Genomic DNA, 57,671 nt, shown 5'->3' with positions numbered 1-57,671 from the left:
ACTCGTCGGGGACGAAGTCGCCGATCAGGTGCAGGTTCTGGATGGCGGCCATGCCCCACTGGGCGGCGTCGTTGGTGGCCATGCGGGGCCACCAGTCGGTCGGGTTCAGGGTGGTCTCGACGCGCTCGAACTCGGGCCAGGTGGGGGAGTCGCCGCGCCAGTACTCGGCCTGGGTGCGGAAGACCTTCCAGGCGTGGCGGGCCTGGGACTCGTCGCCGGTGCGGGCGTAGACCTGGGCGTTGCCGCGGCAGAACGCCCACAGGAACAGGTCGCCGAAGCGGGCGCCGTACTCGGCCTCCTGCTCGGCGCGGGTGGCGGTGTAGAAGCGGGAGTAGCGGAGCCAGTCGGCCTCGAAGGCGGGCATGTCGACCTGCTGGAGGAGCTCGGCGACGATCTCGAAGCGGCCGAATCCGCTGGAGAGGTTCGAGCGCTCGACGACGGGGGTCTCCGCGATCGCGTACCGGCCGGTGTCCATGTCGTACGCCGCGGAGCCCTGCGCGAACCCGTTGGGCTGGGCCGCGATCGTCTCCATGGTGCCGAGGACCTTGTCGCGGCAGAACTCCCAGTCCGGGCCGCGCCGCTCCCACTCGGTGAGCCACGCGGCCGCGAGCGCCGCCCAGCTGGTGCCGAAGCCGATGTCGATCGCGTTCGGGTCGGGGTCCCACGGGTCGGCCTCGGGGTCGCGGATCTTGCGGCCGGTGTCGAGGACCAGCGCGGTCTTCTCCGAGTCGTGGAGGAACCGCAGGATGCCGCCGACGCGCTCGTCGGCCGTCAGGTAGTAGAAGTACCGCCAGTAGTTCGCGTTCGAGATGCGCACCTGTTTGGACGAGTCGCCCCAGTGCATGACGCCGTGCCGCGTGCCCAGGCCCGCCCAGTCGCCGAGGTGGTAGGTGTTCACCTCGGTCGTCTTGCGGGTCATGGCCTCCGCGAACCGGAACGACTCGGCCGAGCCGGTGTGCAGGTAGTACTGCCACAGCCACTGGTCGGTGGAGAACTCGGAGTTGTCCCACGCGTAGCCGCCGACGTCGTACCGCCACACCTTGCGGTCGCCGTCCTGGGAGTGCATGACGTCGCCGTAGTCCCAGAAGCCGTACCAGTGCCGCTGGTCCTGCGCGTTCCGGTAGTACGCGAAGTTCGCGTCGAGGACGTCCTCGGTGAACTCCTTGAACGGGTGCGACCGGTCGACGGGGCCGACGAGGCCGCCGAAGGCGCCGGCGGCGCTCAGGTGCTCGGGCGGGGCCACGACCTGCGGCTGGGCGCGGACCGCGTCGGCCATGGCGCCCAAGCGATCGGCTGAGGGCGTCGCCTCCAGGGCCCAGAACAGGAGCTCGGAGGTGCGGGCGACGCCGTAGGGCGTGTCGAAGCCCGCCTCCCAGTCCTCGTAAGTGATCTCGAGGGCGTCGAGCTGCTTCGCGTAGGTGTCCTGGCCGAGGCCGTCGTGGTAGAACCGGTTGTCCATCGGCTGCGCCTCGGGCGACCACATCCACACCGTCACCTGGGCCTCGTCGGTGTGCGCGCCCCGGATGTCGAGCCCGGCGGGGTGGCGCTGCCAGAAGTCCTTCATGCCGAACGCGAACCCGCCGGAGACGCCGCCGACGTACCCGAAGCCGGAGGCGCGGCGGCCCTGGTCGACCGGGACCCAGCCGTGGCCCTCCTTGGTGCGCTTCTTGACCGCGTACCCCTCGGAGGTGAGCTGGGTGAGCGAGTAGTCGCCCCAGTCGGGGATCCACTGGAGGCGCGTGGTCACGCGCTGGTCCCAGGTGGCCGGGTCGGGGAGCGCGGTGCCCGCGATCTGCGCGTCGCGCACGGCCGCGCCCGGGTCGCGGCGCATGCCGGTGATCCCCTTGACGGCCTCGGTGAGCTGGCCGTGGCCCTCGCCGACGAACCGCACGTGCCGGTCGTACATCGCGTCGGACATCGCCACCGTGAAGCGCACGCCGAGGCCGGCGATGAACGCGTCGTCGCCGTCGGAGTCGTAGACGAACGTGTGCACCATGCGGAACGACTCGCCGCCCGCGTAGAAGTACAGGCGCACGGTGAACGGCAGCCAGGAGCGGCCGCGGCCGCGGGTCTTGCGGTGGTTGCCGTCGATGCGGACCACCGCGCGGACCGGACCCTCCTGCTCGACGGTGACCTCCTCGATCTCGGAGGTGTAGCGGTCGCGGCTGACCGAGCCGGTCTCGGCGTCGGGGGCCTCGGTCTGGGTGATGTTGACGAGGTGCCCGTCCTTCGCGACGGTCGTGTCACCGCGCTTGACGTGCTTGATCAGGTTCGTGCCGGACTTGCCGATCCGCGCGGTGATGACGCCGGTGGAGACGTCGACGTGGCCGCGGGAGGTGCTGACGGCGACCTCGTGGCCGCCCGCGGCGGGCTCGCCCGCTTCGAGGGTGAACGACTCGGCGACGGCGTCGGGGCCGACGGCGTGCGCGGTCCACTTCAGCGACCCGTCGGGCCAGTAGGCGAGGGGCCAGGTCTGGACCGGGACGGCCGCGCCGTCGGCGGCGGTGAGCTTGAACGCCTGCTCCTGGCCGAAGCGGCCCGGTCCCCACGGGACGCCCCAGGTGGAGCCGGGGGACTCGGCCGGCGCGCCTTCGAGCCACTTGAGCTCGACCGACTCGGGGCCGGCGTCGGTCGAGGGGCCGGTCTGGGCGTGCGCGGGCGCGGCCTCGAAGAGCGCGGCCGCGGCGGCGACGCCCGCGGTCGTGGCCAGGACGCCGCGGCGGCTGAACCCGGTGCGGGCCAGCGGTTCGGGAGCGGGTGCAGGGCTCGGCATGGTGCCTCCAGAGGGTGCGAGAGGGGCAATGATGTAAATCGTTTTAACTCAGGGGGTTCAATATAGTTACCCATCGATGTATCGTCAAGCGATCGAGGTTACGACCATCAGTGCCGACATCATGGTCGGCGACGGGGCCTGGCGGCGAGCCATTTCCACCGGCATACTTGGAGCGATCATGAAAACGTTTAAGCGACTCTCGGCCATAGGAGCCGTCCTCGGCCTCGTGGCCGCGGGCGCCGCCTACGCCGCGAGCACCGGCGCGAGCCACGCCGAGGAGGTCGGCGTCCAGCAGACCCTCCGCCCCATGGAGGACCTCGGCCGCGGCGTCGTCGCGGTCCGCAACGGCTCCAGCGTCCTCGTCAGCTGGCGCCTGCTCGGCCTCGACGCCGCCGGCACCGCCTTCAACGTCTACCGGTCCGCGAACGGCGGCGCCTGGACCAAGCTCAACGGGTCCGCCCTCACCGGCGGCACCAACTACACCGACACCGGCGCGAACCTCTCCCAGGCCAACGCCTACCGCATCGCTCCCGTGCTCAACGGCACCGAGCAGGCCCCCAGCGCCGCGTTCACCCTCACCGCCAACCACGCCGACGAACCCGCCGTCCGCATCCCCCTGCGCGCCGGCGGCCCCGTCAAGTTCACCTGGACCGGCGACCTCGACGGCGACGGCGAGTACGACTACGTGATCGACCGCCAGACCTCGCCGCAGACCATCGAGGCCTACACGAGCACCGGCACGTTCCTGTGGTCGGTCAACCTGGGCCCCAACTCCACGAACCAGGACAACATCGAACCCGGCTCCGCCACCATCGACGTCGGCCACTGGGACGGCGTCACCGTCCAGGACTTCAACTCCGACGGCTTCGCCGAGGTCGCCCTCAAGTTCGCCGACGGCGTCGTCTTCGGCGACGGCCAGACCTGGACCCACGCCGACGACGACCGGCAGTGGATCGGGATCCTCAACGGCCGCACCGGCGCCCTGCTCAACTACGCCGGCGTCCCCCAGGACTACCTCGCCGACGGCCCCCTGGCCATGCAGTTCGGCGTCGGCTACCTCGACGGCACCCGCCCGTACCTGGTCGCCTCCATGAAGAACCGCATCGGCAGCGGCGACTTCAACATGATGATCGCCGCCTGGACGTGGTCGGGTCAGAACCTCACCCAGCAGTGGAAGTGGCTGCGCGGCGGCACGAACGCCCCCGACGGGCACAACATCCGCATCGTCGACGTCGACGGCAACGGCACCGACGAGGTCGCCCACATCGGCTTCGTCCTCAACGGCAACGGCACCCTCCGCTACTCCCTCGCGGGCCAGGGGATCATCCACGGCGACCGGTTCCACATCGCCGACCTCGACCCCGCCAACCCCGGCCTCGAAGGCTACGGCGTCCAGCAGGTCAACCCCAGCGGCCTGCGCGAGTACTACTACGACGCCGCCGACGGCCGGATCATCTGGAAGCACACCCTCTCCGGCACCGCCGACGTCGGCCGCGGCATGGCCGGCGACGTCGACCCCCGGCACCCCGGTATGGAGGTCTGGTCCTTCGACGGCCTCTACAACGCCGCCTCCAACCAGCTCACCGAGCCGAACACCTCCCTGCGCCCCTGGCCGCAGCTCGGCCTCTGGTGGGACGGCGACCTGACCATGGAACTGCTCAACGACGGCAAGCTCGAAGAGTGGGACCCGCTCAACCCCGCCCCCACCAACGGCCTGCCGCGCATCGAGACCGTCACCTCCTACGGCGCCGTCAAGGCCGCCCAGGGCGGCCCCACCCTCGTCGGCGACCTCCTCGGCGACTGGCGCGAAGAGGCCGTCTACACCAACGCCGCCTACAACCAGCTCATCGTCTTCACCACCGACAAGCCCACCAGCACCCGCCTCTACACGCTCGCGCACAACCCCGAGTACCGCAACTGCATGACCACCAAGGGCTACATGCAGTCCCACCACACCGACTACTTCCTCGGCGCGGGGATGAGCACCCCGCCCCGCCCCCCGATCACCTACTGACACGCCGCGGGGCCGCTCCGGCGGCCCCGCCCGACCCCATGGATTGAACCCACTGTGACCACTCCTTCGCGGGCCTTCGGCCCGCTCGACCAGACCCGCACCGGCTGGCAGGCCGCCGCGACCGCCCTCGCGCGGCCCGCCGTGGACCTCGCCTCCCGCGGACCGGACGCGATGCCCGTGACCATGTCGAACCACTCCCACGCGGAGAACTGGTTCGAACTGCTCACCCGCCCGCTCTGGGGCCTGGCCGCGGCCGCCGACGCCGTCCCCGACGACCTCTGGGACGCCCTCGCCGCCGCCCTCGCGCGCGCCCTCGACCCCGCCGACGACTGGTACGCCGGCGACTTCGGCGACGCCGACCAGCGCTGCGTCGAGGCCGCCGCCGTCGGCTGGGCCCTCGCCACCGCCCGCGAGCACCTCTGGGACCGCTTCGCCCCCAAAGCGAAGGACGACACCGTCGCCTGGCTCTCCCAGGCCTACAAGACCGGAGTGGTCGACAACAACTGGCACTACTTCCCGGTCATGGTCGGCCACGGCCTCGACGCGGTCGGCGCCTACCGCGACCCGTCCGTCGCCGCCGCCCACCTCGACCGGATCGGGGAGTTCCACCTCGGCGGCGGCGTCTTCAAGGACGGACCCCAAGGCCGCGTGGACTACTACAACCCGTTCGCGTTCCACACCTACGCGCTCCTGCACTACCGCATCTGCGGCGACGACCGGTTCGTCGACCCCGCCGCCGACTTCGCCCGCACCTTCCGCTCCTGGTTCGCCGCCGACGGCGCCGCCGTCCCCTACGGGCGCAGCATGGGCTACCGCTTCGCCCAGGGCTCCCTGTGGGGTGCGCTGGCCGCCGCCGACGTCGAGGCCGTGCCGTGGGGCGAGGCCGCCGGGTTCAGCCGCCGCCTCCTGGCCTGGTGGTGGGACAAGCCGATCCTCACTCCCGACGACCGCCTCTCCATCGGCTACGGCTACCCCAACGACCTCGCGGCCGAGCAGTACCTCACCGCCGGGTCGCCGTGGTGGGCCGCGAAGGCCTTCACGGGCCTCCTCGCCGGAGCCGACCACCCCTTCTGGACCGCCGAGCCCGAGGCCCCCGGGCCCGGGACCGACGCGAACCCGGCCGCGCAGGCCGTCCACGTGCGCGACGCCGGCGGCCACGTCACCCGCCTCAACGGCCAGTCCTGGCGCTCGAAGATGCGCGGCGGCAAGGACACCTACGCCCGCCTCGCCTACTCCTCGCTCGCCGGGTTCTCCCACGCCGTCGACGGGCCCGGCCTCGAGGCCGCCGCGCCGGACGGGACGCTCGTGCTCTCCGAGGACGGCGTCCACTGGCGCGGCCGCGAGGACGCCGTCTCGTGCGCGATCGACTGGAGCGGCGTCCTGACCACGGTCTGGCGCCCCTGGGAGGACGTCACCGTCACCTCCGAGCTCCAGGCCTTCGAGGACGGCTGGCACACCCGCGCCCACGTCATCGAGACCGCCCGCCGCCTCCACACGGGGGAGGGCGGCTGGTGCGTGCCCCGCGACGGCAACGAGGCCGCGGTCGCGAACGACCGCGTCGCCGTCGTCTCCCGCGGCGTGCGCAGCGAGGCCCTCGACGACGGCGGGAACCGCGAGGCCGCGCTGGTCTGGCCCATGCCCGGCACGCACATGTACTGGCCCGCGACGGTCCTGCCCGTCCTCACCGGCGTCCTCGAACCCGGCCGCCACGTCTACCGCGCCCGGTTCTATGCCGGAAGGGAGTGAGCGGCCCGCTTGACAGGCTCGGAAAGCGCGATCTAAGGTGACCGCGAGCGAAGTTAAAACGATTTAACCCCCAATCCCATCCCTCACGAAGGAGTTCAACGATGAGCAACCCGATCCGCCGCCGCACCCTCCTCACCGGTGCCACCGCCACCGCGGCCCTCGCCGCCACCGCCGCCTGCGGCGACGACGGCCCCGCCGGGACCGCCGACGACCCCGTCGAGATCAGCTTCGAATGGTGGGGCGACGAAGCGCGGGCCGACATCACCAAGCAGGCCGTCGACCTCTTCATGGAGCGGAACGAGGGCATCAAGGTCGCCGCCAACTTCGCCGACTACCCCGCCTACTGGGAGAGCCTCACCGGCCGCATGGCCTCCCGCGACCTCCCCGACGTCTTCCAGATGGACTACCCCCGCCTGCGCCAGTTCGGCGGCACCGGGATGCTCCTGCCCCTCGACGACCTCGTCGACACCGCCGACTTCCGCGACGGCGTGCTCGACACCGCGAAACTCGACGGGAAGCTCATCGCGGTCCCCGTCGGCAGCAACGTCTTCGGCCTCATCTACCGCCCCGACTGGTTCGCCGAGTACGGCATCGCCGTCCCCGAGACCGGCTACTCCTGGGACGACTACACCGCGCTCGTCCGCGACCTCACCGCCGCCATGGGCGAGGGCCGCTGGGGCGGCGCGGACTGGACCGGCTCCTACCTCCTCGCCGAGCTGTGGCTGCGCCAGCAGGGCGACAGCTTCTACTCCGACGACGCCGCGAGCCTGAACTTCACCAAGGAGCAGCTCGTGGAGTGGTGGAGCATCGCCGCCCCGCTCCAGGCGGACGGCTCCGTCCCCTCGCCCGAGGAGACCGCCGCCGAGAGCGCCCCCGGCGTCGCCGCCGGCTCGATCGCCACCGAGCTCCGCTGGGACACCGCGGTCAACGGCTACTGGTCCACCGTCACCGACGGCGGCGGCGCCCTCGGCATCATCGCCCCGCCCACCACCGACCCCGCCAACCTCGCGCTCCACCTGCGCCCCGCGATGCAGTACGTCGTCGGCGCCAACACCGAGCAGCCCGAGGCCGCCGCCAAGCTCATCGAGTTCCTCCTCGGCGACCCCGACGCCGCGAAGATCCTCGGCACCAACCGCGGCATCCCCTCCACCAAGACCGCCCTCGACAACGTCGAACTCGACGAGGCCTCCCAGGCCGTCATCGACTACGAGGCCACCGTGGAGCAGCACCTCGCCGCCGCCCCCGTCGTCCCGCCCGCCGCCGCCGGCGCCGTCGAGGCCAAGTTCACCGAGATCTACCAGCAGGTCCAGTACGCCACCATGACCGCCGCCGACGCCGCCGACCTCTTCTTCACCGAGGCCGAGACGCTCTTCGCCAGCGAGCAGTAGCCACCCCGGGGGCGGGGGGCGTCTGAGGGGTCGCCCCCCCGCCCCGCCCCGAACTTGACAGGCCCGCGCCGAGCGGGGACCATTGTTACAGAAACCGTTTCCGGAAAATCTGAAACAAAGGCGGACGGACTTGGCGCGCAAAGGCAGCAGCACCGGCGACGGCAAGCGCAGCACCACCATCCGCGAAGTCGCCGAACGCGCGGGCGTCTCCGTCGCGACCGTGTCCCGCATCCTCTCCGGCACCTACCCCGCCGCCCCCGCCACCCGCGCCAAGGTCATGAAGGCCGTCGAGGAACTCGACTACGTCGCCAACCACCACGCCCGCGCCCTCCAGGGCACCACCCGCAAGAGCATCGCCATCATCGTCAACTCGGTGATCTCCCCCCACTACGCCCACGTCGCCCAAGGCGTCCAGACCCAGGCCGCCGAGGACGGGCGCCTGTGCCAGATCGGCACCACCGGCGGCGACGCCGAACGCGAGCTCGCCATGGTCCAGTTCATGCGCGAGCAGCACCCCGAAGCCGTCATCCTCGTCGGCAACGTCAACGCCGACGACGAGTACAAGGCCCGCATGAGCCGGTACGCCCACGCGCTGGCCGCCATCGGCTCCCGCCTGGTCCTGTGCGGACGCCCCCCGCTCGGACCCGACGCCCCCGCCGTCGTCGTCGAATACGACAACACCGGCGGCGCCTTCGCCGCCACCAGCCACCTGCTCTCCAACGGCCACAAGCGCATCCTGTTCCTCGGCCGCCGCCCCGGCTTCACCACCCCCGACGCCCGCATCGCCGGCTACCGCGACGCGCTCGCCGCCCACGGCGTCGCCCACGACCCCGGCCTCGAAGCCGACGGCACCTTCGAGCGCTTCGAGGGCTACCGGATGATGCAGACCCGCCTCGCCGCCGGGCCGCCCGACTTCACCGCCGTGTTCGCCGCCAACGACCAGATCGCCGCCGGCGCCCGCCAGGCCCTCCTCGAACGCGGCCTCACCATCCCCGGCGACGTCTCCCTCGTCGGCTTCGACGACCTCCCGCCCGCCGCCGACATCGACCTCACCACCGTCTTCCAGCCCCACGAGGAGCTCGGCCGCACCTCCGTGCGCCTCGCCCTCGAACACGCCCGCAACGGCGGCCCGCCCCCGCACACCGTCCTCGGCGCCCACCTCGTCCTCCGCGGCTCCGTGCGACCGCTCGTGTAGCGGCCCTACTAGATTGGGCGCGCGACCCCCTCGCGACGACATGAGGCCGCGACTAGACTCCGTTCCGCACAGCGCCGCGGCCGACCGGCCGCTGCCGCAACGAGGGAGCTGACATGTCCGCTCAGATCGACGCCGTCGTCTTCGACGTCCTCGGCACCATGGTCGACGAACCCCGCGGCCTCACCGAGGCCCTCCGGGCAGCGGCGCCCGCCGCCGACACCGCCGAGCTGCTCGCCCTGTGGCAGCGGCACATCGAACGCGAACAGGACCGCGTCGTCACCGGCGGCCGGCCCTACGCCACCGCCGACGCCCTCGACCGCGAGGCCGCCGAAGCCGTCGCCGCGCACGCCGGGATCACCGACGCCGCCGTCCTCGACCGCCTCGCCGGAGCCGGCCGCCGCCACCCCGCCTGGGACGACGCCGCCGCCGGACTGGAGCGCATCGCCCGCCACCGCCCCGTCCTCGCCCTCTCCAACGCCAACCGCGCCGCGCTCCTCCACCTCACCGCCAACGCCGGCCTCCGCTGGCACCAGGCGGTCTCGGCCGAGGACGCGCAGACCTACAAGCCCGCCCCCGAGGTCTACCGCCTCGCCGTGGACGCCGTCGGCCGCCCGCCCCAGCACCTCCTCATGGTCGCCGCCCACGCCTGGGACCTCCGCGGCGCGCAGGCCGCCGGGATGCGCACCGCCTACGTCCACCGCCCCGTCGGCGACCCGCCCGCCGCCGACGACCGGTTCGACTGGCACGTGGGCAGCCTCGCCGAACTCGCCGACGCCCTCGACGCCCTCTGACCTCCGGGCCTGGCCGGAGCCGTTGCGCCCGTGGTTGAATGACGTACCCCTCGACCACCGGAGCCCCCATGCCGCAGGCGCAGACCGACCGCGAGACCGCCGCCCGATACGGCGACGCCCTGCTCGCCCAACGGAAACCGCCCTGGTACAGCCTCGCCCCGACCTCGCCGACCGGCGCCAAGGCCGCCCCCGACGACCTGCCCGCCGCGCAGCGCGACCTCCTGCGCCTCGTCGCCCACCTCGGCGCCGCGCCCGTCCCCCTCGGCCTCCTCGACGGCGACCTCCCCGCCTCCCTCGCCGCCCCCGCGAACCTCGTGCTCGCCGCCGCCCACCTCGGCGCCGCCGGACTCGCCCGCGTCGACCGCGACACCCTCTCCATCGACCTGTGGCTCGCCAAGCGGCTCAGGGACGCCACCCCCGCCCCCGACCGCCACGACCTGCTCACCAGCGCCCGCCGCCTCCTGCGCCGCCGCCTCCCCGACCACCGGCTCCCCGAGGCCCGGCCCGCCTGGCGCGCCCTCCTGCCCCACGCGCTGGCCGCCGCCGGCGACGTGACCGCGGGCGACGTCGACGACGCCACCTGGCTCATGGAGCGCGCCGCCGCCTACCTCCAGCAGTACGACCAGCTCGACGCCGCGCAGCTCCTCCTCGACCGCTCCCTCACCGTCAAGCAGGAGCGCTACGGCGTCGAGCACCCCGAACTCGCCGCGACCCTCGGCGACCTCGGCGCCGTCCTCGTCCTCCGCGGCGAGACCGACCGCGCCGAACGCGAACTCACCCGCGCGGTCGGCATCGCCGGAGCCGCCCACGGTCGCAACAGCGTCGAGGTCGCCCGACCCGTCGCCCACCTCGGCGTCCTCATGCACGACCTCGGCCGCCTCGAGGACGCCCGCGACCTCCACGCCTGGGCCCTGCGCAACACCATGGCCGGACTCGGCTCCGACCACCCCGAGACCGCCGAACGCGCCGCCCGCCTCGCCGGCGTCCTCCACGACCTCGGCGACCTCGACACCGCCCGCGCCCTCTACGAGCAGGCGCTCGCCATCGGGCAGCATGCCGACGGCCCCGGCCACCCGGCCCTCGCGGGCACCGTCGCCGCGCTCGGCGCGGTCCTCAAGGACCTCGGCGACCCCGGCGCGGCCGACGTCCTCGAACGCGCCCTGGCGATGCGCCTGCACGACGACGACCAGCGCGGCACCGCCTCGATCCTCGTCGACCTCGGCGTCGCCCACCAGCAGCAGGGCCGCACCGAGACCGCGGGCGACCACCTCGCCCGCGCCGTCGTGCTCGCCCGCGACACCGGCGAACTCCAGGTGCTCGCGCTGGCGTTGCGCAACCTCGCCGTGGTCGAGCACCTCGCCGAGCGCCCCGCGCGGCGGGCCGCCCTCATGGACGAGGCCGTGGCCGCGTTCGAGGCCGGGTACGGCCCGGACCACCCGCTCACGGTCGAATGCCGGGCCCTGCGGGCGGCCTGGACCTGAGCCCCGGGCACGGCGAAAGCCCCGGCCGAGGCCGGGGCTCTTCGAGTGCGCGCGGTCAGACCGGCAGGCCAGGGGGCTCGACGTCGCCCCGCCAGCCGCCGCTCGCGGAGCCGCGCTCCTCGATGAACGACTTGAAGCGCTGCATGTCGCCCTTGATGCGGCGGTCGAGGACGCCGAGCTTGTCGGCGGCCGTCTCGACGAAGCCCTCGGGGTCGATGTCCATCTGCGCCGTGACCCGGGTGGTGAGGTCGTCGATGCGGTGGAACGTGACCACGCCGGCGTGCGTGGGGCCCGAGATGGAGGTCCAGGCGACCCGCTCGTCAGGGTGCTGCTCGGTGATGGCGGCGTCGAACTCGCGGGTGACCCCGCCGATGCTCGTGCGCCAGTGGGTCAGCGTCTCGCCGATCTGCTGGATCTCGTCGACGCCCTCCATGAACTGGGGGAACGTCTCGAACTGCGTCCACTGGTCGTACGCCGTGGAGACCGGGACTTCGACCTCGACTGATTCGGTGATGGTGCTCAAGGCACTCGCTCCTTCGGTCGCGGAACGCGCCGGTCGGCGCGTCGTCTTCCGGTCCCGGGTTACCCCGCACCGGCCGCGGCACACCTTCAGAGGGCGGTGGGGACCCGGGTCGTGACGAGGCCGACGTCGCTGAGGAAGCGCTCGAGCGCGATCGTGGCGATGCCGGTGGCGACCGAGTTGCCGCGCACTGTGGACACCTCGACCTCCAGGTCGGCGGCCGAGTCGCCGGGCGCCTCCTCGACCACGCTGCGGCGCACCGCGGGCACGAGGTGGTCGCCGAGCGCCCACACCGTCCACCCGGTCAGGGTGATGGTCTCGGGATTGACGATCGCGACGAGGTCGGCGAGGGCGGCCCCGAGGTAGCGCGCGGTGCGCTGGATCGTCTCGGTGACGGCCGGGTCCGGCGCGGGCGGCTCCAGCGCGGCGGCGAGCGCCCCGATGAAGTCCCGCTGGAGCGGGACCGAGGCGAGCGGGTGCGCGGGGTCGATGGCCCCCAGGGTCTGCTGGACGCCCAGCGCGCCCACGTACGCCTCGACGCAGCCGCGGCGCCCGCACCGGCAGGCGCGGCCGTCGAGGGCGAGGAGGCTGTGGCCCCACTCGCCCGCGAAGTTCGTGGCCCCGCGCAGGATCGCGCCGTTGAGGATGATGCCGGCGCCGACGCCGGTGCCGAGGTTCACGGTGATGGTGCTGGCGTGCCTGCGGCCCTGGCCGAACCACAGCTCGGCGGTGGCGATCGCCTTGAGCGGGTTGTCGATCACGATCGGCAGGTCGAGGCGCTCGCGGAGCCGGTCGACGTGGTGCCGGGTCGCGTTGGGCATGGCGGGCGCGTTCCCGCCCCAGCGCTGCATGGAGCCGGGGAGGGAGACGCCGACCCCGAGGACCTCGTGGCGGGGCGTGCCCGCCCGGGCGAGGGCGGCGTCGACGGCGCGGGCCACGCCGTCGACGACCTCCTCGGTCTCGTCGTGCCGCTCGTCCGCGGCGACCTCGGCGGCGGCGACCTCGTCGAGGGCGGCGTCGAAGACGACGGCCCTGATGTAGGTCTCCGCGACGTCGACGCCGACGATGCGGCCGCGGTCCTGGTTGAGCCGCAGGAGTGTCGTGGGGCGCCCCACCCGCCCGGAGGCCACGCGCGCCTCGGTGACGATCCCGCCGGTGAGCAGGTCGCTGACCACCGTCGCGACGGTCGCGGTGCTCAGGCCCGTGGTGCGCGCGAGCTCGTTGCGGGTCGTCTCGCCCGCGGCGAGCAGCGCGTGCAGCACGTCGAGCCGCGATTCGCTGCGTATGTCGCGCGAGGTGCGCCTGGTGGGGGCCATCGGTACTCCTGGGGCTGTGGGGGTGCTACTCCGGTGCGGGTGCGGCGGTCACGCGCTCGAGGCGCGGGTGCGCGCCCCCGGCGGTGCCGCGGACCAGCAACCTGACGGTACCGGAGTTCCACCCGGCCGGAATCCACAGTCGACCCGGATCGCCGCCGGTGAACCGGGGCCGGTGCGGGTCGTCGAGCCACACGCGCCCCAGGAGTTCGCCGCCCGCGAAGGCGCTCACGCGGACCTGCTCGCCCTCGAAGCGGAGCGACCGCCCGCCGGCGGGGACCGGGACGTCGAGCCAGGCCTCCTCGCCCGGTGCGAGCGGCAGCGGCAGCTCGACGCCGAGCCCTTCGGCGTCCTGCCCGGCCAGCGCGATGATCGCGTGGTCGGGCTGGGCCTCGATCCGCCAGTCCCGCACGGCCTCCAGGCGGAGCAGCTCGACGCCGCCGCCGCCCGAGCCGGGCCAGTGCGGCGCGGTGACCGCGATGTCGCGGCCCCGGCCGGGGGCGAGGTGCAGCCACGGGTCGTTCGGGCTGAGGATGCGCGCCTCGCCGTCGACCTCGACCTCGACGGGCAGGACGAGCCCGTCGATGTGGAAGGCGTGGTGCGAGGTCCCGTCGACCGGGAGCGTGCGGCGGTAGGTCGCCGGGCGTCCGATGCGGGTGCTGCTCCAGCCGCCGAGGCTGCGCACGGGCGCGGGGTCCCCGGCCCACTGCGCGCCGCCGTCCACGGTCCACAGTGCATGGACGTCCTCGCGGCCGGCCACCGACCACACCCGTCCGAGGCCGCGGAGCGACCCGAGGGCGAGGCCCGGCAGGCGGGAGTCGTCGAAGTTGGCGTGGCCCCATGTCTCGACGGTCGCCTCGAACGCGGTCTTGCCGGCGGTCGGCACGGTGATCGTGCCGCCGTAGACGACCCGGGTCGGCAGGGCCTCCCCGTCGAGGGCCAGGTCGACGATGTCGGCCGCGCCCTCGATGAGCAGTTCCTCCACGCCGTCGAGGTCGGTCGCGTAGTGCGTGCGGCCGCGGAAGACGCCGACGGCCTCGGAGGCCGGCGGCAGCTCGTGGGCCTCGGTGCGGCCCGTGCGGGTCGGCAGCGCGCGGCGGTACGCGGTGGTGAGCTCCTCGGCCTCCTCTGGGGGAGCGGTGATCTCGCCGTGCGCGCCGCCGGGGTCGAGCACGTCCTCCGGGTGGAGGACGACGACGGCCAGGCCGCCGACGTTCTGCCGCACCGGGCTCCCGATCTCGGGGGCCGCGAACGTGGCGGTCGCGTCGTCGACGGCGATGACGGCCGGCACCCGCGAGGCGAACCGCAGTCCGCCCTCATCAGCGCCGACCAGGTCGGCCGAGGCGAACCGGAGCACGCCGGGCAGGCCGAATCCCGCGAGCGGCAGGTCCTGCACGACGAGTGCGGTCGAGCGCGGCGCGAGCGCCACCTCGACGCCGTCTACCAGCGCGGTCCCGGGCTCCTCGGTGAGGTTCGGGACGCCGGTGACCGTGCCGCCGCCCGCGAGGACGAGCCGCGAGGGGGACGAGCTGGTGGTCACCGAGACCGCCTGCACGCCTTCGGCTCCGGTGGCGCGGGCCCCGGCGAGGGCCGGGCCGAGCGTGCGCGCGAACGCGGTGAGCGTGCGGGCCTCGGCCGTCTCGGGCCGCGCCTCGCCGACGGGGGAGAGGTAGCCGCCGAAGTCGTAGTCGTGGGTCATGAACCCGCCCGGGTCGCCCCAGTTGCCGACCGAGGGCGTGTAGCCGAAGTCGTACCCCGACGCCTGGAGGTACGGCGCGATCAGGGACGCGCCGCTGACCATGAGGCGGCGGAGCGTGGCGTGGCTGCGGTTGGTCTCGGTGACCAGCAGCGGCAGGCCCCGGGCGGCGGTGAGGTCGGCGTACCGGCGCACCTCGGCCTCGACGAACGGCGAGCGGTCGTCGGGGTAGAAGTTGAACGCCGGGCACACGCCCTCCACATCGCCGTTCGCGCCGACCAGGTCGCCCTGGCCGGCGCACGCGATGAGCGGCACCTCGACGCCGTGGCCGACCGCCATGTCCCGCAGCGCGGTGATGTAGGCGTGCCGGTCGGCGGTGTCGAAGAAGTCGAGCTCGTTCTCGAGCTGGACCGCCGCGACCGCGCCGCCGCGGCCCCACTGGCGTTCGGCGAGGAGCGGCATGACCTGGTCGAACCAGCCGCGGACCTGCTCCAGGAAGCGCGGTTCGGCCTGGCGCACCCGCAGGTCCTCGTCGAGGCCCAGCCATGCGGGCAGCGCGCCGCCGTCCCACTCCGAGCAGATGTACGGGCCGGGCCGCGCGATCACGGCGAGGCCGGCCTCGTGTGCGAGGTCGAGGAACGCGGCGGCGTCGCGCCGCCCGGCGAAGTCCCACACGCCGGGGGCGGTCTCGTGGAAGTTCCACGGCAGGTACATGTCGATCGCGCGGTAGCCGGTGGCGCGGACCTGCGCGAGCCGCGCCTCCCAGGTCTCCCGCGGGAGCCGGAAGTAGAACAGCGACGCGCAGAGCAGGGCCTCCTCGCGGCCGTCGAGCACCAGGCCGGCAGGACGAAGTTCCACCGCCGAAGTGGACAGATCAGTCACTACTTCACTCCTGCACTTCCGCCTTGAAGGTTCATCTCGTAGAGGTACTTCTGCCCGAGGTAGTAGATCGCGATCATCGGGAGCGTCAATATGATCGACCCGACCATGACGAGGTTCCACGGCGGCAGCTGCATCTCGTTGCTCGTCCCCGTCATGTACTGGAGGCCGAGCGCCAGCGGCATCGACTCCTCGGAGTTGAGGTAGATGAGCGGGCCCATGAAGTCGCCCCACGCGTGGGTGAGCGTGAAGATCGCGATGGCCGTGAGGATCGGCCACATCATCGGGAGGATGATGCGCCGGTACACCCCGAAGTAGCCGAGGCCGTCCATCTGCGCGGCCTCGTCGAGCTCGCCGGAGATGCGGGAGACGAACTGCCGCACCAGGAACACGTTGAACGCGTTGGTGAAGAAGTTCGGGATGATGAGCGGCAGGTACGTGTTCACCCAGCCGAGCTCCTTGAACAGCAGGAACTGCGGGATCATCGTGATCTGCGCGGGGATCATCATGGTGGCGAGCACGATGATGAACATGACGCCCTTGCCCGGGGCCCGCAGCCGCGCGAACGCGTAGCCGACGAGCGAGGACGAGAGCACCTGGCCGACCGCCGAGAGCGTGGCGATGAGGACCGAGTTGAGCACGAACCGCCCCACGGGCAGGCCGGTCGCGGTGAACACCTCGGTGAAGTTGCGCCACTCGAACTCGGACGGGATGACCGTGAACGCGTTCTGCGAGCTGGTCACGTCGCTGGAGAGCGAGATCGAGACCATGAGGACGAATGGCACGAAGAAGACCGCCGAGACGACCAGCAGCACCGCGTACGTGGCGGGGGTGGCCTTGAACACCGCGAGGAGCCGCGGTTCGCGCTCCTTGCCGCGTCGTGTGCGCCCGGCGCCGGCACGGGCCGGGGCCTGCGAGGCGAGACCGGTCATTTGACCTCCTGCTCGTAGAAGACCCAGCTGCGGGACCAGCGGAACGCGATGAGCGTGAACGCCAGGATCACCAGGAACAGCAGCCAGGCGACGGCCGACGCGTATCCGAAGTGGTAGAAGGAGAACGCCTCGCGGAACAGCAGCGGCACCATCATCTGGCTCGCGTTGTCGGGACCGCCGGCGGTGAGGATGTAGACCTGCGAGAAGATCTGGAACGATCCGATGAGGCCCATGATGAGGTTGAAGAAGATCACCGGGGTGATCTGCGGGAACGTGACCGACCAGAACTGGCGCCAGGAGCCCGCGCCGTCGATCTCGGCGGCCTCGTACAGCTCGCGCGGGATGCCGTTCATGGCCGACAGCAGGAGCACGGTGGCCCCGCCGGCGCCCCAGGCCGACAGCACGATGAGCGCGGGCTTGACCCAGGTCGGGTCGAGCAGCCAGTTCGGGCCGTCGACGCCGAACCACCCGAGCAGGTCGTTCAGGGGGCCCGAGGGCGCCAGCACCATCTTGAAGACCATCGCCGTCGCCACCAGCGGCACCAGCGTGGGCAGGTAGATGAAGGTGCGGAAGAGCTTGCGGCCCCGCACCCTCTTGTTCAGCAGGTTCGCCAGCCACACGCCGATGACCAGGCCCAGCGGCACCGACACCAGCGCGTAGTAGAACGTGTTGCCCAGGGCCTTCCAGAACACGGGGTCCTCGGTGAGCGCCTTGGCGTAGTTGTCCAGGCCCACCCATTCGGGGGGCGTGAACGAGTCCCACTCGGTGAACGAGATGTACACGGACGCGATCATCGGGCCCAGGAGGAACCCCAGGAACCCGATCAGCCATGGCGAGATGAAGAGCCAGAAGTAGAAGGCTTCTTTCCTGCTGCGCGACGACATGCTGCGGCGCCTCCCGGCGCGGCGCGCGGGGCGCGCCGTGCCGGGGGCTTCGTCGACGGTCTTCGACATCGGTCAGGCCCTAATCGGTGATGATCGATTCGAGCTGGGTCTGGATCTTGTCCAGTTCGGTCTGGGCGTCGCCGCCCTCGTTCCAGAAGGTGCCCAGGTTGTCGTTGAACGCGGCCTGCATCTCGTTCCACTGCGGGATGAACGGCGCGCGGAAGATGAAGTCCGCGGACTCGCCGAACGCGGCCATGTTGATCGGCTTGGTCGCCCACGCCGGGGTCAGGAACGCGTCCGACTGCTGCACTTCGAGGTTGGCCGGGACGTCCTGGGCCTTGTCGATGATGATCTCCTGCGCCTCGGCGCCGGTGAGGAACTCGATGGCCTTGAACGCCTTCTTCGGGTCCTTGGCGTCGCGCGAGATCGCCAGGCCCGAGCCGAAGGCCGAGACGGCCTGCTGGGCGCCGCGCCACAGCGGGGCGATGTCCCAGTTGATGTCGGCCTCGAGGAGGCCGCCGATCGCCCAGAAGCCGGTGGTGTTCATCGCGACGGTGCCCGCGGCGAAGGCGGGGTCGCCGCCCATGTCCGGGCCCATGTCCGCGTACTCGGCGGCGGTCGGCACGAAGTGGTCCTTGTGGGCGAGGTCGTTCGCCCACTGGAGGGCCGCCACGACCTCGGGGGAGTTGATCGTCGGCTGCCCGCTGTCGTCGATGATCTGCCCGCCGTTCTGGTAGGCGAAGGACCACCACTGCGGCCACCAGCCAGCGCCGCCGTAGCCCCACTGCGTGCCGGAGACCGTCAGCTTCTCCATGGCCGCGTGGGCGTCCTCCTGGGTCCACTCGGCGGTCGGGTACGCGACGCCGGCGGCGTCGAACAGGTCCTTGTTGTAGTAGACGATCATCGCGCCCGAGCGGTCCGGGATCGCGTAGACCTGGTCCTCGTAGCTGTACAGGTCGCCCACCGGGCCGAAGCGCTCGGCCAGGTCGAGGCCGGCGTCCTTCGCGTAGTCGTCGAGGGGGAGGATCTGGCTCTTCGAGGAGTAGGTGTTGACGCCCTCGGCGACCTGCATGATGTCGGGGCCGTCGCCGCCGGCGATCATGGTCTGGACCTTCTGCTCGTACTGGTCCGAGGGGATCAGCTGGAGCTCGATCTTGACGTCGGGGTTCTCGGCCTCGAACAAGTCGATGCGGGCCTGGTAGGTCTCCTTGTCGAGGTCGCCGCCCCAGACGACCATCTTCAGGGGGCCGTTGCCGTCGTCACCGGAGCCGCACGCCGCCAGGACGGGCGCCGCGACGCCAGCCGTGGCCGCGGCCTGGACCAGGGTGCGCCGGCGAATCTTGTTCTCCATGTCTCGGCCTCTCTTCGTCTTGCGCCGACTACACCGTCGGCACGGGGTTGAGACGGGGGTAAATCTAACCCATAGATAAATGGTTGGATAGACCCCTCTTGATAACGATTCGAGCAACGACGCCGCAGGTGGCGGACGGATTGACCGATACAAGTGTTATCGCTAAGATGCGGTGCGTCACACCCCAAGGGCGACACCGGGCCCGAACGGCCGCGCCCCGCCCCGCGGCGGGATGCGATCATGGCGGTCGACCGCGAGTGAACGGAGTGGAGACCGTGCAGCCCGACCTGCCCCCGCCGATCGGCATCGACCGACCCGGCTCATTCAGCCGCTCGGTCTTCCACGAGCGCCACCCCGTGCTCATCGCCAACCTCCTCGGCGACCTCCCCTACCCGCCCGAGATCGCCGACGCCCTCGAAGCGCTCCTCGCCGAGTCCCTCGCCGGGACCGTCCCCGCGCGCACCCCCGGCGGCCCCGAGATCCACACCTGGCACCTCGAGGTCGCCTCGCACGCGGGCCGGACCTGGGACTCCCTGCCGTTCCTGTGGGCCGAGTCGTACTTCTACCGCCGCCTCCTGCGCGCCGTCGAGTACCACCACTACGACAGCCCCTGGTGCGGCACCGACCCCTTCGCGCCCCAGAAGCACGCCCAGCTCGACGGCCCCGAACTCCGCGCCGACCTCGACGCCTACGCCGCCCTCAGCGGGGCCGGCGCCGCCGACCGCCGCCGCGCCCTCCTCCTCGCCGCCCTCTGGGGCAACCAGGCCGACCTCGGCTTCCGCACCAACAACCCCGGCGCCGACACCGCCGTCGGCGAACTCCTCGCCGACGACGCCGACGCGCTGTGGGCGCTGGCCGAGGCCCCCGGGGACGCGCCGGTCATCATCGTGGCCGACAACGCCGGACGCGAGATCACCGCCGACCTCGCCCTCGTCGACCACCTCCTGGAGACCGCGACCGGCCCGGTCGAGCTCCACCTCAAACCGCACCCGTACTTCGTCTCCGACGCCACCGGCCAGGACCTCGTCGCCACCCTCGACGCCCTCGACCGCGACCCCCACCAGGAGGTCCGCGACCTCGGCGGGCGCCTGCGCGACGCGATCCGCCTCGGCTGGCTGCGCCTGCGCACCCACGGCGCCTACGTCCACCCCACCGAGTACCGGACGCTCCCCACCGACCTCGCCGCCGAGTTCGCGGCCGCCAAACTCGTGATCCTCAAGGGGGACCTGAACTACCGCCGCCTCGTCGGCGACCGCCGGTGGGACCCGGCCACCCCGTTCGCCGAGGCCGCCGGGTACTTCCCGGGCCCGGTGGCCGCGCTCCGCACCGCCAAGTCCGACCTCGCCGTCGGCGTCGACCCCGCCCGGCTCGCCGAACTCGACGCCGCCGCCCCCGACTGGCGGCTCACCGGCACCCGCGCGTTCATACAGGTGCACGCCTGAGACGCGATTCGATCGGGAGATCCGCGAAACGGGCTCACTCGTTGCACACCTCCGACCGCGTCGCGGATAGGATCCACATCTGCGAGGCCAACGACTTCCCCGGAGACCGCACATGAACGCTCGCCGAGACACCACACCACCAGAAGCCGCACCGGACGCGGACCAGGCGCCGGCCGCCGAGGCGCCCAGCGGGTACATCTTCCCCGGATCGGCCGCCTACTGGGAGCAGCGATACGCCTCCGGCGGGAACTCCGGAGCGGGCTCCCGCGGCGAACTCGCCGAGTTCAAGGCCGACGTCCTCAACGGGTTCGCCGCCGAGCACGGCGTCGAGACCGTCATCGAGTTCGGCTGCGGCGACGGCGAGCAGCTCTCCTACGCGAAGTACCCCCGCTACCTCGGCTTCGACGTGGCCCCGACCCAGCTCCGCCGCACCATGGCCCGGTACGCGGACGACCCGACCAAGAGCTTCGCGCTCTACGACCCCACGTGCTTCGCCGACCCCGCGGGCCTCATCACCGCGGACATGGTGCAGTCCCTCGACGTGATCTACCACCTCATCGAGGACGACGTCTACGAGAAGCACCTCGAGCACGTCTTCGGCGCGGCCCGCCGCTTCGTCGTGCTCTTCACCAGCGACGGCGACGACCCGTCCCTGGCCGGGACCTTCGCCCCCCACGTGCGCAACCGCCCGATCCTCCGCGACGTCGCCGAGCGCTTCCCCGGCTGGCGCCTGCGCAAGCGCATCGACCACCCCCGCCCCTGGAGCGAGCACGGCGCCGCCGGCTCCATCGCCGACTTCTTCATCTACGAGCGCGCCTGAGCGCACGCGAACGCCCCGGAACCGCAAGGCTCCGGGGCGTTCGCGCGCCTCACACGTCGGTGCGCTTGAGCCGGAACGCGGCCGCCGCGAGCGTCAGCGCCACCCACCCGGCGAACACCGCGAGCCCCTCGCCCGGCGGCAGCCGGTCGGCGGTCTCGGTCAGCGCGTAGGCCGCGCCCCCCGCGTTCGACGGGAAGTACGGGTTCAGCGCGTCGTACCAGGAGTCCGGCAGCAGCATCGCCAGGCCCGGCAGGATCAGCAGGACGCTCACCAGCGCGGCGATCCCGCCCGCCGGCGACCGCAGCAGCGCCCCCAGCGCCACCCCGAACACCGCCACCAGCGCCAGGTACGCCGCCGCCCCCAGCAGCGACCGCAGCACCCCGTCGTCGCCCAGCGACACCGCGATCGCCTCCCCGTCGAGGCCCACCGAGCCGATCAGGAACGCCGCGAACACCCCCGCAGCGGCCAGTACGAACACCGCGCCGCCCGCCAGGATCGCCTTGGCCCACAGCACCGGCAGGCGCTTCGGCACCGCCGCGAGCGTCGACCGGATCGTCCCCGTCGAGTACTCGCCCGCGGTCGACAGCACCCCGAACACCCCGAACACCAGCGACGCGAACGACAGCCCCATGACCGCCAGGCTCACCGCGTCCAGCGGCCGCCCGGCGATCCCGGGCGGGCCGTCGGTGACCCCCGCTCCGCCGCCGTCGTACGTGAACGCGCCGATCGACCCGAACAGGCCGAGCAGCACCAGCCCCAGCGCCAGGCAGATCCACGTGGACCTGATCGTCCGGAACTTCGTCGTCTCCGCGAGCAGGACCCGCCGGAACCGCACCGGCCGCACCGCGGTCCGCGCCCGACCCGCCGCGGGCCGCTCGATCGTCACAGCGCTCATCGCGCGCTCCTTCCCTCCGCCGGAGCACTGCGGTACTCCAGCTCGTCAGTGGTCAAGTCCATGAACGCCTCCTCCAGGGAAGCCCCGAGCGGCGTCAGCTCGTGCAGCGGCACCCCGTGTCGCAGCGCCACCCGCCCGATCTCCCGCGCCCCGATCCCCGTCACCAGCAGCTCGGTGTCGTTCGAGGCGGACACCGTCACCTCCGGCCCGGCCAGCAGCGTGCGCAGCCGCGCCGCCTCGTCCGAGGCCACCCGGACCGCGCCCGTGCCCGTCTCGCGCACGAACGCCTCCACCGTGGTGTCCGCCAGCAGCCGCCCGCGGCCGATGATGACCAGGTGGTCGGCGATCTGCGCCGTCTCGCTCATCAGATGCGAGGACAGGAGCACCGCCCGGCCCTCGGCCGCGAGCTGCGACAGCAGGTTCCTGATCCACAGCACCCCTTCGGGGTCGAGGCCGTTCACCGGCTCGTCGAGCATGACGACCGCCGGGTCGCCTAGCAGCGCCGCGGCGATCCCGAGGCGCTGGCCCATGCCGAGCGAGAACGCCCCGACCCGCTTGTGGGCCACGCTCTGGAGCCCGGCCAGGTCGATCACCTCGTCCACCCGCCCGCGGCCGATCCCGTGGGTCTGCGCCAGCGCGGTCAGGTGCCCCACCGCCGAGCGGCCCGGGTGCACCGACTTGGCCTCCAGCAGCGCCCCGATCTCGTGCAGCGGGGCGTCGTGCCCCGCGTACGACCGGCCGTTCACCGTGACCGACCCGCCCGTGGGCGCGTCCAGGCCCAGGACCATGCGCATGGTGGTGGACTTGCCGGCCCCGTTCGGGCCCAGGAACCCGGTCACCTCGCCCGGCCTCACCGTGAAGCTCAAGCGGTCGACCACGGTCTTGTCCCCGTAGCGCTTCGTCAGTTCTCGCGCTTCGATCATCGCGGTTCCCTCGTCTCCTCCGGGCCGCGCGTCGCGGCCTCACGCCTTCGACGCTACGGACGCGGGCCTCTCACCGCGTGGGCCTGCGCGCGGGTCTTCACCGGCCCCGGGTCGTACCTGGGTCGTACCCCGGCCTACGCGCAGACGCTGACGGCCCGCCGGTCTCCGGCCGACATCGAACCGTCACGGAACCGGTCTTGCGAGTCCAGTCGCGACTGCCGTAACGTCCTGTGCGGCAATCGAATTGAATCCACAAGTACAAAGGGAGCACCGCACGTGACCGAGACGAGCACGGGCCCGGCGGACGCCGGACGCACCTTCTCTCGCCGGGCCTTCGGCCTCGGCGCCGCGGGCGGGGCCGGGACCTTCGCCCTCTTCGGCGCGAACCCCGCGCACGCCGAGGAGGCCGCCAACACCGACCCCGCCCAGTACAGCGTCGACGTGAAGTCCTACGGCGCGGTCGGCGACGGCGTCACCGACGACTCCGACGCGATCCACGCCGCCGTCGCCGCCGCCCTCACCGGCCGCCGCAGCGGCGTCGTCGGCAAGGAGGTGTTCTTCCCGCCCGGGGACTACCGGATCACCAAGGCCGACACCCTCATGTGGTCCCCGACCACCGGGAACGCCGACCAGGTCTTCGGCCTCCGCTACCGCGGCTGCGGGCCGCGCGTCACGAACATCAGGTTCGACACCGCGTTCACCGCCAACGCCGACCCGCGCCGCAACAACCTCATCACCGCCGCGGTGCGCCTGCGCTACACCTACTTCGAGGGCATGAGCTTCACCTCGACGAACCCCGCCAACAACTTCGCGTACTACTGGTCGGTCGACTCCCTCGCGGGCACCCCGGCATACCCCGAGTACGGGTACGGCCAGAACCAGTACTTCGTGTACCGCGACATCGAGTGGAAGGGCAGCTGGAACCGCGTCATCGGGGTCGACGGCGACGCGGAGGCCAACAACAACTCCGAGCACCACTTCGTGCTCTGCTCCACCGACACCGTCTCGAAGTACACCGACGCGTTCCTCACCTGCGGCGTCACCGCGCCGGCGAGCAACAAGCAGCAGGACCAGTTCCTCAACTACTACGTCCAGTCGTGCAACTTCGCGCTGGCCGGGGGCGACTTCTTCAAGTTCAACCGCGGCGGCTCGATCAACGTCTACGGCGGGTCCTGGTCGATGGTCGGGACCGCGGCCGCCCGCTACTTCGTGCTGCCGTACACCGCCGACGGCGACACGACCGCCGCCCGGCTCAACGTCAACGGCGTGCGCTTCGAGCCGAAGAAGAGCGCCGACCAGAAGGTCATCGACTGCGGCTGGAACCGCGGCACCGTCACCTTCACCTCCTGCTCGGACATCGCCGCCATCCAGGAGGCCTCGGCGTTCTACAACACGCACCGCTACAGCGGCGAGGCCGGGCGCATCCCGATCGTGCGCTACCAGGACTGCGTCCTCGGCGGCTACCACCTCGTGGACACCGCCGGGACCTCGCTGCAGAACGGCAAGATGATCTACGAGGGCTCGCGGTTCCACCACTCGAACACCGCGGTCGGCACGACGGCGAGCACCGCGTTCCTGCGGTACGCCTCCGCGCCGGCGAAGTACGCCTTCCGCGACGCCTGGAACGTCGCCGACGCGGCGGGCTGACCTGAGTCCGGCCCGGCCTCACCGGCCGGGCCGGCTCACCGCGGGCGGATCGTCAGCGCCTGCTCGGCCCGGCCGAAGTGCCCGGCCTCGTCGTGGAGGTCGCTAGAGGTGAGGCCGAGGCCGCCGGGGCCGAAGACCACGGTGGTGTCGAGGCCGAGCCAGCGCCCGGCGGGCTGCCGGAACAGGTGGACCGTCAAGTCCACGTTGGGGAACAGCCACTCCCGGGGGCTCTGGCGCACGGCGACGCCGTTGGCGGAGTCGACCAGGCCGATGAGCCGGGCGAGGTCGCTCGGGTCCTCCCCGGCGGCGACGGGCACCTTCGCGCGGACCCACACGGTGCTGCGGCCCGGCTGCGGCTCGCGGACCGGGCGGGCGTCGAGGGACCTGATGTACCCGCCGGGCCAGACGTCGTCGAGGGCGAACGGCGCCAGGGTCTCCGGCGCCGCCAGGGGCGCGTCCTCGCCGCCGGCGACCTTCTCGGTGTCCTGCGCGATCGTGCGCCACACCCGCGCCCGCACGGCCGGGCGGCCGCCGGAAACGACCTCGGCCTCCAGCAGCTCGATCGTGCGGCCCGGGCGCACCACCCGCACCCCGACCTCGAACGGGTCGAGGGTGAGCACGCCGAGGATGTCGGCGCTGAGGCGGCTGATCGCCATCCCGTCGGGGCCGCGCGCGGCGCACAGCCGCTCGATCTCGTGGACGATGAGCCCGTTCATGGGGCTGATGTGCTGCTCGGCCGGGTTCCAGGCGCCCTCGGTGTGCGGGGTCGGCCGGAAGCGGGCGCGGTCGCCGTCCTGGTCGAGGCGGACGAAGTAGCCGTCGTTCGGTTCGGTCATGGCGCGACTGTAGGGCTTGCCCGGCGACTCCGGTCTGGCGGCGTCCGGCCCGATGGGATCGGTCCTAGCCGAGCGCTTCGTGCAGGAACTCCCGGTACACCTCCGGCGCGGCCCGCAGCGCCACGGTCGCGTTCGCGGGCTCGTCACGCCAGGGCCGGGTGTCGACCAGGAGCTGCCCGGTCGTGCGCGCCCCGGCCGTCTCGACGGCGACATGGGCCGCCACGGCCTCGGTGAACAGGTCCGGGCGGACGAGGTAGGCGACGCACATCGGGTCGTGCACGGGCGAGGAGGGGTCGTGCGACGCCGAGGCCCGGTCGTGGTCGAGCCGGTGCCGGACCAGCTGCGCCGACGCGAGCGCGCCGGGCGTGCCGAGCGCCTCGAGCGCCGCGCAGTCCGCTCCGGTCAGCGGCGCGCTGTGGGTGGCGTCGAGCGGCACGATCACCACCTCCCTGAGCCCCGCGCTCAGGACCGCTTCGGCCGCTTCGGGATCGGCCCAGAAGTTGAACTCGGCCGCGGCGGTCACGTTCCCGTTCCCGTGCGCCCCGCCCATGACCACCAGCCGGGCGATCCGCTCGACCAGTCGCGGCTCCAGCGCCAGCGCGAGCGCGATGTTGGTGAGCGGCCCGGTCGCCACCAGCGTGTCCCCGGCGTGCGCCGGGTCCGTGAAGTACGCGGCCAGGAACGGCGCCGCGTGCCCCTCCCGCGCTGCCGAGACCGCCTCGGGCAGGCCCAGGCCGTGCTTCTGGAACGCGCTGTCCTTGTTGAGGACCGCCCGCGGCACCGGCAGGTCCGGGCGCACCAGCGGGCGGGCCGCGCCCGCGTGCACCGGCACGCGCGCCCCGGCGAGGTCGAGCGCCCGGAGCGTGTTGTCGGTGGCGTGCTCGACCGCCACGTTCCCGTTCACCGTGGTCACCGCGGCCAGCTCCAGGCCGGGGTGGCCCGCGGCCGCGAGGATCGCGATCGCGTCGTCGGAGCCGGTGTCGCAGTCGAGGACGAACCTGACGGTCATCGCCGCTCCTTCCGCTTACGCCACATGGAGTTCGAGACTACCGAGCCGCTCGGGGTCGCCGATCGCGCGCAGCTCGGTGATGCGGTCGCCCTCGAAGCGGACCGTGAAGACCATGAGGAGCCGGCCGCGCGGCACGACCGCCACGGCCACCTCGCCGTCGAGGAGCACCGCGCGGGCGAGCTGCGCCTGCCCGGAGAACGCCTCGGCGACGGCGCGGGCGCCGGTGAGGTCGGCGCCGCCGCTGAGGCGGATCGCGGCCTCGTCCAGGCGCAGCGCCACACTCGGGTCGAGGAGCGTCAGCAGCGTCGCGAACTCGCCGTCCCTGGCGGCCTGGAGGAACGCCTCCACCGCCGCGTGCCGCCGCGCCAGGTCCCCGTCCACACTGGTCTTCCCGCGCACGCGCAGGCGGGCCCGGCTCGCGATCCGCTGGGTCGTCTCGGGACTGCGCTCCACAATCGGCGCGATCTCGCCGAACGGCACGCCGAACAGGTCGTGCAGCACGAACGCGAGCCGCTCGACCGGCGAGAGCGCGTCGAGGACCACGAGCATCGCCAGGCCCACCGAGTCGGCGAGGACCGCCTCCTCCTCGGGGTCGACGCGCCGCGCCAGCCGCACCTGCGGCTCTGCCTCCGCCCCGAGGTCCTCGCGGCGCGACTTGCGCGCCCGCAGCAGGTCCAGGCACACCCGGCCGGTCACCGTCGTCAGCCACCCGCCCGGGTTGTCGACGCCCGAGACGTCGGCGCGCGCGGCCTTGAGCCACGCCTCCTGCACCGCGTCCTCGGCCTCCGCGAGCGAGCCGAGCATCCGGTAGGCCACCGCCCGCAGGTGCGGGCGGTACGCCTCGAACTCCGCTGCCGAGATCTTTTCTTCACGCATCCGTCTGGTTCCTTCGACGCCGTCCGTCAGAGCAGTGAGCGCAACCCCGACAGAAAGCAGATGGTAGCCATGGAAACCACGCACGCCAACACCGTCCTCGTCACCGGCGCCAACAAGGGCCTCGGCCTGGAGACCGCCCGCCGCCTCGGCGCCGAGGGCTGGAAGGTCCTTCTCGGCTCGCGCGACGAGGCCCGCGGCCGCGCCGCCGCCGAGAAGCTCGCCGCGGACGGCGTCGACGTCGTCCCGGTCCCGCTCGACGTCACCGACGACGCCTCGGTCGCCGCCGCCGAGCGCCTCGTCCGCGAGCACACCGGCCACCTCGACGTCCTGGTCAACAACGCGGGCGCCCCCGGCACCGCCGTGCACCCCGCGCAGGCCACGGTCGCCGACCTCGCACCGGTCTTCGACGTGAACGTCTTCGGCATCGTCCGCGTCACGCACGCGTTCCTGCCGCTCCTGCAGGCCGCCGACCACCCGCGCGTCGTGAACGTCTCCAGCGGCGGCGGCGCGTTCTCGGTCGTCACCGACCCCGGCCAGGCGGTCTCGAAGATGCACGAGCTGGCCTACAGCACCTCGAAGGCGGCCGTGAACATGCTGACCGTGCGCTACGCCCAGGCGTTCCCGGAGATCAAGTTCAACGCCGTCACCCCCGGCGAGGTCTCGACCGGGAAGTTCGCCGCCACCGACATGAACATGCACCGCGGCCAGCTCACCGTCACCGAGGGCACCGACGTGTTCGTCAAGTTCGCGCTCGCCGGCCCCGACGGCCCCACCGGGACCTTCGAGGACCGCCTCGGGCCCGTCGCCTGGTGAGCCCCCCGGACCGGCATGGAAGCGATTGCCTCGGTGGGGGAGAATGCTCCCGTCCCCGAGCCGCAGGAGGTCCCATGCCGGTCCACGAGTACTTCACCGCGATGTTCCGCGGCGCCGCCGAGGCCGCCGCCGGCGGCGGCACCGACGAGGAGCGCGAGGCCCGCGTCCAGCGGTTCATGGACGACCACCGCCGCATCGGCGACGGCTGGGACACCGCCGGCGTCGCGATCGCGGACACCGCGGTCCCCGGCCCGCACGGCCCCGTCCCGGTCCGCACCTACCGGCCCGAGGGCGGCCTCGCCGGCGCGATCCTGTGGGCCCACGGCGGCGGCTTCCGCCACGGCGACCTCGACATGCCCGAAGGCCACATCGTCGCCGTCGAGCTCGCCCGCCGCGCCCGCGCGCTCGTCGTCTCCGTCGACTACCGCCTCGCCGACGGCGCGACCGTCCTCTACCCCGTGCCGATCGACGACGTCCACGCCGCCTGGACCTGGCTCGCCGCCCAGGGGGAGTTCGCCGCGCTCCCGCTCGGCCTCGGCGGCGCCTCCGCGGGCGCCGCGCTGGCGGTCTCGACCGCGCTGCGCGCCAGGGACGCCGGGCCGCGCCCGGCCGACGCGCTGCTGCTCGCCTACCCGTTCGCGCACTACCCGAACCCGCCGCTGGACTGGAACCTGTACCCGGAGATGGCCGAGGTCCCGGCCCGGTTCGACCCCGCGGGCGTTGAGGGCATGGTCCGCAACTACGTCGGCCGCATCAGCGACGTCCCGGCCGACGCGCTCCCCGGCGCGGCCCGCCTCGACGGATTGCCGCCGACCCGCATCGTGGTCTCGGAGTACGACGACCTGCGCTCCTCCGCCGAACTCCTCGCGCGCCAGCTCGCCGAACTCGGCGTCCCCGTCGCCTCCTACCTCGCGCCCGGCATGACCCACGGCCACCTCAACCACCCGCCCCGCCTGCCCGCGATCGACGAGTCGATCACGTTCCTCGCGAAAGGCCTCAACGGCTGATCCGTCCCGGAAATCCCTCCTTTGTGGGCATCATCATGTTCGCGCGCGCCGCGGCGGCAAACCGCGGCCGGACGCGGGCGCAGCGCTTAGAGTCCGCTCCTGGATTCACCCGTCGCCCGACGCGGTGGCCAGACTCCGGGGAGCCGCATTGCAGCGCAGTCCGATCGCGCCGATCATCCACAAGCACCACTGGGCCGGGTTCGACTACTGCTCGCGCTCGGTCCGCGCGCGGGCCCCGCGGCTCGAACCGGTCGTGCTCGTCGGCGGCGCGCTCCAGCGCAAGGAGGACTGGGGACGCGTCGAGCGCGTGATGCTGGAGTCGGCCGACGTGATCGCCACCGACCTGCCCGGCTGGGGCGAGGCCGACCTGCTGCCGGCCGAGTACGGCGCCGACGTCCTCGCCGACGCCCTCGTCCACCTCCTCGACGACCTGGGGCTGGAGCGCGTCAACGTCCTCGGCGGCTCCTACGGCACCGCGATCGCCTACCGGATGGCGCAGGCGTACCCGGACCGGATCGCGCGGATGGTCCTGGCGGGCACCATGACCGCGATCCCGCTCCACTGGGAGGAGACGTTCCGCGAGATGGTCCGCCTGGTCGCCGCCGGCGACCTGGAGCGGTTCGCCGACCTCGTGGTCGCCGCGATCACGGGCGGCGCGCCCGGGTCCGTCGTCGCCGCGGCCGCCGTCCAGCGCGTCCTCGCGCGCCGCTTCCGCACCGTCGGCTCCGACGAGGCCGCCAAGTTCATCGCCAACACCCGCCGCCTGCTCGCCCACGCCATGATCGACACGACGACCGAACCCCAGCCGCCGATCCTGTTCACCACCGGCGAGCACGACACGCTGACGCCGCCGGACGCCTGCCGGGAGCTGGCCCGGACCTGCCGCCGGGCGTGGTTCACCGCGATCACCCGGTCCGACCACGCCGTCCACCTGGAGCGCGGCGCCGAACTCGCGGACCTCATGACGCGCTTCTTCGCGGGGGAGCCGATCGACGGCCTGCCGTACGCGACCGCCGTCGAGGAGCTCGGGCGCGCTCAGTCCTTGAAGGTCTGATAGCCCTTCGCGCCGGGGAACAGCGACCGGGCGCGATCGAGGTCGGGGGCCACGAAGCGGCCCTCGGCCGCGACCAGGATCGTCTCCGGGTCGACCTCCGGGACGACCGACCCCGAGACGGTGATCTTGCGGCCCTCGATGCCGGTGACCCGGGCGCGCAGCAGCAGCGGCATCTCCACCGGGACGGGCCGCTGGTACCGCACGTCGAGCGCGATCGTCATGGCGGGCAGTCCCTTCGCGGCGCACGCCCAGCCCATGAGCTCGTCCAGGAGCATCGCGCTCATGCCGCCGTGCGCGTACCCGGGCGGGCCCTCGTGGGCGACGCCGAGCACGCAGCGGCCGACGAGGCCGTCCTCGCCCTCCTCGATCTCCAGCGGCGGTGCGAACGCGCTGCCGTGGCCGGTCGCGGGGCTGTACATGCGCAGGCCGAACGGGAACACGTCGACGCTGGGGATGTCGGACCGCTCCCGCCGCAGCCCGGTGAACCGCGCCTCGAGGCGCTGGACCTCGCCCGCGAGCTCCTGCAGCACCTCCGTCGGGGTCTCGGTGCGCGCGACCGTCTCCATGAGCGACCGCAGCTCGCGGCCGAGCTCGGCGACCGCCTTGCGGCGCAGTTCGAGATCCTCGCTGGACATCCGCGCTCCCTATGACGCTCGTTATAACCGGGGCCCGGGCCAGGTTACCACGACGTAGGAAACCGCCCGTCCAAGCGAACCCGGCGCGCCGCGCCGCCACCGGCCGGGGAGGTGCACCGTCGACTCAGGGCGGTCAGTAGGGTCGGGCGGGTATGACCCTCCGCCGCTGCCCGGCACGCGCGGGGCGGCGGCCGTATGAAGGACGAAACCGGCAATGAGTAGACCTTCACCCCGCGACAGCATCCACAGTCACCGCCTGCCCCGCATGGAGCACTGGCGGCGCATCGTCATCGTGGCCGGCGCCGCGGTCGGGCTCACTGCGGCCACGACCATCGCCGCCGCGCTCGCACTCACCGCGGACGAGCCGCCGCCCGACGCCGCGGCCGGCCAGGCCTCGGCGTCCGCGAGCGCCGCCCCGGACGGCGGCGAGGCCGCCTCCGACGGCGCCCCCGCCGACGTCCAGGCCAGCGCCGTCCCGCAGGGCGACGGCATGTGCGACCGGACCGCCGGCCCCGCCCCGGCGGTCACGGTCACCGAGATCGACGCCGACGTCATCGGCAACGGGGGCGAGGGCGACACCGACCCGCTCCCCGCCGCCATCGCCGCCACCCCCGACGGCCGGTCCTGGCTCGCCTGGGACGGCGCCGACGACCGGATCCACCTCGCCCGCCTCGACTGCGACGACCGCGTCGAAGGCGACCCGATCGCGCTGGAGGGCATCGACCTCCAGGACGTCATCGCCGACGCCGACGGCGTCACCGTCCTCGTCACCCGCGAGGGCTCCTGCGGCGGCGGCACCCTCTGCGGCGGCTCCTCCAGCCCCTGCTCCACCATGCACATGGTCCGCTTCGACGCCGCCGGCGCCCAGGTGTGGGAACGCCAGGTCACCAACCTCGGCGACGGCCTCGCCGGGTACGACGACGGCGCCCGCTTCGTGTGGTGGTACCAGCACCACGGCCGCCTCGCCAGCGACGGCGCGAACACCGCCGCCTACTTCGGCACCGCGATCACCGTCGCCAACGGCGGCTGCGTCGACATCCACCAGGGCGACCGCATGCAGGTCGTCGACGCGGACGGCGACCTCGCCGACCACCCCGACGCGTTCGCCGCGGGGTGCAGCCACAGCTGGACCACCCGCATCGCCTGGAACGCCGACCGCGACGAGTTCGGCATGGTGTGCGCCACCGACAACCAGTGCCGCATCGCCGTCCCCGCCTACACCACCGTCGCCGACGGGACCTGCGACGGCACCCTCTTCGGCGGCGACCTCGTGGCCGCCGGCGACGGCTACTGGACGGCGTGGAGCCAAGGGGGCCGGGCCCGCCTGGAGCACTTCACCGACGGCCCCTCCGACACCACAGTGGACACCGGAGTCGACGCCGGGCACCCGCACCTCGTCGCTTACGGCGACGCGCACCTGCTCCTCGCCTGGGCCTCCGGCGACGGCATCGCCGCCCAGGTCTACAGTGTCTCCGGCGACCCCGTCGGGGACCGGTTCGACATCGCGGTGCCGGACCACGCCTACCAGGCGTTCAAGGCCTATCCTGACGGCAGCGCCGCCTACCCGGCGGCCGGCGGCGGCGGCTCGATCCGCATCGCCCGCGTCATGCCGCTGTCCTGAGCGGACCGGGCGCGGGCCGAGCGGGCCCGCGCCCCGACCCCGCCCCACCGACCGAAAGGCCCCCGATGGAGCTGCTCCACCTCATCGCCCTCATCGCCGCCCTGCTGAGCTCCGGCCTCATGGCCGGCCTGTTCACCGGGTACTCGTACTCGGTGATGCCCGGCATCGCGATCCTCGACGACCGCAACTGGGTCGCCGCGCTCCAGCACATCAACCGCGTCATCATCAACGGCCGCTTCATGAGCGGGTTCCTCGGCTCGATCGCCTTCTCCCTCGCGGCCGTGGTCCTCGGGATCTTCCTCGACGACCGCGCCGCGCTCCCGTGGACGATCGCCGGACTCGTGCTCAACCTCGTCGGCTTCATCGGCACGATCGCGAAGAACGTGCCCCTCAACGACAAGCTCGAAGCCGCCGGCGACGTCGCCGCGCTCGCCGACCCCACCGCGCTGCGCACCGAGGTCGAGGCGACCTGGATCAAGTGGAACCACGTGCGCGGCATCGCGAACCTCCTCGCCCTCGCCGCGCTCGCCCTGGCCCTCTACACGGCCGGAACCGCCGCCTAGGACAGCAGATCGGCGCGGTGGACCAGTGCCGCCGCGCCGATGAGCGGCGCGTCGCCGCCCAGTTCCGCGCGCACCACCGGCAGGTTCGCCGCGTACGCGTTCACCGCGTACTCCCGCACCGCCGCCGCCACCAGCTCCGGGTAGTCCGCGGCCGCGAACGAGAACCCGCCGCCGATCACCGCCACGTCCAGGTCCAGCAGCGTCGCCGCGTTCACCAGCCCCAGCCCGACCGCGCGCGCCGACCGGCGCACCGCCGCCACCGCGACCGGCACGCCCGCCGCGTAGTCCCGCGCCAGGTCCTCGCCCGACGACCCGTCCCAGCCCCGGCCCCGGGCCCACCGGACCGTGCTCGGCCCCGAGGCGATCCCCTCGACCGTGGCGTCGTGCGCCGACCCCTCGACCGACGCGACCACGACCTGGCCGATGTGCCCGGCGTTCCCGCCGCTCCCGGCCACCAGCCGCCCGTCGCTCACCACGCCGCCGCCCACGCCCGTCGACACCACCATGACCAGCGCGTTCCGCACCCCGCGCGCCGCCCCCAGCCACGACTCCGCCAACGCGATGCACGTGCCGTCCAAGCGCAGCACCACCCGCTCCAGCCCCGACACGGCCGCCGTGAAGTCCGCGATCGCGAACCCCTTCAGCGACGGCAGGTTGATCGGCGCGATCGACCCCGCGCCCAGGTCCACCGGACCCGCCGAGCCGATGCCGGCCGCCGTCACCCCGGCCCACTCCGGCGCGGCCATGCAGTGCCGCACCACCTGCTCGATCGCCTGCTCGGCCGCACCCCGGTCCGCGGCCGCGGCCTCGCCGGTCGCCGCGCGCGACCGCGTCCCGGCCACCACCGAGCCGTCCTCGCGCACGAGCGCGGCCTCCACCTTCGTGCCGCCGAGATCAAGGGCCATCGTCACGTTCATGCCGCGAAGCCTACCGAGGGCCCGCAGGCGCTCACCGCGCCGTTTCCCCGGTCCCCGACCTGTGAGAAGCACCCCAAGATATTCCTTGACAAGAATATTCTCTCTGAGGAATACTTGTCGCATGGACGCAATCCTCGCGGCACTGGCCGACCCGGCCCGCTGGCGGCTCGTCACCCTCCTGGCCGAGCGCCCCCGACCGGTCGGCGTCCTCGCCGACCTCGCCGGAGCCCGCCAGCCCCAGACCACCAAGCACCTCCAGGCCCTCGAACGCGCCGGCCTCGTCGCCTCCCAGCGCAGCGGACAGCGCCGCATCTACGCCCTGCGACCCGGCCCGATCCGCGACGCCGCCGCAGCGCTCACCGCACTCGCCGACGCCGCCGAGACCGCCGGCGCCGCCTTCGACCGCCACGGCCTCGCCATGGGCGCCGAACGCCTCGCCGCCGCCGCGCCCGGCTGGGCCGACGGCCGCGAGTTCCACTTCGACCGCGCGCTCGACGGCGCCCCCGACGCCGTCTGGCACCAGCTCACCGACACCGCCCGCCTCGCGCACTGGTGGACCCCCGACGGCCTGCGCATCGGCGACCTCGCCTTCGACGCCCGCCCCGGCGGCCGCATCGTCCTCGAATACCGCGACGCCGAAGACCGCGCCGGCACCGGCGAAGTCGTCGGCCGCGCCGAAGGCACCGTCGAGGCCGCCGTCCCCCGCGAACGCCTCGCCTACCGCCAGTCGCCCCTCCTCGACGGCGGCGACCCCGCCTTCACCGCCGAGGTCGAATACACCCTCACCGCCCGCGGCGACGGCACCGACCTGCACGTGCGCTACCGCATCGCCGACAGCACCGTCCAGTCCGCCGACTTCATCGCCGGCATCACCACCGGCTTCGGCCAGAGCCTCGACAAGCTCACCGCGGCCGTCGCCGCCGAGACCGCCCGCACCACCGACCACCCGCACCCGACCAGGAGCACCACATGAGCAACCACCACGGCCGCAAGGTCATCGCCAACATCAACCTCTCCATCGACGGCCGCTACGACGGCCCCGGCGCCCCCACGGACATGGCCTGGGTCCTGCCCTACGCCGTCACCGACACCGCCCGCGACCACCTGACCGACCTCTGGAGCAACGCCACCACCGCACTCCTGGGCCGCACCAACGCCGAAGGCTTCCTCGGCTTCTGGCCCACCGTCATCGGCGCCGAGGGCGCCGACCCCCGTGACGAGGCCTTCGCGAAATGGCTCGTCGACGTCGACAAGGTCGTGCTCTCCTCCACGCTCACCGAGGCGCCCTGGGAGCGCACGACGATCGAGAACCGGCCCGCCGCCGAGGTGGTGGGGGAGCTGAAGGCGACCGAGGGCGGCGACATCCTCGTCCCCTCCAGCGCCAGCGTCATCAAGGACCTCCTGGAGGCCGACCTCGTCGACCGCCTCGCCCTCATGCACTTCCCCGTCGTCCTCGGCGGCGGCCCCGTCCTGTTCGACCGCCCGCTGCCCGAGGGCAAGTGGAACCTGAAGAGCCACCAGGCGTGCGAGCACGGCGCCGTCGCCGTCGTCTACGAGCGCGCCCGCTGATCCGGGAGTACGACCAGGGGCCGGCCGCGAACGGCCGGCCCCGCACACCGCCCCTACAGGTTCGCGACGACCGCCGCGGTCACCTCGTCCGTCGACGCCGACCCGCCCACGTCCCGCGTCCGCACCCCCTGCGCCGTCGCCGCCGCCACCGCCCGCTCGATCCGCTCCGCCTCGGCCTCCAGCCCCAGGTGCGCCAGCATCAGCGCCGCGCTCCCGATGGCGCCCACCGGGTTCGCCGCGCCCTGGCCCGCGATGTCCGGCGCCGAGCCGTGCACCGGCTCGAACATCGAGGGGAACCGCCCCTCGGGGTTCAGGTTCGCGCTGGCGGCCAGGCCCAGGCTTCCGGCGAGCGCCGAGCCGAGGTCGGAGAGGATGTCCGCGTTCAGGTTCGAGGCCACCACCACCGACAGGTCCTCAGGGCGCAGCACGAACTTCGCGGCCATCGCGTCGACCAGGACGCTCTCGGTCGCCACGTCCGGGTAGTCGGCGGCGACGCGGCGGAACACGTCGTCCCACAGCACCATCCCGTACTGCTGCGCGTTGCTCTTGGTCACGCTCGACACCTTCCGGCGCGAGCGCGTGCGCGCCAGGTCGAACGCGAACCGCATGATCCGCTCGCAGCCGACCTCGGTGAACAGCGCCGACTGCACCGCGACCTCGCCGCCGGGGCCGCGCGCGGCGAGGTTGCGACCGCCCAGGCCCGCGTACTCGCCCTCGGAGTTCTCCCGCACCACGACCCAGTCGAGGTCGGCGCCGTCGGCCTTGCGCAGCGGACTCTCGACGCCCGGCAGGAACGTCACGGGTCGCACGTTCGCCCACTGGTCGAAGCTCTGGCAGATCCGCAGCCGCAGCCCCCACAGGCTCACGTGGTCGGGCACCGTCGGCCACCCGACCGCCCCGAAGTAGATCGCGTCGAAGTCCGCGAGGACGTCCAGCCCGTCCTCGGGCATCATCACCCCGTGCTCGGCGTAGTAGTCCGAGCCCCACGGGAACTCCTCCCACGACAGGGCGAACCGGCCCTCGGCCTGGAGCGCGTCGAGGACGGCCCGGCCGGCGGCCACCACCTCCCGCCCGATGCCGTCGGCGGGGATGGCGGCGATGCGGAACTCGTTCACGGCTGCTCCTCCAGATGCGACTCGCACCGAGTCAACACCCGCCCGGGACCCGCCGTCCAAGACCGGTTCGCGATGGCGCCGATCGCCGCGCCCTATGGGTCCATGGCCTCCGACCAGGTCTCGGCCATCGCCACGAACGCCCGCGCGGCCGGGGTCAGCCCGTCGGGGCGGCTCACCAGCGACACGTGGAGGTGCCAGGCCGGCTCGATCCGGTGCACCGAAGCGCCGGTCCGCTCCGCGAGCGGCGTCCACGACGCCGGCATGACCGCGTGCCCGAACCCGGCGAGCACGAGCGGCAGGATCGAGGTGCGGTGCGCGATCTCGGCCGCCAGATGCACGCCGTCGACGTCGGCGAGGAGGTCGTCCACGAAGCGGCGCATGATGCTGCCGCGCTGGGAGGCGATGAGGCGCAGGCCGCGGAAGTCCTCGCGCCGCACCACGTCCCCGTGCGGGGGCCCGTCGCCGGGCGGGGAGATGAGGACGAGCGGCTGGCGCTCGACGGGGACGACCCGCAGCTCCGCGGTCCGCAGGTCCTCGGCGGAGCCGAGCAGCCCGACCTCGCTGGCGCCGGTCCTGACGTGCGCCACGACCTCGTCGGCGGTGAACGCGCCCTCGACGTTCATCTCGATCCCGGGATGGTCTTCGGCGAAGCGGGTCATCATGGCCGTCAGCGGCTCGATCCCGGGGGAGGGCATCGAGACCATGTCGAGGCGCCCGCGTTCGAGTTCGCGCACGGAGCGGGCCGCGTCGCGGGCGGTCTCGAGGTCGCGCAGGACCTGCCGGGCGGGCTCGACCAGGCGCCGGCCGGCGTCGCTGACGACGACGCCGCGGCCGACCCGGTGGAACAGCTCGACCCCGAGGCTCCGCTCCAGGTTCGCGATGGCCTGGGAGAGCGAGGGCTGCGCGATGTGGATCCGGTCGGCGGCCTTGCCGAAGCCGCCGTGGTCGACGACGGCGAGGAAGTATCCGAGTTGGCGTGCGTCCATGCGGCTCCGGCGTGACGAGGGCGCCCGCCCCCTTGGGCACCACCTCTCGGCAGTGTACGTGCGGGCGCCCGTTTTGCGCTAGTTCGTTCAGCTCCCGATCCCGGTGAGGGCGACCATCGCCGGGATGAGCGCGATGATGACGACCGCGCCGATGAGGTCGAACGTGATCCCGGATCTGATCATCTTCGTCATCGGCACGCAGCCGGTGCCGTAGACGATCGCGTTCTGCGGGGTCGAGACCGGCAGCATGAACCCGAGCGAGGCCGCGAACGTCGCCGCCAGGGCCGGTACGAGCGGGTCGACGCCCGCGGCCGCCGCGAGCGGGATGATGATCGGCACCACGACCGCCGCCGACGCGGTGTTCGACGTCGTCTCCGAGATGAGGATCGCCAGGATGACCGCGAACGCGGTGATCGCGAAGGTGCTGGTGATCCCGAGGGCGTCCGAGGCGCCGGTGCCGATGGTCTCGGCGAGGCCGGTCGCGGAGAGCATGGCGCCGAAGATGATGCCGGTGCCGAACAGGAGGATCGTGCCCCAGTCGATCTTGGCCGCGTCCTTCCAGCTCAGCGTCGCCTGCTGCTTCGACCAGTTCACCGGCAGCACGAACAGCAGCGCGGCGCCGATGACGGCGGAGACGCCCTCGTCGAGCCGGTCGCTGATCGTGGCGTACGCGCCCGAGTCGGTGCCCGCGATGAGGCCGACCGCGGCCGGGACGAGCCACAGGACCACGGTGACCGCGAAGGCGACCACGGTGTTCTTCTCGGCGCGGCTCATCGGGCCCGCCTCGGCGCGGCGCTCGCGGATGAACTCCTCGACGCCCTCGATCCGGCGGATCTCGGGCTTGTTGACCAGGAGCAGCACCGCCGCGAGGACCCCGAACATGATGAGGCAGATCGGGAGGGCGGCGAGCATCCACTGCCCGAATGAGATCCGCTCGCCGGTGGCCTCCTCGATGAGCCCCCGGCCGATGAGGTTCGGCGGCGATCCCACCGGCGTGAGCAGTCCGCCGACACTGGCGCCGTACGCGAGCATGAGTATGAGCGCGGTGCCCACGCGCAGGCGCATCGGGTCGAAGTCGGGCCGCACCACGCCCTGGGTCTGCATGAGCTTGGCGATGACGGCGAGGATGCCGAGGGCCGTGGGCATGAGCATCGCGACCGTGGCGGTGTTCGAGATGAACGCCGACAGCAGGCAGGTGATCGCGCCGAACGCGATGATCGTGCGGAACGTGGACTTCCCGACCCCGGGCAGGCCGAGGACGAAGAACGCGACGCGCTGGGCCACACCGTGCTTGAGCATCGCCTGCGCGAGGATGAACGCGCCGATGAACGTGAAGACGGTGGTCGACCCGAACGGGGCGAGCACGTCGTCGGCCGGCGCGACCCCGAGGACCACGATCGCGGCGACGCCGACGAGCCCGCCGATCGGGATGGGGATCGGCTCGCAGATCCACAGGACGACGACACCGAGGAGCACGGCGGCGAGGGTCTGCTGGTCGCCGGGCATGTCGAGCGGCAGGAACCCGAACACGAGGCTGACGAGCGGGGCGAGGAACCAGCCGACGAGGCGGCGGCCCCGCTCGAACCGCTCCTCGGCGCCCGATCCGAGTTCGGAGAGACTGCGGTAGGTGGACCCGCCCAACAGGGCCTTGTCCACATCGGTGCGTGGCACGTCCGAGGGCGCGGGCGCGCCCTCGTGCTCGGCTGTCGAAGCCATGCCTCCTCCTTGAGGGATTGACTGTGATCACTGTCGCACCCGATGGAAGAAACGTCCAAGAGTCGTACCCTTTGCGGCGTATAGGGATCGCCTATGAGTACGCGGCGGCCGCGCTCAGGGGCGCCGCGGGGCGGCGCTGTCCCTGACGACGATGTGGGTCCCGAGCATGACCCGGTCGTCGAGATCAGGTCCTCTGTGGAGGGACAGGCGCACTGCCTCGCGGCCGAGCTGCTCGTGCGGCACGTGCACGGTGGTCAGTGCCGGGGTCAGGTCCGAGGCGAGCGGGATGTCGTCGAAGCCGACCACCGAGACGTCCTCGGGGACGCGCACGCCGCGCCCGCGCAGCGCCTGGAGCGCCCCGGCCGCGATCATGTCGGTCGCCGCGAAGACCGCCGTGACGTCCGCCCGCTCCGCCCAGAGCGCCTCGGTCGCGACCCGGCCGCCCCCGCGCGAGAACGCGCCGGGCCGGATCAGCGACTCGTCCAGGGGCGCACCGTGGTCGGCGTGCGCGCGCCGGAACCCGGCCACGCGCTCGTCGGTGGTCGAGAGGCCGGGCTCGCGGCCGACGTAGGCGATCGTGCGGTGCCCGTTCGCGAGCAGGTACGACGTCATGGCGTACGCGCCGCCCTCGTTGTCGTACTCCACGACCGTGGCCGGGACGCCGGGCCCGGGGGAGGGGCGCCCGCACAGGACCAGGCGCGACCCCGACCGGTCGAGGGCGCGGGCGAAGCCGGTCATGCGCTCGGTGTAGGTGGCGGTGTCCTGGGCCCCGCCGACGAGGATCACCGCCTCGGCGCGCTGCTCGCGCAGGAGCTCGACCACCGCCGCCTCGCGCTCGGGGTCGCCGTGGGTGGTGCACAGGAGGCACAGGCGCCCTTCGGAGGCCGCCTGCTGCTCGACGCCGCGGGCGATGAACGCGAAGAACGGGCCGGTCGGGTCGTCGAGCACGACCGCCACCGTCCTGGTCGCCGCGCCCGCGAGCGCGCGGGCGTGCGCGTTGACGACGTAGTCGAGGTCGCGCATGGCGCGCAGCACCTTCGACCGGGTCGGCGGGGCGACCGGGTAGTTCCCGGCGAGGACCCGGGAGACGGTCATGGCCGAGACGCCGGCCCGCGCGGCCACGTCGGCCAGCGTGGGCCGCCTCCCCGGGTCGGTCCGCTTCGGCACCGGCAGGCTTCCCTTCTACGCCTGGCGCCAGCGCAGGTCGCCGTTGACGCGGTGGGCGAGCGGGCGTCCCGCGGCGAGCCGCTCGGCCTCCTCCACGATGTACAGCCCCATGCGCGCCAGCTCGTTGCCCTGCGAGCCCGCCACGTGCGGGGTGAGGAACACGTTCGGCAGCGTGAACAGCGGCGAGTCCTGCGGCAGCGGTTCGGGGTGGGTGACGTCGAGGACGGCCGAGATCCGGCCGGTCGCGAGCTCGGCGACGAGCGCGCCGGTGTCCACGAGCCTGCCGCGGGCGGTGTTGACCACGACCGCGCCGTCTTTGAGGGACGCCAGGCGCGCGGCGTCCAGCAGCCCGGCGGTCTCGGGCAGGTCGGGGGCGTGCAGGCTCACGATGTCGGCCTCGGCGACCAGCCGGTCCAGGTCGACCAGCTCGGCGCCGAGGTCCTCGGCCGGGTCGGCGTACGGGTCGGCCAGGAGCACCCGGAAGTCGAAGGGCCGCAGCAGCTCCAGCACGCGCCGCCCGATCCGGGAAGCGCCCACGATCCCCACGGTCCGGCCGAAGTTCCCGACCCCGGGGTGGATGCGGCCCAGCGGGAAGGTCCGCTCGGCCCGGAACACCTCCCGCAGCGTGAAGACCCCCTTGCCCGCCAGCAGGATCGCGGCCAGCGCGTACTCGGCCACCGGCAGCGCGTTCGCGTCGGCCGCCGAGGACACCGTCAGGCGCTCCCAGCCGGGGTCGGCCACGAGCGGCTTCACCGAGCCGGCCGCGTGCAGCACCGTGTGCAGGCGCGGTGCCCGGTCCAGGGCGGCGGCGTCGAGCCGCGGTGCGCCCCAGCCGGAGACGATGACCTCCGCGTCGGCGAGCGGCCCGAAGTCCTCGTACCGCTCGGCCACCCGGGACGGGTCGATGTCGAGCACCGCCCGGAGTCGGCGCATGAGGGGCGCGGGGAACAGCCCGGGCAGGTGGACGGGGTCCATGGCGAACAGCGCGGGCAGACGATCGGCCACCGGGGGCTCCTTGGTTCGGCGGAAGGATAGTTATCGGTTTCTACCATAGAAGCCGAACCCCGACTTGTCGAGCCTCGCTCGCAACCATGTCGCCAGTCCTTCAGGCACGCCGCTGACCTGCTCGAACCTCCTGCCAGGCAATCTGAACGACCGACAACGGTAACGATTTGGCAAACCCGGCTTGTGTTCGCGGGCCCTCGCCCCTAGTCTCACAGATAACGGTATCTATGCGATGCCCGACAGCCTCTCACCGCTCTGAAGGAGAAGACATGCGAAACGCAAGGGCGCGTTCGTCGGCCGCCGCGCCGGCACGGGGACTCTCACGCCGTTCGCTCATGCAGTCCGCCGGGGGCCTCTCGGTCGCGGCCGCCGTCCCGTTCGCGCTCGCCGCGTGCGGCACCTCGGGCGGCACGACCGGCGGCAAGACCTCGATCCGCTTCCTGTACGCCACCGGCGACGAGACCTGGAACGCGGTCGCGAAGGGCGTCGCCGACGCCTTCAACGCCAAGAGCGCCACCGCGGTCGTCGAACTCGAACCCCTGCCCGCCGGCACCGACTACCCGACCGCCATGAAGACCATGGACGCCACCGGGAACTGGCCCGCGCTCGTGGACATGCGCGACACCCTCACCTACCTGGAGGCCGGGAAGCTCGCCCCCATTCCCGCGAGCGTCACCGGCCTGCTCAACGACGAGGTCTACGCCCCCGTCGCGGACGGCGAGGTCTACATCGTCCCGACCACCGCCCTCAACGGCGAACTCGGCTTCAACATGGTCTACGACAAGGACTACTTCGCCGAGCACGGCCTCGCCGTCCCCGCCACCTACGCCGAGTTCATCGCCCTCCTCGACGCGATCAAGGGCAACGGCGACGCGCCCCTCGCCACCGCCGCCGGCGAGATCTGGCCCTCCGACCAGCTCTGGAAGCCCCTCGCCGCCCCCGTCTTCGCCCAGTACGACGCCGCCGGCGGCTTCTGGAACGCCGTGCGCGGCGGCGAGGCCTCCCTCGCCGACCTCCGCGAGCCCCTCGAGCGCCTCAAGGACATCACCGACGCGTACGTCCTCGAAGGCTGGCAGTCCACGCAGGACGCCCAGACCACCACGCTCCTGGTCAACCGCCAGGCAGTCATGGCCACCTCCTCGGCCGGGATCGGGCGCCTCAACGACGTCAACAAGGTCGACCCCGACTTCAACGCCGGCATCTTCTACCTGCCCGCCGACGACGGGAGCCTCAACGTCCTCAAGAACTCCGTCAACGGCGACACCGCCTCCGGCTTCGCGATCTCCGCGCAGGCCCAGGAGGACGAGAAGCAGTACGACGCCGCCGTCGAGTTCCTCGAGTTCTACTTCTCCGTCGAGGCCTGCGACCTCATGGAGGCCGCCGGCATGATCGCCCCCAACGTAAAGGCCTCCGACCAGGTCGAGCGCAACGCCACGATCCCCGGCGCCGACGACTACTTCGCGCTCCTGGCGAACCCCGACCTCACCTGGTTCGCGAACGAGACCACCTGGGCGGGCTTCAGCACCTTCCACACGTTCTTCCGGCAGGCCCGCATCGAGATGCAGGACGGCCAGACCTCCGTCGACGAGTGCATCGCCAAGTCCCAGGACGAGTTCGACGCCCAGGCGGAGCAGGGGTGAGCACCGCGACCGCCGAACGCCCGGCCGCCCTCGCCGGCGGCCGGGCGCGGCCCCCGCGCGCCACCCGCGCCGCCCGCCACCGGGCCGTGATGCTCCTGTTCATCGCGCCCGCGCTCCTGGTCTACGTCCTCATGGTCATCGCGCCCTCGATCCAGTCGATCCAGCTCAGCCTCACCGACTGGGACGGCATCAACCCCGCCTACGAGTACGTCGGCCTCGCGAACTACCAGGACATCCTCACCAGCGACCGGTTCTGGAACGCCACCCGGAACACCCTCGTCCTCGGCCTGGGCTCCGCCGTGGTCATCAACGCGATCGCCCTCGGCACCGCGCTCATGCTCGACAAGCTCCACCACGCCCAGGGGTTCTTCCGGACCATCGTGTACCTCCCCGCGCTCGTCAGCGGCTTCATCGCCGCCACGATCTGGAAGTACATGCTCAACTTCAACTTCGGGGCCGTCAACACGGTCCTGCGCGACCTCGGCTTCGAGGGCGCGGCCATGGACTGGCTCGGCGACAACGACATCGTCGTCGGCGTCCTGCTCTTCATCGTCTGCTTCACCCTGGGCGGCAACACCACCCTCATCTACCTGGCCAACCTCCAGTCGGTCCCGCAGGACCTCGTCGAGGCCGCCGAGATCGACGGCGCCTCCCGCGGGCAGGTCTTCCGCTACGTCACCTGGCCCATGCTCGCCGGCGCCGTCACCGTCAACATGACGCTCATGATGATCGCCGGGTGGACGATCTTCGACCAGGTCATGGTCCTCACCGCGGGCGGCCCCGGGTTCGTCTCCGAGACCATGGCGTTCTTCATCTACAAGGTCGGCTTCGGCGAGTACCGCGCCGGATACGGCTCCGCCGCCGCCATCGTCCTCTTCATCGTCGTCATGGCGACCACCGTGCTCGCCAACCGGTACATGCGCAGCAGGGAGGTCCAGGCATGAGCACCGCCGAACGCCGCAGGGAGCGGCGCCGCACCACCCCCGGCGAGGTCGTCGTCATGGCCGTCCTGTCGGTCCTCGTCCTCGCCGTCTCGTTCCCGGTCCTCTACGCGCTGCTCAACTCCTTCCGCAGCTACGCCGAGATCACCAAGGACCCCATGGGCCTGCCCACGGGCCTCAGCCCCGACAACTACGTGCGGCTGTTCCAGACCACCGACTACGGCGAGGCCCTGCTCAACACCCTCATCATCACCGGCGGCACCCTGGTGCTGCTCCTGGCCGTCGTCCCCATGGCCGCCTGGGGGATCGAACGCCTCGGCGGGCGCTCCGCCCGCTGGATCTACCTGCTGTTCATCGCCGGGCTCATGATCCCCTTCCAGGTCCGCATGATCCCGCTCGTCTCCTCCATGAACCAGATCGGGCTCTACTCGACCCTCACCAGCGTCATCCTCGTCCACCTCGGCGGCGCGGCCTCCTTCGGCATCCTCCTGTACTGCTCCTTCATCAAGGGCGTCCCGCGCGAGGTCGAGGAGGCGGCCGAAGTGGACGGCGCCGGGAGGCTCCGCACGTTCTGGTCGATCGTCTTCCCCATGCTCCTGCCGGTGACCTCCGCGTTCGTCATCATCCAGGCGCTGTCGCTGTGGAACGACTTCTTCATCCCGCTGGTCTTCCTCGACGCCTCCTCGGCCGGGACGATCAACGTCGCGCTCAGCCGCATGGTCGGACTCCTCACCTCGCAGTGGGAGCTCATCTACACCGGCGCGATCCTCGCGATCGTCCCCTCGGTGGTCCTCTTCGCGGCGTTCCAGCGGTACTTCATCAAGGGCATGTCCATCGGGGCGGTGAAGGGATGACCTCCTGGCTCGCCTACGACTCGCGGCTCTCCCGCGTGCTGCTCGTCGTCTTCTGGTGGTTCGCCACCTCAGTCCAGCTGCTCGCCACCGCCCTCCCGTTCGCCGCCGTCGACCACCTCGTCGGCCTCTCCCACCTCGGCATCTGGCTCGGCGCGCTCGCCGCGATCCCCGCGGGCCCCGGCCTGTACGCGGCCCTGACGTGCATGCGGGCCTTCGCCGCCGACGGCTACCCGGGCGCGCCCTTCGCCACGTTCCGGCGCGCCTGGGTCCGCGGCTGGACCCGCCTGTGGCGCATCTGGACCGGCGCGGCCGCGATCGGCCTCCTCCTCGCCTACAACGCGGTCCTCTACGGCGCGGACGACACCGGCTTCACCCTGGTCACGACCGCCGCCGCACTGCTCCTGGCCGCCCTCGTCGCCGTCGCGAGCGCCGCCCTCGCCGGCGCCGACGGCCCCGCGCTCGCGGTCCTCACCGCCGCGCTCAAGGCGGCGGCCGTGCGCCCGCAGGCGCCCGTCGCCTGGCTCGCCCTCGCCGTCCTCGCCTACGGCGCCGCGCAGCTCCCGGTCGTCGGCCCCAACCTCGCCCTCTTCACCCCCGCCGCCGCGGCCTGGGCGATCCTGGTCGTCAACGCCGCCACCGGCTTCGACCGGAAGGCCGTCTCATGATGTCGGACCCGCGGGCTACAGTTCGGCGCTGAGCCGCGACGGAAGGACACGCGATGGGGGCGAAAGCCGGACTGATCCACCTCGGCGGAGGCATCCCCGCGCACGCCCTCGCCGGCGGCCCGGCGTTCGACCCCGAACGCTCGGCCGCCCTCGCCGCCACGATCCTCGGCGGACCCGTCGCGCCCGCCGGCGCGCGCACCCTCGCCGAAGGCGGCGTCTGGCCCGAACGCGGCACGATCTGCGTCGGCGCGGGGGAGCACACCGCGCTCGTCGGCTACGCCGAGATCTGCCCCGACCGGCCCGGCACGATCACCGACTGGATCCGCGCCGTGGCCCCCGGCGGCGACGCGCACGGCGTCTTCATGCACAGCGTCGTCGACTTCGGAGCCGTCGCCGTCTGGGAGCACGGCGAGATCCGCCGCTCGATCAGCCTCGCCCCCGACTCCGGCGTCATGGACGACCTCGGCGACCCCCTCACCTTCGAGGCCCCCTTCTGGAACGGCGACCACGCCGTGGACGAGGACTACCCCCTCCCGTTCCACCCCCTCGACTTCGGCGAGGCCGCGCTCCTGGCCCTCTTCGGCTTCGGCATCGAGGGCAGCCCCGCCGCGTACGCGTTCGACCCCGGCACCGTCGCACTCCCGGCGTTCCGCCCCGCCGGCTGATCCGCCGCACGCGCCCGCGGGCGGGTGCCGGATCATCGTGAGGGTCAACGCCGAGTTCCGGAAGGACCCCTCCATGTTCGTCAACCTGCGCGACCCCGCCGAGCGCCTGCGCGCCGGGCAGCTCTACCGCTCCGCCCAGCCCGGCGCCCTCGCCCCGGAGGAGGTCGCCGCGATCGTGGCCGGGCTCGGTGTGCGCGACATCGTCGACCTGCGCACCGAGGCCGAGGCCGGGCGCGTCCCCTGGACCGGCCTGCCCGACACCGTGCGCGTGCACCGCCTGCCGCTCGGCGGCGACGTCATCGACCCCGAACCGCTGCGGCGCATCACCACCGGTGAGGACCTGGGGCGCTGGTACGCCGCGCTGGCGGTGGTCGCGGCCGAGCGGCTGGTGGAGGTCGTGCGGCTGGTCGCCCACGACGGCCCGACGCTCGTGCACTGCGCCGCCGGGAAGGACCGGACCGGGGTCGCCGTGGCCGCGGTGCTGGAGCTCCTCGGCTGCGACGCCGAGGACATCGCCGCCGACTACGGCCGCACCGACGCCGCGATGCGCGAGGTGGTGGCGATGGTCGCCACGGTGGGCGACGCCTTCGCGTTCGACACGAGGGGACTCCCGCCGATCCTCGGCCGCGCCCCGGTGGAGGCCATGGCGACCTGCCTGGCCGTCCTGGAGGCCGGTCACGGCGGCTTCACCGGGCTCCTCACCGCGAACGGCCTCACCGAGGACGACGTCGCGGCCCTGCGCCGCCGGTTCGCTTCCGAGTAGACGGGGCCGCGGCCGCGCCGCGGCCCCGTTCGGTCAGGCTTCGGTCTCGGGCCTGCGCACCGGGAAGCCGTGACGCTTGGCGGCGATCACCACCACCGCCACCGGGACCATGAGCGCCAGGACGCCCCAGGGGAAGGAGGCCGGTCCGAGGAGGCTGAGCAGGACGCCGCCGACGGCGCCGCCCGCGGCCATCGAGGTGTTCCAGGTGGTCACCAGGAGCGCCTGGCCGCGGTCGCCGCCCGCGTCGTTGACCGCGGTCTGGAGGAGCGTCGGCACGCCGCCCCAGCCCAGGCCCCACAGGACCACCGCCAGGAACAGCGGGACCGGCTCGTGCGCGAGCGCCGTCAGGATCGCGGCCGCGACCAGGAACAGGACCGAGCTCGCGATCGTGAGCCGCCGCAGCCGCCGGTCGACCATCGCCCCGGTGACGACGATGCTCGCCACCGAGGCGAGGCCGAAGACCATCAGCACCGACTCCCGGTGGGCGTCCATGCCGTTGGCCGCCAGGAAGGTCGCGATGTACGTGTAGAGGATGTTATGGGCCAGCACGTAGGCGGCGACGGTGAACAGGACCGGCACGACGCCGGGCAGCCGCAGCGCGGCGAGGATCGGCTCCCGCGCGCCGGGCCGGCTGCCGGGGGACTCGGGCACGGAGGCGCGGATCCAGATCATGAGGAGCGCCGAGACCGCGGCGACGAGGCCGAACGTCGCCCGCCACCCGATCCACTCGCCCAGGAACGTGCCCAGCGGGATCCCGAGCGAGAGCGCCAGCGGCACGCCCGCCATCGTCAGCGCGATCGCGCGGCCCTGCAGGTGCGGGGGCGCGAGCCTGCGGGCGTAGGCCACGAGCTCGGCCCAGACCACCGCGGCCGCCACGCCCGCCGCGAGCCGGAAGCCCATGGTCAGCGCGTACGAGGCCGAGACCGCGGTGACGAGGTTCGCGGCCGCGAAGACCAGGCCGGCCGCGAGCAGGAGCCGCCGCCGCGGCCACGCCGCGGTCGCCGCCATGACCGGGATCGCCGAGACGCCGGTGGCGACGGCGTACACGGTGAGGGTCTGGCCGGCCGCCGCCTCGCTCACCGACAGGCCCGCGGCCATCTCAGGCAGGACGCCGGCCGGGAGCGCCTCGGTGAGGATCGCGATGAAGGCGGCCGTGGCGAGCGCCAGCAGTGGCGAGAGCGGGAGCCGCTCGGCTCGGGACGCCTGCGGCGGTTGCGGATCGGGGTGAAGTGTCGTCGTCATGACCAGAAGCCTCCAACCTTGACACCTATGTCAAGGTCAAGTTCCGGTCGCGTGAGGTGCGACATAGGGTCCCGGACGCGGCGCGTCCGGGACCCTGTGCGGCGCTAGCGGCGTGCGGTGGTCGGGTCGCCGATCACCCTGGGGGAGATGACGATGCGGTCGAGGTTGGGCGCCCACGCGTCCGGGTTGCCGAGGCGGAGCGGCTGGTCGGCCGTCGCCAGGGTGACCGGGAAGGACCGCTGGAAGAAGCTGTCCCACGCGTAGGTGTAGCGGAAGTAGGCGTGGCCGACCTCCGCGCCGGCCTCGGTCGCCTGGAGGAGGCGGTCGACGACCTGCGGGTTGTAGTCGTGGTCGCCGGAGAGCTCGGCGTTGGCGTAGTAGACGGTGACGTCGTAGTCGCCGGGTGCGGCGAAGCCGTCGCGGGGGATCTCGATCGCGTTCGCCTCGCCGCCGCCGATCCAGCCGACGTAGGCCATGCCGGAGGCGTTGGACCCGGTCGCGTCGGCGAGTTCGGTGACCGCGGCCGAGCCCAGCAGGACGGCGTCCTCGGCCTCGATTGAGACGGCCGCGGCGTCGGCGGCCCGGTCGCGGACGGTGGTCAGCGACCGGACCGTGGCGCCGTCGGGGGAGCGGAGCTCGATCTCGTTGATCCCCTCGACCAGGTGCACGGTGGCGCTGGACCGCCACTTGCCCTTGCGGTTCGCGGTCAGCTCCGCGGTCGGCTCGCCGTTGACGACGACCTCGACCGAGGACGCCTTCACGGAGGACCAGTCGACGTGCAGGTCGTAGTAGCCGGTCTCCATCGCGTTGGCGTAGAGGTCGGCCCGGCCCTCGCCCGCGAGCGCCGCCGAGCCGCGGTCGCCGCCGCTCGCCCAGTCGAGCGAGGCGCCGTCCTCGAGTCGGAACGTCGCGGCCGGGTACACGGTGGACTCGGTCGCCACCGAGGTCAGCGACGCCTTGTCCAGGGTGATGTCGGAGTTCGGGAGTACGGTCGAGCCGTCCTCGCTGGAGCGGATCGAGAGGAGGTGCTCGCCCGCGGCGAGGTCCACCAGGACCTCGGCGCTGCCGCGGTACTGCCAGCGGCTGTTCGCGTTGAGCGCCAAGTCGGCCGCGTACTGGATCGTGCCGGCCGCGGCACCGTCGACGAACAGCGCGTGGCGCCCCGGCACGCCGGGCGCGCCGCCGGTGACCTGGAGCCGGTAGGTCCCGTCCTCGGGCACGTCCACGGTGAACTCGGCGCGCGAGGTCGCCTTGTTGAAGGAGCCGACGTCCCGGCCGCCGGAGGCGAGGAACTTCCAGCCGCCGTTGGCCTGCGGGTCCTGGGTGTACACGACGGCGTCGGTGAGGGCCATGTCCTCGGCCTCGATCGACGCGGTCCAGGCCTGCGCCGCGGCGTCGGCCTCGACGTCGCGGGCGCCGTCCGGGGTGATGACCACCTGGTACCCGGCGTACCGGTCGTACACCGGGACGTCGAGGGAGAGTGCGCCGCCGTCGAGTGCGACGCCGTTCGCGGCGGTGACGACGCGCGGGGTGTCGGTGAGGCCCTCGGCGCCGTTGAGCGCGACCTCGCGGACCTCGACGTCGACCCTGCTCCCGAAGACCGAGCGGTCGAGGCCGCTCAGGTCGAGCGTGACGTCGGAGCCGGTGCCGCCGAACAGGACCGTGGCCCGCCGGTTCGCCTCGTCGATCGCGCCGATGCCCTGGAGGGTGTCGACGGCGTTCAGCTCGGGCGGGGTGACCGCCACGGTCTGCGACCCGGCGAGGTCGCCGTACCACTTGAACATCCACCACCCGGCGTTGGCGCCGCCCGGCCGGGCGGAGTTGTCGGAGAGGTTCCCCGCGTAGTTCCAGTAGGCGACCTGCGCGTCGACCTTGGTGTCCTCGAACATCGCGAGCCACTGGACGAGCTGCCCGGGGACGCCCATGTCGCGGAGCATCCCGTACTCGGTGATGTTGACCGGGATCGGGTCGATCCCGAGCTCCCGCTCCAGGGCCCGGTAGTCGGCAAAGTTCTGCCGGTAGGTCGCCAGGTTGTCGATGCCCAGCTCGTGCCAGATGAAGACGTCCGGCAGCGAGCCGTGGTCCTTGACGAAGCGCAGGAGGTCGGCGCTGCGCTCGGGCTGCCAGCGGGTGTCGCCGGGGCCGCCGATGCGGGCGTGGCCGAGGCCGTGGCGGTCCCAGACCTCCTGGATCTTCTCGTACGCGGCCTGCCAGTCGGCGAGGAACTGCTCCTGCTGGGTCGCCCAGTCGGGGTACCAGTTGCCGCCGTCGGGCTCGTTGTAGGGGATGAAGACGTAGTCCTGGGGGCGGTCGGAGCCGGTGGCGACGGCCTCGGCCACGAACTCGGTGACCTCCAGGAAGTCCCAGACGCCGTTGGGCTCCTCGGTGTACGTGCCGTCGGCCTGGTCGTAGGCGCGGTCGTCGCCGGGGCGCCGGCCGCCGTTGTACGGCCAGTCGGGGTAGTAGTCCTGCACGTAGATGTACAGGTCCTCGCCGTGCTTGTCGAAGAAGCCGTCCTCGATCTTGATCGCGTCGCCGGAGGGGTGCTGGGTGCCGTAGGGGGCCTTCTGCGACGAGTTGGTGATGTGCGCGCCGTTGATGACGGCCTGGGTGGGGGCGCCCTCGTCGCCGAAGCCGTACAGCGTGCCGGAGGCGCCGCCGCGGAACTCGCCGGTGCGCTCGGCGAAGTCCACGGCGAGCACCTCGGTGTCCTGAGCGCTCGCTGGGGTGCTCGCGAGGCCGGTCACGGCCGTCGCGGCGACCGCCGCGGCAGCGACAGTTGCCATCGGTCTCCTCATCTCTCGGTCCTCTCGTCATTGACAGGGGTCGATCCGTAGATCCGAAGCCCGACCGTACCGAATTTTGATAACGATTTCAAGACGAGATTTGAAATCGATATCAGATCGGGCTAGGGTACCGAGTGAAATCGATATCAGACTCCCGGACCCCGGAAGTCCGATCCCACCACCGAGACAAGGGGCATCGTGGCCGAACAGTTCGCTTGGGGCAGTGACCGACTCGCACTCCGGTTCGAGTGGGGCCAGGACGCCCCGGTGCGCGTGACCGGGATCGTGCGCGACGGCCGGGACCTCCCCGTCCACCCCGTCCCCGTCGCCGAGGTCCTCACCGCCGACCGCGGCCACCTCCCCTCCTCCGACCGCCTCGCCCACACCGAGCTCGGCGCCCTCCTGCGCCACGCCTCCCACACCGAGGAGGCCTTCGACGGCGGCCGCCGCCTCGTCCTCCGCCAGACCGGCGACGGCCTCGCCGCCGCCACCGTCCTCGAGATCCGCGACGCCGCCCCCGCCGCGATCCGCGCCCGCCTCGAACTCCGCGCCCTCGACCGCCCCGTCGTCCTCCGCGCCGCCGCCACCTGGACCATGGGCTTCACCGCCCCCGCCCCCGGCGCCCTCGACTCCTGGCGGCGCCTCCACGGCGTCAACGACTGGCTCGGCGAAGGCCGCTGGACCGTCGACCCCCTCCGCGGCCGCGACTTCCCCGAACTCGCCTCCGAACTCACGCACCAGAACCCCCGCGGCAACTGGTCCGCCACCTCCGACGGCACCTGGTCCACCGGCCACCACCTCCCCGTCGGCGGCGTCGAGTCCGAAGCCGCCCGCCTCGCCCTCGTCTGGCAGATCGAGCACAACGGCGCCTGGCGCTGGGAACTCGGCGAAGACGTCGAAGGCGGCTACCTCAGCCTCGCCGGCCCCACCGACGCCGACGCCTCCTGGACCCGCCGCCTCGAACCCGGCCACGCCTTCACCACCGTCCCCGCAGCGATCGCCGCCGGCGACGACTTCGAGGACGCCCTCGGCGCCCTCACCGACCACCGCCGCGCCGCCCGCCGCCCCCACCCCGACAACGCCGCCATGCCCGTCGTCTTCAACGACTACATGAACACCCTCAACGGCGACCCCACCACCGAGAAGCTCCTCCCGCTCATCACCGCCGCCGCCGAGACCGGCGCCGAGACCTTCTGCATCGACGCCGGCTGGTACGACGACAGCGGCGACTGGTGGCCCACCGTCGGCGAATGGAAGCCCTCCACCACCCGCTTCCCCGGCGGCCTCGGCGAGGTCGTCGACGCGATCCGCGACGCCGGCATGACCCCCGGCCTCTGGCTCGAACCCGAGGTCGTCGGCGTCCGCAGCCCCGTCGCCGACACCCTCCCCGCCGAGGCCTTCCTCCAGCGCCACGGCCGCCGCCTCGTCGAACACCACCGATACCACCTCGACCTGCGCCACCCCGCCGCCCGCCGCCACCTCGACGGCGTCGTCGACCGCCTCGTCGCCGAGTTCGGCATCGGCTTCTTCAAGTTCGACTACAACGTCAACCCCGGCCCCGGCACCGACCACGACGCCCACAGCGTCGGCGACGGCCTCCTCGGCCACAACCGCGCCCACCTCGACTGGCTCGACGGCCTCCTCGACCGCCACCCCGGCCTCGTCGTCGAGAACTGCTCCTCCGGCGCCATGCGCCAGGACTACGCCCTCCTCTCCCGCCTCGCCATGCAGTCCACCTCCGACCAGCAGGACTTCACCAAGTTCCCGCCCATCGCCGCCGCCGCGCCCCTCTCCCTCCTCCCCGAGCAGGCCGCCAACTGGGCCTACCCCCAGCCCGAGATGGACGACGAAGAGGTCGCCTTCTGCCTCGTCACCGGCCTCCTCGGCCGCTACTACGTCTCCGGGCACCTCAACCGCATGAGCGACCGCCAGCGCCACCAGGTCGCCGCCGCCGTCGCCACCGCCAAGACCCTCCGCGCCGAGATCGCCGCCGGCCGCCCCCACTGGCCCGCCGGCCTCCCCGGCTGGACCGACCCCTGGACCGCCCTCGCCCTCCGCACCCCCGCCGGCGACCTCGTCTCCGTCTGGCGCCGCGGCGGACCCGCCGCCACCGAACTCCACTTCCCCCACCTCGCCGGACACGACGTCGACGTCGCCACCGTCTTCCCCGCCGACCTCCCCGAGTGGAAGACCGAATGGGACGCCGCCGCCGGCACCCTCACCGTGCAGGCCGGCGGCGCCGCCACCGCCGCCCGGACCCTGCGCCTCACCACCAGCCACAACCCTTCGAAGCACTAAGGAGCAGTTTCAATGAAGAACGGATTCCGCACCGCGCTGGCGCTCGCCGCCGCCGGAGCCGTCACCCTCGCCGGGTGCTCCGACCCCGGCGCCGGCGACACCGCCACCGGCCCCGCCGACTGGCCCGCCCAGGACGCCGACCTGACCGGCACCACCCTCACCATCTGGGCCGCCCAGAACTCCAACACCGTGCCCGAGAGCGTCATCGCCGGCTTCGAGGACCTCACCGGCGCCGAAGTCGAAGTGGTCACCATCCCCGACCCCTACGAGCAGGGCGTCCAGACCAAGGTCGCCACCGGCGACAAGCCCGACCTCGCCTTCTGGCAGCCCACCGCCTCCCAGCTGACGGCCCTCAACGCGAGCCAGAACCTCCAGTCCCTCGACGGCGCTCCCTGGCTCGACGCCTACGACCCCGCCCTCCGCGACATCACCGGCATCCTCGACGACACCCGGTACGCCGCCCTCGTCACCACCCCCGCCGTCCAAGGCGTCTACTACAACAAGGAGGTCTTCGCCGCCAACGGCATCACCGAGACCCCCGCCGACTGGGACGCCTTCCTCCAGACCGCGCGCGACCTCAAGGCCGCCGGCACCACCCCCTTCTACGAGATGGGCGCCGACCGCTGGGCCACCCAGTGGTGGGTGCAGGTCCAGCTCGCCGACGCCGCCGAGGACGGCCTCTGGGACCGCGTCAACGCCGGCGAGGAGGCCTTCACCGACCCGACCATCCAGGGCGCCATCGACCAGTACGCCGCCCTCATCGACGAAGGACTGTTCAACGAGGACATCGCCACCGCGACCTTCGAGGACCAGGGCGCCGCGCTCCTCGCCGGCGACGCCGCCATGGTCATGCAGGTCAACTCCTTCTTCGGCCAGCTCCAGTCCCTCGCCGACACCGAGGAGCTGAACCAGAAGATCGGCTTCTTCCCGATCTCCCCGTCCGGCACCACCGGCACGTTCATCCCCGACCAGTCCAACGCCCTCGTCGCCTTCAAGACCGGCGACGAGCAGCGCGAGTCCGCCGCCCGCCAGCTCCTGTCCTACTGGCTCGGCGACGGCTACGGCGACTTCGTGAACGCCCAGTCGACCGTCTCGCTCCAGACCGGCACCGAGACGCCCGCCGACGTCCCCGAGGCGCTCCTGTCCGCCTCCGAGGCCGTCGGCACCGCCGCCGGGTCCATGCAGGCGCTTGCCATCGCCAACCCCGACCTGTACATCTACCTCGCCGACATGATCCAGGGCACCAAGACGCCCGCCGAGGTCGCCGAGGCGACCCAGGCCCAGTTCGCCGAGCTGGCCAAGGCGCAAGGCGCCGAGGGCTTCTAGACCGTCCCCGCAGGGGCGCCGGCGGCATGGCCGGCGCCCCGCCCCGGAAAGGCAGTACTCATGGCCACCACCGCAACCGGAGTCCCGCGCTCCCACCGCCGCGACCACCCGCTGTGGTTCCTCGTCCCGGCCCTGGCCGTCCTCGTCGTGTTCTTCTTCGTTCCGACCCTGTTCAACTTCGTGTACGCGTTCACGGACTGGTCGAGCTTCAAGAGCGCCATCAACTTCGCCGGGACCGACAACTTCACCTCCCTGTTCACCAACGGCACGCTCCTCAACTCCCTCAAGGTCACGCTCGTCTACGCGGTCCTCGTCGCGGTCTTCCAGAACCTCTTCGGACTCGGCCTCGCGCTCCTGCTCGAACGCGACACCGCCGTCAACCGGGCCGTGCGGGTCGCGTTCTTCGTCCCGGTCGTCATGTCCGCGCTGGCGGTCGGGTACATCTTCCAGGCGCTCCTCAAGCCCGACGGGGCGCTGAACGGCATCATCGGCTGGTTCACCGGCTCCGAGGTGTCCATCCCGTGGCTGGGGTCGACGACGTGGACCATCGTGGTCGTCGCGATCGTCCACGCCTGGAAGTGGATGGGCCTGTCGATGCTCATCTACCTGGCCGGGCTCAAGACCATCAGCGAGGACGTCATGGAGGCGGCCCGCCTCGACGGCGCCGGCCGGTGGACCATGTTCCGCTCGGTGCGGTTCCCCCTGCTGGCGCCCGCGGTCACGTTCAACGTCGCGACCGCGCTCCTCGGCTCCATGAACGGCTTCGACATCGTCCAGGCCACCACCGAGGGCGGCCCCGGCGGGACCACCGAGCTGCTGAACATCTTCATCTTCCGGACGTTCGGGCAGGGCCTGTTCGCCCAGGCCACCACCATGAGCCTGGTGCTGTTCCTGATGGTCGCGGTCCTCGCGTTCCCCGTCATCCGGTACCTCCGCAAGCGAGAGGAAGTCCTGTGACCACTGCGCTCACCCAGCCGGCCGCGCGCCGCGCGCCGCGCCGGCGGCCCCGGCCCGGCCAGCCGATCGCCGCGGTCCTCACCGCCGCGGCCGTCCTCGGCGTCCCGTTCTGGCTCGTGGTCGCCACCGCCGGCAAGGACCAGGGCGAGGCCCTGGACCCGAACCTGTCGGCGCCCACCGAATGGCGGCTGTGGGAGAACTTCGCGACGGTCTTCGCCGACGGGCGGATGCCCTCGGCGTTCTTCGGGAGCCTCCTCGTCATGGTCCCCGCCGTCGTCGGTGTCCTCGTCCTCGGCTCGATGGCCGCGTGGATCCTCGGCCGCCGCGGCGGGCGCCTCTCCGCGGCGATCTACGCGCTCGGCATCTCCGGGATCGTGCTGCCGCCCGCGGTCGTCACGATCGTGCTCCTGCTGCGCCAACTCGGCCTCGCCGGGACCGCGCTCGGGATGATCGGCGTCTACATGGGGATGTACCTGTCGACGGTGATCTTCTTCGTCACCGGGTTCGTGCGCACCATCCCGCACGAGCTCGAGGAGGCCGCCCGCGTCGACGGCGCCGGGCCGGTGCGCGTGTTCGTCAGGATCATCCTGCCGCTGCTGCGGCCCGTGCTCGCCACGGCGACGATTCTGATCTGCCTGTACATCTGGAACGACGTGTTCTACGCGCTGTTCGTCATCGGCGGGCGCATCGACACCCTGCCGCTCAACCTGTACCAGGTCGCGAGCGCGGGCCTGTATCTGCAGAACTGGCACCTGATCTTCGCCTATATCATCCTGATGAGCCTGCCGCTGCTGATCACGTTCATGGTCGCCCAGCGCAGGATCATCTCCGGGATCACAAGCGGAGCGGTGAAATGAGGACCAGTACCAGCGGAGCGGCGACATGAGGACCCGCACGAGCGAGGCGGTGAGTTGAGCATGGCCGGCAACCCGACGATCTCCGATGTGGCCGCACGGGCGGGCGTCTCGGTGCCCACCGTCTCCCGCGTCCTCACCGGAGCCGCGAAGGTGAGCCCGGCCAAGCGCGAGCTCGTCGAGGCCGCGATCGCCGACCTCGGCTACCGGCCCAGCGCCGCCGCCCGCGCCCTCGTCTCCCGCAAACCGCAGACGATCGCGATCATCGCCGGGAACACCTCCCGCTACGGGTACGCCGAGACCATCCGCGGCATCGAGATCGCCGCCCGCGCCGAGGGGTACACGGTGATGATCACCGTGGTCGAGTCCGCCGACGAGGACGAAGTGGACCGCGCGATCGAGGCGACTCTGACTCAGCCGCTCGCGGGCGTCGCGGTCCTCAAGTTCGACCCGCCCGGCGTGGCCGCCCTCGGCAAGATCCCCGGGAACCTCCCGGTGGTCGCGCTCTCGGGCGTGCGTGAGGCGAGCCTCCCGCAGGCGGTCCTCGACGAGGCCGCCGCGGCCGAGGAGCTCACCGAGCACCTCCTGGGCCTGGGCCACCGCACGGTCCACCACGTGCGGGTGCCGCCCTCGCGCAGAACGGACGGCCGCACCACCGGCTGGCGCCGCGCCCTGCGCCGCGCCGGCGCCGACGTGCCGCCCGCCGTCGACGCCACCTGGGACCCGCGCAGCGGCGTCGCCATCGGCCGCGCCCTCGCCGCCGACCCCGCCGTGACCGCCGTCTTCTGCGGCAACGACGAGATCGCGATGGGCGTCATGCGCGGCATCACCGAAGCGGGCCTGCGCATCCCCGCCGACATCTCCGTCGCCGGGTTCGACGACAACCCCCTCGCCGAACTCTGGAGCCCGCCGCTCACCACCGTGGAGCAGGACTTCGCCGGCCTCGGCCGCCGCGGCTTCCAGCTCCTGCGCAACGCCATCGACGGCACCGACGCCCGCCGGCACTCCACCGAGCGCCCCAGGCTCGTCCTCCGCGAGAGCACGGCCGCGCCCAAGCCCCGCTAGACGCCGGCGGCGCCCCGCGGCCCGGTCGGGCCGCGG

48 protein-coding genes (1 of these 48 running past the window's edge) are annotated in these 57,671 nt (G+C 72.6%); 27 read left to right on the top strand and 21 right to left on the bottom strand.

Annotated elements, in window-relative coordinates; genetic code table 11:
* On the bottom strand, positions 1 to 2,773 hold the 5' portion of the coding sequence (locus ABD419_RS19740; RefSeq protein ID WP_344489994.1) for an exo-rhamnogalacturonan lyase family protein. Its footprint begins 2 nt before the window's first position; the window shows 2,773 of its 2,775 coding nt (coding positions 1-2,773); its start codon is at positions 2,771 to 2,773; only part of the stop codon is in view: it crosses the left edge, with 1 base visible at position 1.
* Positions 2,774 to 2,951: 178 nt separating this feature from the next.
* Between ABD419_RS19740 and ABD419_RS19735 the strand changes: the two genes are divergently transcribed.
* The 6 genes from ABD419_RS19735 (at position 2,952) to ABD419_RS19710 (ending at position 11,388) form a co-directional block, all read left to right on the top strand.
* The gene (locus tag ABD419_RS19735; protein WP_344489991.1) at positions 2,952 to 4,787 is read left to right on the top strand and encodes a rhamnogalacturonan lyase family protein; all 1,836 of its coding nucleotides are present in this window, start codon (positions 2,952 to 2,954) and stop codon (positions 4,785 to 4,787) included.
* 54 nt (positions 4,788 to 4,841) lie between these two features.
* On the top strand, positions 4,842 to 6,533 hold the full coding sequence (locus tag ABD419_RS19730) for a DUF2264 domain-containing protein (protein WP_344489988.1): 1,692 nt from the start codon (positions 4,842 to 4,844) through the stop codon (positions 6,531 to 6,533).
* A gap of 101 nt (positions 6,534 to 6,634) precedes the next feature.
* Positions 6,635 to 7,921: an ABC transporter substrate-binding protein gene (locus ABD419_RS19725; RefSeq protein ID WP_344489985.1), complete on the top strand. Its 1,287-nt coding sequence runs from the start codon at positions 6,635 to 6,637 to the stop codon at positions 7,919 to 7,921.
* A gap of 130 nt (positions 7,922 to 8,051) precedes the next feature.
* Positions 8,052 to 9,116, top strand: a complete 1,065-nt coding sequence (locus tag ABD419_RS19720) for a LacI family DNA-binding transcriptional regulator (protein ID WP_344489981.1) — start codon at positions 8,052 to 8,054, stop codon at positions 9,114 to 9,116.
* A 113-nt stretch (positions 9,117 to 9,229) separates the two neighbouring features.
* Positions 9,230 to 9,907 (top strand): haloacid dehalogenase type II, encoded by a 678-nt coding sequence (locus ABD419_RS19715; protein WP_344489978.1) that lies wholly within the window; start codon positions 9,230 to 9,232, stop codon positions 9,905 to 9,907.
* A 38-nt stretch (positions 9,908 to 9,945) separates the two neighbouring features.
* A complete protein-coding gene (locus ABD419_RS19710) occupies positions 9,946 to 11,388 on the top strand; it encodes a tetratricopeptide repeat protein (RefSeq protein ID WP_344489975.1) in 1,443 nt (480 codons plus the stop codon).
* A 55-nt stretch (positions 11,389 to 11,443) separates the two neighbouring features.
* On the opposite strand, the gene ABD419_RS19705 is transcribed toward ABD419_RS19710, so the two are convergent.
* The 6 genes from ABD419_RS19705 to ABD419_RS19680 form a co-directional block, all read right to left on the bottom strand.
* Entirely contained in the window at positions 11,444 to 11,911 is a 468-nt protein-coding gene (locus ABD419_RS19705; RefSeq protein WP_344489972.1) for an SRPBCC family protein, read from the bottom strand.
* Between the two features lie 86 nt (positions 11,912 to 11,997).
* Positions 11,998 to 13,224, bottom strand: coding sequence for an ROK family transcriptional regulator (locus ABD419_RS19700; RefSeq protein ID WP_344489969.1), 1,227 nt, complete (start codon positions 13,222 to 13,224; stop codon positions 11,998 to 12,000).
* 25 nt (positions 13,225 to 13,249) lie between these two features.
* Entirely contained in the window at positions 13,250 to 15,775 is a 2,526-nt protein-coding gene (locus ABD419_RS19695) for a beta-galactosidase (RefSeq protein WP_344489966.1), read from the bottom strand.
* A 23-nt stretch (positions 15,776 to 15,798) separates the two neighbouring features.
* Entirely contained in the window at positions 15,799 to 16,728 is a 930-nt protein-coding gene (locus tag ABD419_RS19690; protein WP_344489963.1) for a carbohydrate ABC transporter permease, read from the bottom strand.
* Positions 16,725 to 17,612: a carbohydrate ABC transporter permease gene (locus ABD419_RS19685; RefSeq protein ID WP_425556137.1), complete on the bottom strand. Its 888-nt coding sequence runs from the start codon at positions 17,610 to 17,612 to the stop codon at positions 16,725 to 16,727. The genes ABD419_RS19690 and ABD419_RS19685 overlap by 4 nt, the downstream gene beginning before the upstream one ends.
* 79 nt (positions 17,613 to 17,691) lie before the next feature.
* Positions 17,692 to 18,963 (bottom strand): ABC transporter substrate-binding protein, encoded by a 1,272-nt coding sequence (locus ABD419_RS19680; protein WP_344489957.1) that lies wholly within the window; start codon positions 18,961 to 18,963, stop codon positions 17,692 to 17,694.
* Between the two features lie 257 nt (positions 18,964 to 19,220).
* On the opposite strand from ABD419_RS19680, the gene ABD419_RS19675 reads away from it, so the two are divergent.
* Positions 19,221 to 20,405, top strand: a complete 1,185-nt coding sequence (locus tag ABD419_RS19675; RefSeq protein ID WP_344489954.1) for a damage-control phosphatase ARMT1 family protein — start codon at positions 19,221 to 19,223, stop codon at positions 20,403 to 20,405.
* Positions 20,406 to 20,517: 112 nt separating this feature from the next.
* Positions 20,518 to 21,225: a class I SAM-dependent methyltransferase gene (locus ABD419_RS19670; RefSeq protein ID WP_344489952.1), complete on the top strand. Its 708-nt coding sequence runs from the start codon at positions 20,518 to 20,520 to the stop codon at positions 21,223 to 21,225.
* 49 nt (positions 21,226 to 21,274) lie between these two features.
* Here the strand turns inward: ABD419_RS19670 and ABD419_RS19665 are convergent, their stop codons facing one another.
* The gene (locus ABD419_RS19665) at positions 21,275 to 22,120 is read right to left on the bottom strand and encodes an ABC transporter permease (RefSeq protein ID WP_344489949.1); all 846 of its coding nucleotides are present in this window, start codon (positions 22,118 to 22,120) and stop codon (positions 21,275 to 21,277) included.
* Complete coding sequence (locus tag ABD419_RS19660; RefSeq protein ID WP_344489946.1) at positions 22,117 to 23,043, bottom strand: ABC transporter ATP-binding protein; 927 nt, start codon at positions 23,041 to 23,043, stop codon at positions 22,117 to 22,119. Before ABD419_RS19660 ends, ABD419_RS19665 begins: the two co-directional genes overlap by 4 nt.
* Positions 23,044 to 23,319: 276 nt before the next feature.
* On the opposite strand from ABD419_RS19660, the gene ABD419_RS19655 reads away from it, so the two are divergent.
* Positions 23,320 to 24,690, top strand: a complete 1,371-nt coding sequence (locus ABD419_RS19655; RefSeq protein WP_344489943.1) for a glycosyl hydrolase family 28-related protein — start codon at positions 23,320 to 23,322, stop codon at positions 24,688 to 24,690.
* 35 nt (positions 24,691 to 24,725) lie between these two features.
* On the opposite strand, the gene ABD419_RS19650 is transcribed toward ABD419_RS19655, so the two are convergent.
* From ABD419_RS19650 to ABD419_RS19640, 3 genes are all read right to left on the bottom strand, one after another.
* Complete coding sequence (locus ABD419_RS19650) at positions 24,726 to 25,526, bottom strand: thioesterase family protein (RefSeq protein ID WP_344489940.1); 801 nt, start codon at positions 25,524 to 25,526, stop codon at positions 24,726 to 24,728.
* 64 nt (positions 25,527 to 25,590) lie between these two features.
* Positions 25,591 to 26,535: a nucleoside hydrolase gene (locus tag ABD419_RS19645; protein WP_344489937.1), complete on the bottom strand. Its 945-nt coding sequence runs from the start codon at positions 26,533 to 26,535 to the stop codon at positions 25,591 to 25,593.
* 15 nt (positions 26,536 to 26,550) lie between these two features.
* Positions 26,551 to 27,411 (bottom strand): sigma-70 family RNA polymerase sigma factor, encoded by an 861-nt coding sequence (locus ABD419_RS19640; RefSeq protein ID WP_344489934.1) that lies wholly within the window; start codon positions 27,409 to 27,411, stop codon positions 26,551 to 26,553.
* Between the two features lie 69 nt (positions 27,412 to 27,480).
* Between ABD419_RS19640 and ABD419_RS19635 the strand changes: the two genes are divergently transcribed.
* From ABD419_RS19635 to ABD419_RS19625, 3 genes are all read left to right on the top strand, one after another.
* Entirely contained in the window at positions 27,481 to 28,224 is a 744-nt protein-coding gene (locus ABD419_RS19635) for an SDR family NAD(P)-dependent oxidoreductase (protein WP_344489931.1), read from the top strand.
* Positions 28,225 to 28,298: 74 nt separating this feature from the next.
* The gene (locus ABD419_RS19630) at positions 28,299 to 29,231 is read left to right on the top strand and encodes an alpha/beta hydrolase (protein ID WP_344489928.1); all 933 of its coding nucleotides are present in this window, start codon (positions 28,299 to 28,301) and stop codon (positions 29,229 to 29,231) included.
* A gap of 148 nt (positions 29,232 to 29,379) precedes the next feature.
* Positions 29,380 to 30,285 carry an alpha/beta fold hydrolase gene (locus tag ABD419_RS19625; RefSeq protein ID WP_344489925.1) on the top strand — a complete coding sequence of 302 codons (906 nt, stop codon included), beginning with the start codon at positions 29,380 to 29,382 and terminating at the stop codon, positions 30,283 to 30,285.
* Here the strand turns inward: ABD419_RS19625 and ABD419_RS19620 are convergent.
* Positions 30,267 to 30,920 carry a PaaI family thioesterase gene (locus ABD419_RS19620; protein WP_344489922.1) on the bottom strand — a complete coding sequence of 218 codons (654 nt, stop codon included), beginning with the start codon at positions 30,918 to 30,920 and terminating at the stop codon, positions 30,267 to 30,269. The two genes, ABD419_RS19625 and ABD419_RS19620, sit on opposite strands and share 19 nt — an antisense overlap.
* A 214-nt stretch (positions 30,921 to 31,134) precedes the next feature.
* Here ABD419_RS19620 and ABD419_RS19615 point away from each other — a divergent pair, with 214 nt between their 5' ends.
* The gene (locus ABD419_RS19615; RefSeq protein WP_344489919.1) at positions 31,135 to 32,541 is read left to right on the top strand and encodes a hypothetical protein; all 1,407 of its coding nucleotides are present in this window, start codon (positions 31,135 to 31,137) and stop codon (positions 32,539 to 32,541) included.
* Between the two features lie 65 nt (positions 32,542 to 32,606).
* The gene (locus tag ABD419_RS19610; RefSeq protein WP_344489916.1) at positions 32,607 to 33,104 is read left to right on the top strand and encodes an anthrone oxygenase family protein; all 498 of its coding nucleotides are present in this window, start codon (positions 32,607 to 32,609) and stop codon (positions 33,102 to 33,104) included.
* Here the strand turns inward: ABD419_RS19610 and ABD419_RS19605 are convergent.
* Complete coding sequence (locus tag ABD419_RS19605) at positions 33,101 to 34,021, bottom strand: ROK family protein (protein WP_344489914.1); 921 nt, start codon at positions 34,019 to 34,021, stop codon at positions 33,101 to 33,103. The two genes, ABD419_RS19610 and ABD419_RS19605, sit on opposite strands and share 4 nt — an antisense overlap.
* 121 nt (positions 34,022 to 34,142) lie before the next feature.
* Here ABD419_RS19605 and ABD419_RS19600 point away from each other — a divergent pair, with 121 nt between their 5' ends.
* Together ABD419_RS19600 and ABD419_RS19595 are read left to right on the top strand one after the other, a co-directional pair.
* The gene (locus ABD419_RS19600) at positions 34,143 to 34,994 is read left to right on the top strand and encodes a metalloregulator ArsR/SmtB family transcription factor (protein ID WP_344489912.1); all 852 of its coding nucleotides are present in this window, start codon (positions 34,143 to 34,145) and stop codon (positions 34,992 to 34,994) included.
* Positions 34,991 to 35,590, top strand: a complete 600-nt coding sequence (locus ABD419_RS19595; RefSeq protein WP_344489910.1) for a dihydrofolate reductase family protein — start codon at positions 34,991 to 34,993, stop codon at positions 35,588 to 35,590. Before ABD419_RS19600 ends, ABD419_RS19595 begins: the two co-directional genes overlap by 4 nt.
* 53 nt (positions 35,591 to 35,643) lie before the next feature.
* Here ABD419_RS19595 and ABD419_RS19590 read toward each other — a convergent pair whose 3' ends face one another.
* The 5 genes from ABD419_RS19590 to ABD419_RS19570 all read right to left on the bottom strand — a co-directional run bounded on the left by ABD419_RS19590 (position 35,644) and on the right by ABD419_RS19570 (position 41,549).
* Positions 35,644 to 36,705, bottom strand: coding sequence for a tartrate dehydrogenase (locus tag ABD419_RS19590; RefSeq protein WP_344489907.1), 1,062 nt, complete (start codon positions 36,703 to 36,705; stop codon positions 35,644 to 35,646).
* 92 nt (positions 36,706 to 36,797) lie between these two features.
* On the bottom strand, positions 36,798 to 37,691 hold the full coding sequence (locus ABD419_RS19585; protein WP_344489904.1) for a LysR family transcriptional regulator: 894 nt from the start codon (positions 37,689 to 37,691) through the stop codon (positions 36,798 to 36,800).
* An 87-nt stretch (positions 37,692 to 37,778) separates the two neighbouring features.
* Positions 37,779 to 39,407: an SLC13 family permease gene (locus ABD419_RS19580; RefSeq protein WP_344489901.1), complete on the bottom strand. Its 1,629-nt coding sequence runs from the start codon at positions 39,405 to 39,407 to the stop codon at positions 37,779 to 37,781.
* A gap of 114 nt (positions 39,408 to 39,521) precedes the next feature.
* The gene (locus ABD419_RS19575) at positions 39,522 to 40,574 is read right to left on the bottom strand and encodes a LacI family DNA-binding transcriptional regulator (protein WP_344489898.1); all 1,053 of its coding nucleotides are present in this window, start codon (positions 40,572 to 40,574) and stop codon (positions 39,522 to 39,524) included.
* 15 nt (positions 40,575 to 40,589) lie between these two features.
* Entirely contained in the window at positions 40,590 to 41,549 is a 960-nt protein-coding gene (locus ABD419_RS19570) for a hydroxyacid dehydrogenase (RefSeq protein WP_344490227.1), read from the bottom strand.
* A gap of 365 nt (positions 41,550 to 41,914) precedes the next feature.
* Here ABD419_RS19570 and ABD419_RS19565 point away from each other — a divergent pair, with 365 nt between their 5' ends.
* From ABD419_RS19565 to ABD419_RS19540, 6 genes are all read left to right on the top strand, one after another.
* On the top strand, positions 41,915 to 43,219 hold the full coding sequence (locus ABD419_RS19565) for an ABC transporter substrate-binding protein (RefSeq protein ID WP_344489896.1): 1,305 nt from the start codon (positions 41,915 to 41,917) through the stop codon (positions 43,217 to 43,219).
* The gene (locus tag ABD419_RS19560) at positions 43,216 to 44,163 is read left to right on the top strand and encodes a carbohydrate ABC transporter permease (protein WP_344489893.1); all 948 of its coding nucleotides are present in this window, start codon (positions 43,216 to 43,218) and stop codon (positions 44,161 to 44,163) included. The genes ABD419_RS19565 and ABD419_RS19560 overlap by 4 nt, the downstream gene beginning before the upstream one ends.
* Positions 44,160 to 45,014, top strand: coding sequence for a carbohydrate ABC transporter permease (locus tag ABD419_RS19555; RefSeq protein WP_344489890.1), 855 nt, complete (start codon positions 44,160 to 44,162; stop codon positions 45,012 to 45,014). Before ABD419_RS19560 ends, ABD419_RS19555 begins: the two co-directional genes overlap by 4 nt.
* Positions 45,011 to 45,679 carry a hypothetical protein gene (locus ABD419_RS19550; RefSeq protein WP_344489887.1) on the top strand — a complete coding sequence of 223 codons (669 nt, stop codon included), beginning with the start codon at positions 45,011 to 45,013 and terminating at the stop codon, positions 45,677 to 45,679. The genes ABD419_RS19555 and ABD419_RS19550 overlap by 4 nt, the downstream gene beginning before the upstream one ends.
* Positions 45,680 to 45,732: 53 nt before the next feature.
* Positions 45,733 to 46,344 (top strand): DUF6928 family protein, encoded by a 612-nt coding sequence (locus ABD419_RS19545; RefSeq protein WP_344489884.1) that lies wholly within the window; start codon positions 45,733 to 45,735, stop codon positions 46,342 to 46,344.
* Positions 46,345 to 46,417: 73 nt separating this feature from the next.
* Positions 46,418 to 47,107, top strand: coding sequence for a tyrosine-protein phosphatase (locus ABD419_RS19540; protein WP_344489881.1), 690 nt, complete (start codon positions 46,418 to 46,420; stop codon positions 47,105 to 47,107).
* 33 nt (positions 47,108 to 47,140) lie between these two features.
* On the opposite strand, the gene ABD419_RS19535 is transcribed toward ABD419_RS19540, so the two are convergent.
* Together ABD419_RS19535 and ABD419_RS19530 are read right to left on the bottom strand one after the other, a co-directional pair.
* Positions 47,141 to 48,349, bottom strand: a complete 1,209-nt coding sequence (locus ABD419_RS19535) for an MFS transporter (protein ID WP_344489879.1) — start codon at positions 48,347 to 48,349, stop codon at positions 47,141 to 47,143.
* A 104-nt stretch (positions 48,350 to 48,453) separates the two neighbouring features.
* The gene (locus ABD419_RS19530) at positions 48,454 to 51,135 is read right to left on the bottom strand and encodes a hypothetical protein (protein ID WP_344489876.1); all 2,682 of its coding nucleotides are present in this window, start codon (positions 51,133 to 51,135) and stop codon (positions 48,454 to 48,456) included.
* 198 nt (positions 51,136 to 51,333) lie between these two features.
* Between ABD419_RS19530 and ABD419_RS19525 the strand changes: the two genes are divergently transcribed.
* From ABD419_RS19525 to ABD419_RS19505, 5 genes are all read left to right on the top strand, one after another.
* Complete coding sequence (locus ABD419_RS19525; RefSeq protein WP_344489873.1) at positions 51,334 to 53,433, top strand: glycoside hydrolase family 36 protein; 2,100 nt, start codon at positions 51,334 to 51,336, stop codon at positions 53,431 to 53,433.
* Positions 53,434 to 53,445: 12 nt separating this feature from the next.
* A complete protein-coding gene (locus ABD419_RS19520; RefSeq protein ID WP_344489870.1) occupies positions 53,446 to 54,759 on the top strand; it encodes an ABC transporter substrate-binding protein in 1,314 nt (437 codons plus the stop codon).
* Positions 54,760 to 54,819: 60 nt separating this feature from the next.
* Positions 54,820 to 55,716, top strand: a complete 897-nt coding sequence (locus ABD419_RS19515; RefSeq protein ID WP_344489868.1) for a carbohydrate ABC transporter permease — start codon at positions 54,820 to 54,822, stop codon at positions 55,714 to 55,716.
* Positions 55,717 to 55,781: 65 nt separating this feature from the next.
* The gene (locus ABD419_RS19510; RefSeq protein ID WP_344490224.1) at positions 55,782 to 56,573 is read left to right on the top strand and encodes a carbohydrate ABC transporter permease; all 792 of its coding nucleotides are present in this window, start codon (positions 55,782 to 55,784) and stop codon (positions 56,571 to 56,573) included.
* 60 nt (positions 56,574 to 56,633) lie between these two features.
* Entirely contained in the window at positions 56,634 to 57,635 is a 1,002-nt protein-coding gene (locus ABD419_RS19505; protein WP_344489866.1) for a LacI family DNA-binding transcriptional regulator, read from the top strand.
* Positions 57,636 to 57,671 lie beyond the last annotated feature (36 nt).

It is taken from the genome of Glycomyces endophyticus, assembly GCF_039531525.1.
Lineage (GTDB): Bacteria > Actinomycetota > Actinomycetes > Mycobacteriales > Micromonosporaceae > Glycomyces > Glycomyces endophyticus.
Note: the sequence above shows the minus strand (reverse complement) of the source record. Positions and strands in the feature narration are given on the sequence as shown.

Bases quoted from the DNA above. Each gene is read 5' to 3' on its own strand.
- ABD419_RS19635 (WP_344489931.1), top strand. From the start codon at position 27,481: ATGGAAACCACGCACGCCAACACCGTCCTCGTCACCGGCGCCAACAAG.
- ABD419_RS19585 (WP_344489904.1), bottom strand. From the start codon at position 37,691: ATGGACGCACGCCAACTCGGATACTTCCTCGCCGTCGTCGACCACGGC.
- ABD419_RS19645 (WP_344489937.1), bottom strand. From the start codon at position 26,535: ATGACCGTCAGGTTCGTCCTCGACTGCGACACCGGCTCCGACGACGCG.
- ABD419_RS19685 (WP_425556137.1), bottom strand. From the start codon at position 17,612: ATGTCGTCGCGCAGCAGGAAAGAAGCCTTCTACTTCTGGCTCTTCATC.
- ABD419_RS19680 (WP_344489957.1), bottom strand. From the start codon at position 18,963: ATGGAGAACAAGATTCGCCGGCGCACCCTGGTCCAGGCCGCGGCCACG.
- ABD419_RS19690 (WP_344489963.1), bottom strand. From the start codon at position 16,728: ATGACCGGTCTCGCCTCGCAGGCCCCGGCCCGTGCCGGCGCCGGGCGC.
- ABD419_RS19735 (WP_344489991.1), top strand. From the start codon at position 2,952: ATGAAAACGTTTAAGCGACTCTCGGCCATAGGAGCCGTCCTCGGCCTC.
- ABD419_RS19650 (WP_344489940.1), bottom strand. From the start codon at position 25,526: ATGACCGAACCGAACGACGGCTACTTCGTCCGCCTCGACCAGGACGGC.
- ABD419_RS19660 (WP_344489946.1), bottom strand. From the start codon at position 23,043: ATGATCGAAGCGCGAGAACTGACGAAGCGCTACGGGGACAAGACCGTG.
- ABD419_RS19535 (WP_344489879.1), bottom strand. From the start codon at position 48,349: ATGACGACGACACTTCACCCCGATCCGCAACCGCCGCAGGCGTCCCGA.
- ABD419_RS19550 (WP_344489887.1), top strand. From the start codon at position 45,011: ATGACCTCCTGGCTCGCCTACGACTCGCGGCTCTCCCGCGTGCTGCTC.
- ABD419_RS19710 (WP_344489975.1), top strand. From the start codon at position 9,946: ATGACGTACCCCTCGACCACCGGAGCCCCCATGCCGCAGGCGCAGACC.
- ABD419_RS19545 (WP_344489884.1), top strand. From the start codon at position 45,733: ATGGGGGCGAAAGCCGGACTGATCCACCTCGGCGGAGGCATCCCCGCG.
- ABD419_RS19725 (WP_344489985.1), top strand. From the start codon at position 6,635: ATGAGCAACCCGATCCGCCGCCGCACCCTCCTCACCGGTGCCACCGCC.
- ABD419_RS19665 (WP_344489949.1), bottom strand. From the start codon at position 22,120: ATGAGCGCTGTGACGATCGAGCGGCCCGCGGCGGGTCGGGCGCGGACC.
- ABD419_RS19515 (WP_344489868.1), top strand. From the start codon at position 54,820: ATGGCCACCACCGCAACCGGAGTCCCGCGCTCCCACCGCCGCGACCAC.
- ABD419_RS19630 (WP_344489928.1), top strand. From the start codon at position 28,299: ATGCCGGTCCACGAGTACTTCACCGCGATGTTCCGCGGCGCCGCCGAG.
- ABD419_RS19615 (WP_344489919.1), top strand. From the start codon at position 31,135: ATGAGTAGACCTTCACCCCGCGACAGCATCCACAGTCACCGCCTGCCC.
- ABD419_RS19610 (WP_344489916.1), top strand. From the start codon at position 32,607: ATGGAGCTGCTCCACCTCATCGCCCTCATCGCCGCCCTGCTGAGCTCC.
- ABD419_RS19530 (WP_344489876.1), bottom strand. From the start codon at position 51,135: ATGGCAACTGTCGCTGCCGCGGCGGTCGCCGCGACGGCCGTGACCGGC.
- ABD419_RS19670 (WP_344489952.1), top strand. From the start codon at position 20,518: ATGAACGCTCGCCGAGACACCACACCACCAGAAGCCGCACCGGACGCG.
- ABD419_RS19555 (WP_344489890.1), top strand. From the start codon at position 44,160: ATGAGCACCGCCGAACGCCGCAGGGAGCGGCGCCGCACCACCCCCGGC.
- ABD419_RS19640 (WP_344489934.1), bottom strand. From the start codon at position 27,411: ATGCGTGAAGAAAAGATCTCGGCAGCGGAGTTCGAGGCGTACCGCCCG.
- ABD419_RS19580 (WP_344489901.1), bottom strand. From the start codon at position 39,407: ATGGCTTCGACAGCCGAGCACGAGGGCGCGCCCGCGCCCTCGGACGTG.
- ABD419_RS19715 (WP_344489978.1), top strand. From the start codon at position 9,230: ATGTCCGCTCAGATCGACGCCGTCGTCTTCGACGTCCTCGGCACCATG.
- ABD419_RS19570 (WP_344490227.1), bottom strand. From the start codon at position 41,549: ATGGACCCCGTCCACCTGCCCGGGCTGTTCCCCGCGCCCCTCATGCGC.
- ABD419_RS19600 (WP_344489912.1), top strand. From the start codon at position 34,143: ATGGACGCAATCCTCGCGGCACTGGCCGACCCGGCCCGCTGGCGGCTC.
- ABD419_RS19540 (WP_344489881.1), top strand. From the start codon at position 46,418: ATGTTCGTCAACCTGCGCGACCCCGCCGAGCGCCTGCGCGCCGGGCAG.
- ABD419_RS19605 (WP_344489914.1), bottom strand. From the start codon at position 34,021: ATGAACGTGACGATGGCCCTTGATCTCGGCGGCACGAAGGTGGAGGCC.
- ABD419_RS19520 (WP_344489870.1), top strand. From the start codon at position 53,446: ATGAAGAACGGATTCCGCACCGCGCTGGCGCTCGCCGCCGCCGGAGCC.
- ABD419_RS19505 (WP_344489866.1), top strand. From the start codon at position 56,634: ATGGCCGGCAACCCGACGATCTCCGATGTGGCCGCACGGGCGGGCGTC.
- ABD419_RS19565 (WP_344489896.1), top strand. From the start codon at position 41,915: ATGCAGTCCGCCGGGGGCCTCTCGGTCGCGGCCGCCGTCCCGTTCGCG.
- ABD419_RS19620 (WP_344489922.1), bottom strand. From the start codon at position 30,920: ATGTCCAGCGAGGATCTCGAACTGCGCCGCAAGGCGGTCGCCGAGCTC.
- ABD419_RS19700 (WP_344489969.1), bottom strand. From the start codon at position 13,224: ATGGCCCCCACCAGGCGCACCTCGCGCGACATACGCAGCGAATCGCGG.
- ABD419_RS19595 (WP_344489910.1), top strand. From the start codon at position 34,991: ATGAGCAACCACCACGGCCGCAAGGTCATCGCCAACATCAACCTCTCC.